This is a genomic window from Nocardia sp. NPDC055050 (genome assembly GCF_053608345.1).
In genome coordinates this window covers 56792-112489 of record NZ_JBSGVG010000011.1, presented here as the reverse complement: position 1 = coordinate 112489, position 55698 = coordinate 56792, and the positions used below count along the sequence as shown (strand labels likewise).

Annotated in this window: 55 protein-coding genes and 2 pseudogenes (1 of these 57 running past the window's edge); 30 read left to right on the top strand and 27 right to left on the bottom strand. The window is 65.8% G+C overall.

The annotated features are described in order from the left end of the window. The first annotated feature begins 48 nt into the window (after positions 1–48). The 3 genes and pseudogenes from ACWGCN_RS14215 to ACWGCN_RS14205 all read left to right on the top strand — a co-directional run bounded on the left by ACWGCN_RS14215 (position 49) and on the right by ACWGCN_RS14205 (position 1521). Positions 49–546, top strand: a complete 498-nt coding sequence (locus tag ACWGCN_RS14215) for an HIT family protein (protein WP_452457218.1) — start codon at positions 49–51, stop codon at positions 544–546. Between the two features lie 38 nt (positions 547–584). Then, positions 585–782, top strand: a pseudogene (locus ACWGCN_RS14210) (ferritin-like domain-containing protein); the annotation flags it as partial. A 409-nt stretch (positions 783–1191) separates the two neighbouring features. Further along, positions 1192–1521, top strand: coding sequence for a rhodanese-like domain-containing protein (locus tag ACWGCN_RS14205; protein ID WP_378987393.1), 330 nt, complete (start codon positions 1192–1194; stop codon positions 1519–1521). A gap of 274 nt (positions 1522–1795) precedes the next feature. Here the strand turns inward: ACWGCN_RS14205 and ACWGCN_RS14200 are convergent, their stop codons facing one another. After that, positions 1796–2410, bottom strand: a complete 615-nt coding sequence (locus ACWGCN_RS14200) for a TetR family transcriptional regulator (protein WP_452457219.1) — start codon at positions 2408–2410, stop codon at positions 1796–1798. A 167-nt stretch (positions 2411–2577) separates the two neighbouring features. Here ACWGCN_RS14200 and ACWGCN_RS14195 point away from each other — a divergent pair, with 167 nt between their 5' ends. The 3 genes from ACWGCN_RS14195 (at position 2578) to ACWGCN_RS14185 (ending at position 5839) form a co-directional block, all read left to right on the top strand. After that, positions 2578–4359, top strand: coding sequence for an acyl-CoA dehydrogenase (locus ACWGCN_RS14195; protein ID WP_452457220.1), 1782 nt, complete (start codon positions 2578–2580; stop codon positions 4357–4359). A 44-nt stretch (positions 4360–4403) separates the two neighbouring features. After that, positions 4404–5165, top strand: a complete 762-nt coding sequence (locus ACWGCN_RS14190) for an SDR family NAD(P)-dependent oxidoreductase (protein WP_452457221.1) — start codon at positions 4404–4406, stop codon at positions 5163–5165. 263 nt (positions 5166–5428) lie between these two features. Then, complete coding sequence (locus ACWGCN_RS14185; RefSeq protein WP_378987402.1) at positions 5429–5839, top strand: DUF4189 domain-containing protein; 411 nt, start codon at positions 5429–5431, stop codon at positions 5837–5839. Positions 5840–5939: 100 nt separating this feature from the next. Here ACWGCN_RS14185 and ACWGCN_RS14180 read toward each other — a convergent pair whose 3' ends face one another. Then, positions 5940–6245 carry a hypothetical protein gene (locus tag ACWGCN_RS14180; protein ID WP_452457222.1) on the bottom strand — a complete coding sequence of 102 codons (306 nt, stop codon included), beginning with the start codon at positions 6243–6245 and terminating at the stop codon, positions 5940–5942. Positions 6246–6305: 60 nt separating this feature from the next. Further along, a complete protein-coding gene (locus tag ACWGCN_RS14175; RefSeq protein WP_452457223.1) occupies positions 6306–7439 on the bottom strand; it encodes an FAD-dependent oxidoreductase in 1134 nt (377 codons plus the stop codon). A 431-nt stretch (positions 7440–7870) separates the two neighbouring features. Between ACWGCN_RS14175 and ACWGCN_RS14170 the strand changes: the two genes are divergently transcribed. Both ACWGCN_RS14170 and ACWGCN_RS14165 read left to right on the top strand, forming a co-directional pair. After that, positions 7871–8314: a VOC family protein gene (locus tag ACWGCN_RS14170; RefSeq protein WP_452457224.1), complete on the top strand. Its 444-nt coding sequence runs from the start codon at positions 7871–7873 to the stop codon at positions 8312–8314. 9 nt (positions 8315–8323) lie between these two features. Further along, on the top strand, positions 8324–8662 hold the full coding sequence (locus ACWGCN_RS14165; RefSeq protein WP_452457225.1) for a hypothetical protein: 339 nt from the start codon (positions 8324–8326) through the stop codon (positions 8660–8662). 339 nt (positions 8663–9001) lie between these two features. Here the strand turns inward: ACWGCN_RS14165 and ACWGCN_RS14160 are convergent, their stop codons facing one another. Further along, complete coding sequence (locus ACWGCN_RS14160; protein ID WP_452457226.1) at positions 9002–9316, bottom strand: hypothetical protein; 315 nt, start codon at positions 9314–9316, stop codon at positions 9002–9004. Between the two features lie 141 nt (positions 9317–9457). Continuing rightward, positions 9458–10402, bottom strand: coding sequence for a LysR family transcriptional regulator (locus tag ACWGCN_RS14155; RefSeq protein ID WP_378987419.1), 945 nt, complete (start codon positions 10400–10402; stop codon positions 9458–9460). Between the two features lie 123 nt (positions 10403–10525). Between ACWGCN_RS14155 and ACWGCN_RS14150 the strand changes: the two genes are divergently transcribed. Next, positions 10526–11341 carry an inositol monophosphatase family protein gene (locus tag ACWGCN_RS14150; RefSeq protein WP_452457227.1) on the top strand — a complete coding sequence of 272 codons (816 nt, stop codon included), beginning with the start codon at positions 10526–10528 and terminating at the stop codon, positions 11339–11341. A 31-nt stretch (positions 11342–11372) separates the two neighbouring features. After that, the gene (locus ACWGCN_RS14145) at positions 11373–11969 is read left to right on the top strand and encodes an NADPH-dependent F420 reductase (RefSeq protein WP_452457228.1); all 597 of its coding nucleotides are present in this window, start codon (positions 11373–11375) and stop codon (positions 11967–11969) included. An 834-nt stretch (positions 11970–12803) separates the two neighbouring features. Here the strand turns inward: ACWGCN_RS14145 and ACWGCN_RS14140 are convergent. Continuing rightward, entirely contained in the window at positions 12804–13769 is a 966-nt protein-coding gene (locus tag ACWGCN_RS14140) for a ferritin-like domain-containing protein (RefSeq protein WP_452457229.1), read from the bottom strand. Positions 13770–14371: 602 nt separating this feature from the next. Beyond that, entirely contained in the window at positions 14372–14734 is a 363-nt protein-coding gene (locus ACWGCN_RS14135; RefSeq protein WP_452457230.1) for a hypothetical protein, read from the bottom strand. A gap of 194 nt (positions 14735–14928) precedes the next feature. On the opposite strand from ACWGCN_RS14135, the gene ACWGCN_RS14130 reads away from it, so the two are divergent. Together ACWGCN_RS14130 and ACWGCN_RS14125 are read left to right on the top strand one after the other, a co-directional pair. Beyond that, positions 14929–16041: a hypothetical protein gene (locus tag ACWGCN_RS14130; RefSeq protein WP_452457231.1), complete on the top strand. Its 1113-nt coding sequence runs from the start codon at positions 14929–14931 to the stop codon at positions 16039–16041. A 48-nt stretch (positions 16042–16089) separates the two neighbouring features. Then, positions 16090–17073: a TauD/TfdA family dioxygenase gene (locus tag ACWGCN_RS14125; RefSeq protein ID WP_452457232.1), complete on the top strand. Its 984-nt coding sequence runs from the start codon at positions 16090–16092 to the stop codon at positions 17071–17073. A gap of 203 nt (positions 17074–17276) precedes the next feature. Here the strand turns inward: ACWGCN_RS14125 and ACWGCN_RS14120 are convergent, their stop codons facing one another. Beyond that, positions 17277–17639: a VOC family protein gene (locus tag ACWGCN_RS14120; RefSeq protein WP_452457233.1), complete on the bottom strand. Its 363-nt coding sequence runs from the start codon at positions 17637–17639 to the stop codon at positions 17277–17279. A gap of 757 nt (positions 17640–18396) precedes the next feature. Between ACWGCN_RS14120 and ACWGCN_RS14115 the strand changes: the two genes are divergently transcribed. Beyond that, complete coding sequence (locus tag ACWGCN_RS14115) at positions 18397–19110, top strand: SMI1/KNR4 family protein (protein WP_452457234.1); 714 nt, start codon at positions 18397–18399, stop codon at positions 19108–19110. Positions 19111–19266: 156 nt separating this feature from the next. On the opposite strand, the gene ACWGCN_RS14110 is transcribed toward ACWGCN_RS14115, so the two are convergent. After that, the gene (locus ACWGCN_RS14110; protein ID WP_452457235.1) at positions 19267–19752 is read right to left on the bottom strand and encodes a YybH family protein; all 486 of its coding nucleotides are present in this window, start codon (positions 19750–19752) and stop codon (positions 19267–19269) included. Beyond that, a complete protein-coding gene (locus ACWGCN_RS14105) occupies positions 19749–20336 on the bottom strand; it encodes an NADPH-dependent FMN reductase (RefSeq protein WP_452457236.1) in 588 nt (195 codons plus the stop codon). The genes ACWGCN_RS14110 and ACWGCN_RS14105 overlap by 4 nt, the downstream gene beginning before the upstream one ends. 132 nt (positions 20337–20468) lie before the next feature. Between ACWGCN_RS14105 and sigJ the strand changes: the two genes are divergently transcribed. Then, entirely contained in the window at positions 20469–21359 is an 891-nt protein-coding gene (sigJ, locus tag ACWGCN_RS14100) for an RNA polymerase sigma factor SigJ (RefSeq protein WP_452457237.1), read from the top strand. Positions 21360–21639: 280 nt separating this feature from the next. After that, positions 21640–22431 (top strand): class I SAM-dependent methyltransferase, encoded by a 792-nt coding sequence (locus tag ACWGCN_RS14095; protein WP_452457238.1) that lies wholly within the window; start codon positions 21640–21642, stop codon positions 22429–22431. Between the two features lie 171 nt (positions 22432–22602). Here the strand turns inward: ACWGCN_RS14095 and ACWGCN_RS14090 are convergent, their stop codons facing one another. After that, complete coding sequence (locus tag ACWGCN_RS14090; RefSeq protein WP_452529031.1) at positions 22603–23142, bottom strand: hypothetical protein; 540 nt, start codon at positions 23140–23142, stop codon at positions 22603–22605. A gap of 131 nt (positions 23143–23273) precedes the next feature. Here ACWGCN_RS14090 and ACWGCN_RS14085 point away from each other — a divergent pair, with 131 nt between their 5' ends. Then, positions 23274–24554, top strand: a complete 1281-nt coding sequence (locus ACWGCN_RS14085) for a cytochrome P450 (RefSeq protein WP_452457240.1) — start codon at positions 23274–23276, stop codon at positions 24552–24554. 98 nt (positions 24555–24652) lie between these two features. Here ACWGCN_RS14085 and ACWGCN_RS14080 read toward each other — a convergent pair whose 3' ends face one another. Together ACWGCN_RS14080 and ACWGCN_RS14075 are read right to left on the bottom strand one after the other, a co-directional pair. Then, positions 24653–25045 carry a nuclear transport factor 2 family protein gene (locus ACWGCN_RS14080; protein ID WP_387443653.1) on the bottom strand — a complete coding sequence of 131 codons (393 nt, stop codon included), beginning with the start codon at positions 25043–25045 and terminating at the stop codon, positions 24653–24655. Between the two features lie 61 nt (positions 25046–25106). After that, the gene (locus ACWGCN_RS14075) at positions 25107–26471 is read right to left on the bottom strand and encodes a lipase family protein (protein WP_379314070.1); all 1365 of its coding nucleotides are present in this window, start codon (positions 26469–26471) and stop codon (positions 25107–25109) included. A gap of 449 nt (positions 26472–26920) precedes the next feature. On the opposite strand from ACWGCN_RS14075, the gene ACWGCN_RS14070 reads away from it, so the two are divergent. Together ACWGCN_RS14070 and ACWGCN_RS14065 are read left to right on the top strand one after the other, a co-directional pair. Next, on the top strand, positions 26921–28312 hold the full coding sequence (locus ACWGCN_RS14070) for a lipase family protein (protein ID WP_452457241.1): 1392 nt from the start codon (positions 26921–26923) through the stop codon (positions 28310–28312). Between the two features lie 99 nt (positions 28313–28411). Continuing rightward, positions 28412–29035, top strand: a complete 624-nt coding sequence (locus tag ACWGCN_RS14065) for a TetR/AcrR family transcriptional regulator (protein WP_387443650.1) — start codon at positions 28412–28414, stop codon at positions 29033–29035. A 71-nt stretch (positions 29036–29106) separates the two neighbouring features. On the opposite strand, the gene ACWGCN_RS14060 is transcribed toward ACWGCN_RS14065, so the two are convergent. Continuing rightward, complete coding sequence (locus tag ACWGCN_RS14060; RefSeq protein WP_452457242.1) at positions 29107–30747, bottom strand: CocE/NonD family hydrolase; 1641 nt, start codon at positions 30745–30747, stop codon at positions 29107–29109. 521 nt (positions 30748–31268) lie between these two features. On the opposite strand from ACWGCN_RS14060, the gene ACWGCN_RS14055 reads away from it, so the two are divergent. From ACWGCN_RS14055 to ACWGCN_RS14040, 4 genes and pseudogenes are all read left to right on the top strand, one after another. Next, positions 31269–31766, top strand: coding sequence for a MarR family winged helix-turn-helix transcriptional regulator (locus tag ACWGCN_RS14055; RefSeq protein ID WP_378987464.1), 498 nt, complete (start codon positions 31269–31271; stop codon positions 31764–31766). Positions 31767–31803: 37 nt separating this feature from the next. Then, positions 31804–33315: pseudogene (locus tag ACWGCN_RS14050) on the top strand (MDR family MFS transporter); the annotation flags it as partial. A 48-nt stretch (positions 33316–33363) separates the two neighbouring features. Beyond that, positions 33364–34353: an MSCRAMM family protein gene (locus ACWGCN_RS14045; protein ID WP_452457293.1), complete on the top strand. Its 990-nt coding sequence runs from the start codon at positions 33364–33366 to the stop codon at positions 34351–34353. Then, the gene (locus ACWGCN_RS14040; protein WP_452457243.1) at positions 34353–35174 is read left to right on the top strand and encodes a YceI family protein; all 822 of its coding nucleotides are present in this window, start codon (positions 34353–34355) and stop codon (positions 35172–35174) included. Before ACWGCN_RS14045 ends, ACWGCN_RS14040 begins: the two co-directional genes overlap by 1 nt. A 57-nt stretch (positions 35175–35231) precedes the next feature. On the opposite strand, the gene ACWGCN_RS14035 is transcribed toward ACWGCN_RS14040, so the two are convergent. Next, positions 35232–36332: a methyltransferase gene (locus tag ACWGCN_RS14035; protein ID WP_452457244.1), complete on the bottom strand. Its 1101-nt coding sequence runs from the start codon at positions 36330–36332 to the stop codon at positions 35232–35234. 760 nt (positions 36333–37092) lie between these two features. Here ACWGCN_RS14035 and ACWGCN_RS14030 point away from each other — a divergent pair. After that, a complete protein-coding gene (locus ACWGCN_RS14030) occupies positions 37093–38358 on the top strand; it encodes a glycosyltransferase family 87 protein (RefSeq protein ID WP_452457245.1) in 1266 nt (421 codons plus the stop codon). A 206-nt stretch (positions 38359–38564) separates the two neighbouring features. On the opposite strand, the gene ACWGCN_RS14025 is transcribed toward ACWGCN_RS14030, so the two are convergent. Together ACWGCN_RS14025 and ACWGCN_RS14020 are read right to left on the bottom strand one after the other, a co-directional pair. Beyond that, a complete protein-coding gene (locus ACWGCN_RS14025) occupies positions 38565–39086 on the bottom strand; it encodes a DUF6924 domain-containing protein (RefSeq protein WP_452457246.1) in 522 nt (173 codons plus the stop codon). Between the two features lie 75 nt (positions 39087–39161). Next, positions 39162–40100, bottom strand: coding sequence for an alpha/beta hydrolase family protein (locus ACWGCN_RS14020; RefSeq protein WP_452457247.1), 939 nt, complete (start codon positions 40098–40100; stop codon positions 39162–39164). Between the two features lie 124 nt (positions 40101–40224). Here ACWGCN_RS14020 and ACWGCN_RS14015 point away from each other — a divergent pair, with 124 nt between their 5' ends. Next, positions 40225–40605 (top strand): MerR family transcriptional regulator, encoded by a 381-nt coding sequence (locus ACWGCN_RS14015; protein WP_449965080.1) that lies wholly within the window; start codon positions 40225–40227, stop codon positions 40603–40605. Positions 40606–40745: 140 nt separating this feature from the next. On the opposite strand, the gene ACWGCN_RS14010 is transcribed toward ACWGCN_RS14015, so the two are convergent. Beyond that, entirely contained in the window at positions 40746–40940 is a 195-nt protein-coding gene (locus tag ACWGCN_RS14010) for a hypothetical protein (protein WP_452457248.1), read from the bottom strand. Positions 40941–40948: 8 nt separating this feature from the next. Beyond that, a complete protein-coding gene (murJ, locus tag ACWGCN_RS14005; RefSeq protein ID WP_387444472.1) occupies positions 40949–42514 on the bottom strand; it encodes a murein biosynthesis integral membrane protein MurJ in 1566 nt (521 codons plus the stop codon). A gap of 392 nt (positions 42515–42906) precedes the next feature. Here murJ and ACWGCN_RS14000 point away from each other — a divergent pair, with 392 nt between their 5' ends. The 3 genes from ACWGCN_RS14000 (at position 42907) to ACWGCN_RS13990 (ending at position 45049) form a co-directional block, all read left to right on the top strand. Next, entirely contained in the window at positions 42907–43107 is a 201-nt protein-coding gene (locus ACWGCN_RS14000) for a hypothetical protein (protein WP_452457249.1), read from the top strand. Between the two features lie 50 nt (positions 43108–43157). Continuing rightward, entirely contained in the window at positions 43158–43955 is a 798-nt protein-coding gene (locus ACWGCN_RS13995) for a SigB/SigF/SigG family RNA polymerase sigma factor (RefSeq protein ID WP_452457250.1), read from the top strand. Positions 43956–44251: 296 nt separating this feature from the next. Then, positions 44252–45049: a CPBP family intramembrane glutamic endopeptidase gene (locus tag ACWGCN_RS13990; RefSeq protein WP_452457251.1), complete on the top strand. Its 798-nt coding sequence runs from the start codon at positions 44252–44254 to the stop codon at positions 45047–45049. Positions 45050–45257: 208 nt separating this feature from the next. Here ACWGCN_RS13990 and ACWGCN_RS13985 read toward each other — a convergent pair whose 3' ends face one another. The 6 genes from ACWGCN_RS13985 to ACWGCN_RS13960 form a co-directional block, all read right to left on the bottom strand. Beyond that, the gene (locus tag ACWGCN_RS13985; RefSeq protein ID WP_378987494.1) at positions 45258–45656 is read right to left on the bottom strand and encodes a nuclear transport factor 2 family protein; all 399 of its coding nucleotides are present in this window, start codon (positions 45654–45656) and stop codon (positions 45258–45260) included. 46 nt (positions 45657–45702) lie between these two features. Then, the gene (locus ACWGCN_RS13980; protein ID WP_452457252.1) at positions 45703–46167 is read right to left on the bottom strand and encodes an SRPBCC family protein; all 465 of its coding nucleotides are present in this window, start codon (positions 46165–46167) and stop codon (positions 45703–45705) included. Continuing rightward, positions 46164–46565, bottom strand: a complete 402-nt coding sequence (locus tag ACWGCN_RS13975; RefSeq protein WP_452457253.1) for a nuclear transport factor 2 family protein — start codon at positions 46563–46565, stop codon at positions 46164–46166. Before ACWGCN_RS13975 ends, ACWGCN_RS13980 begins: the two co-directional genes overlap by 4 nt. A 148-nt stretch (positions 46566–46713) precedes the next feature. Beyond that, positions 46714–49572 (bottom strand): BTAD domain-containing putative transcriptional regulator, encoded by a 2859-nt coding sequence (locus tag ACWGCN_RS13970; protein WP_452457254.1) that lies wholly within the window; start codon positions 49570–49572, stop codon positions 46714–46716. Between the two features lie 60 nt (positions 49573–49632). Continuing rightward, on the bottom strand, positions 49633–50841 hold the full coding sequence (locus tag ACWGCN_RS13965) for an alkane 1-monooxygenase (protein ID WP_452457255.1): 1209 nt from the start codon (positions 50839–50841) through the stop codon (positions 49633–49635). A gap of 25 nt (positions 50842–50866) precedes the next feature. After that, positions 50867–51085 (bottom strand): hypothetical protein, encoded by a 219-nt coding sequence (locus tag ACWGCN_RS13960; protein ID WP_452457256.1) that lies wholly within the window; start codon positions 51083–51085, stop codon positions 50867–50869. 595 nt (positions 51086–51680) lie between these two features. On the opposite strand from ACWGCN_RS13960, the gene ACWGCN_RS13955 reads away from it, so the two are divergent. Both ACWGCN_RS13955 and ACWGCN_RS13950 read left to right on the top strand, forming a co-directional pair. After that, positions 51681–53627, top strand: coding sequence for a potassium transporter Kup (locus ACWGCN_RS13955; protein WP_452457257.1), 1947 nt, complete (start codon positions 51681–51683; stop codon positions 53625–53627). 95 nt (positions 53628–53722) lie between these two features. Next, positions 53723–54094, top strand: a complete 372-nt coding sequence (locus ACWGCN_RS13950; RefSeq protein WP_378987514.1) for a hypothetical protein — start codon at positions 53723–53725, stop codon at positions 54092–54094. A gap of 302 nt (positions 54095–54396) precedes the next feature. Here the strand turns inward: ACWGCN_RS13950 and ACWGCN_RS13945 are convergent, their stop codons facing one another. Together ACWGCN_RS13945 and ACWGCN_RS13940 are read right to left on the bottom strand one after the other, a co-directional pair. Further along, entirely contained in the window at positions 54397–55254 is an 858-nt protein-coding gene (locus ACWGCN_RS13945; protein ID WP_452457258.1) for an aldo/keto reductase, read from the bottom strand. A gap of 44 nt (positions 55255–55298) precedes the next feature. Continuing rightward, on the bottom strand, positions 55299–55493 hold the full coding sequence (locus tag ACWGCN_RS13940; protein ID WP_452457259.1) for a hypothetical protein: 195 nt from the start codon (positions 55491–55493) through the stop codon (positions 55299–55301). A 97-nt stretch (positions 55494–55590) separates the two neighbouring features. Here ACWGCN_RS13940 and ACWGCN_RS13935 point away from each other — a divergent pair, with 97 nt between their 5' ends. Beyond that, positions 55591–55698, top strand: the beginning of a protein-coding gene (locus ACWGCN_RS13935) for a helix-turn-helix transcriptional regulator (RefSeq protein ID WP_452457260.1). The gene runs 765 nt beyond the window's last position; the window shows 108 of its 873 coding nt (coding positions 1–108); it begins with the start codon at positions 55591–55593; the stop codon falls past the right edge of the window.

Below are 55698 nucleotides of genomic sequence, written 5' to 3'. Positions count from 1 at the left end.
GAAGGACCACCGATACAACTTGGCGCACAACAGGGATGGGGAAACGGTATGCCGGAGAGCAAATCAGGGAGCGAGTCGATCGACTACCTCGAGGATCCGATCGGCGCCGCCCGGCAAGGCACCAACCCGACCGTGATCGGCCGACTGCGCAGTGGGTGGGCTGTCATCGGCAGCACACAGCACCTGCCCGGGTACTGCGTGCTCATCCACGACGGAAACGCTGACCAACTCACCGAACTGCCGCGGGCGGACCGCGTCACATTCATGCACGACATGGTGCTGCTCGGTGACGCGGTCGAACGCGCATGCCGTGCCGCGGACCCGGAATTTCTGCGCATCAACTACGAGGTGCTGGGCAACTTGTGGCCACACCTGCACGGCCACGTCCTCCCCCGCTACCAGTGGGAACCCGACCACCTCCGAGTAGGCCAGGTCGCCCTCTACGGATCTGACCGAGACGCTCCCGAACACCGGCTCGGTGCCCGGCACGACCCGTTGCGGGCCGCCATTTCGGCTGCACTGCAGGAAGTAGCCATCGAGGGCTGAAACCGTAAGCGTCGCTTGCCAACTGTCCAGACGGCGCGCGCGTCGATGCCCTCGGAAGAACGAATCCGCCCCTGGGCGGCACGCCGGAGCGGATCGGCCCGTTCATCGGAAGGGCTGCCGCCGCGGTCGAGGCGATCGGCGAACAAGCCCAACCGTTCGACGAAGCTTTGCTCGAAGACCTCGTTCTCGAACATCAGCTGCTCGACCGTGCCCGCTACGTCAAAGCACTCGCGACCACCGTTCAGAACGCCGGAGCGGCCACCGACAACGGCCGCGATTCCTGCTTCCGGCGCATCGTGAACACCGAGTGCGCCCGCGGCGATAGCACAGCCGCAGCGGTAGTCGCTGCCGATGAGCACACGCTTGCAATACAGGTCGGGCTGCTGACACACACTTCTACCGTCGCGAGCAATGCGCTCGGCCACCTGGCGCACAGGTGCGCGGCTGCCGCCCGCCAATTCGCGGCGCAGCACCCCGAATTGACCGAGGCGCTGCGCTCACGTGGCACGGTGATCTCGCAAGGCCAGTGGCCTTCACCCCGCTCCAACCTTCAGTTAAGCTGAAGGTTATGGAGCCTCTGCCACTGTGTCGCCTCAGTATCGTGCCGGGCGCCTTCCGTCTCGTACGAGGAGAAGGGTGCTGCGCGTGAGCTTCCGTCATTACCTACGCCGACCCCCAGCTATCAGCGCCGCCGAGGCGGTGCGCCTGGTCACGGAGGGTGCGATCGTCGTGGACGTCCGTCGTGACTTCGAGTGGAATCGAGTACACATCCCAGGTGCTGTGCACATGCCGCTCGAGGTGCTCCAAGCGCGCTGCATGGAACTGCCCGAGGACCGTCTGCTCATTACCTTCTGCACCGGCGGCCTTCGCTCCGCGGGCGCGGCGAACCTCCTGGTCGAGAACGGCTTCGAAGCGGTCAATATGAGCCGTGGCCTGATCGATTGGCGCGCCGCCGGTGGGCCGCTCACCCCGTGAGAAGGGCGCCCCGACCAGGCCGAAGCCCGAGCTCGGGCGTTCAGAGGTGGCGGTTCAGGACCACGTCCCGGTTTCTGTAGCACTCACAACCCTGCGACGCTTCAAAGGAAGGTAACGTTCGGTCGCCGGATTCGGTGATCAAGGCTCCTGGGCACTCGAGGACCCAGCGCCCTCGTCGCCGACGTCGGCCCCGCGCCCCGGAATACTGAGTCTCGTCGATGGGACCCGGTACGACGCCGCCCCATAACCGCTCGGGCAAACACCTGGAGCGGCGTCAAGACCTCCGCACTCCGACCATGCGGAGGGCGAGTTCGACATATCCCGCAGCGATGACATCCGCGTCGGAGTAGGTCTTGGAAGGAAACCATCGGCTGACATCGACCCCGAGTGAGGTGATTGCCAACGTTGCAACCCCAACATCGACGGGATCGAACTCGTCGGCCGCAGCGCCGGTTTCGATGATCTCGGAGAATACGCGAGACGTCGACCGGCGGATTTCAGCGATGACGGTGAAGTGCTCGGGCGACAGCGAGCGTAGTTCGTATTGTGCAACGCGCGCGCCGGTGTGGTTGTCGGCGTGCCACATGACATAGGCGTTCACCGTCGATATCAGGCGCTCAGTTGCCGAAGCCCCGGCGTGGTCGGCGTCGGTGACCGTATCCAGGACAGAACTGTGCCCTTCCAGGCTGATGGCGTAGAGAAGCGCTTCCTTGGTCTTGTAGTGCGGGTACACCGCTCCGGGACTCATGCCGATACTGGCGGCGATCTCGCGGGTACCGGCCGCACCGTATCCCTTGGCAGCGAAGACCTCGATGGCCGCGGCGCGTATCCGCGCGGCTGCCTTGGAAGTACCTAGTTCATCGCGAACCGCTGATCGTGATACGTCCACAGGACTCCGCCTCTCGGTCCTTGGGGTTGACATGTCGCCCTCCTCCACGCAGGATATGCGATCGTATAGAAACTATGCAATCGCATAGCTAATCGTTTGCTTCATCGCACAGCACCGCGACTAGGTGACCTCACCCTGTCCCGTCCGGCACACACTGAGGAAATGTCATGTCCACACCCATGTCCCGCCGCGATCTGGATTTCCTGCTCTACGAGTGGCTCGAGGTCGACTCACTGACCAGTCGCGAACGCTTTTCAGACCACTCACGCGAGACGTTCGACGCGGTACTGGATTTGAGCGCGAACATCGCCCAGAAGTGCTTCGCGCCGGTCAACAAAAAGGGCGACAGGAACCCGCCGTACATCGGTGCAGCGGGCCAGGTGGTACTGCCGAGCGAGATCAGTGACGGCCTCGAGCAGTTCCGCAGCGCAGGGCTCATCGCGGGGTCGTTCGACGAAGCTTTGGGTGGCATGCAGTTGCCGACTGTCGTCAACCGCGCGGCGATGACCTGGTTCCAAGCCACCAACGCGGCGATGTCGTCCTACTATTTCCTCACTGCCGCCAATGCGAGTCTGCTGGCGGAGTACGGCACCGCCGAGCAGATCGAGACCTGGGTCCGGCCGATGCTCGACGGTCGTTTCACCGGCACGATGTGTCTGTCCGAGCCGCAGGCCGGGTCGTCACTGGCCGACATCACCACCAAGGCCGTCGCGATGCCGGACGGCACCTATCGGATCACCGGCACCAAGATGTGGATCTCGGGCGGTGACCACGCGCTGACCGACAACATCGTTCACCTGGTCTTGGCCAAAGTCCCCGGTGGCGGTGCTGGGGTGAAGGGCATTTCGCTGTTCATCGTGCCCAAGTATCTCTCCGATGGGACGCGCAACGACGTCGCGCTGGTCGGTCTCAACCACAAGATGGGCAACCGCGCCACCACGAACGCACTGCTCAACTTCGGAGACGGAACCTTCGACCCCACTCCGGAATCCGGCGCGGTCGGCTACCTCGTCGGCACCGAGCACCGTGGGTTGTCCTACATGTTCCACATGATGAACGAAGCCCGCATCGGTGTGGGACTGCTGGCCACAGCGCTGGGGTACGCCGGCTACCTCGCCTCCTTGGAGTACGCCCGCACTCGCGTCCAGGGTCGAGCGATCGATGACGCTGCCTCGGCCGCGGACAGCAAGCCCGTCGCCATCATCGAACACGCCGACGTCAAACGGATGCTCTTGGCCCAGAAGTCCTACGTCGAAGGCGCACTGGCGCTCGGGCTCTACTGCAGCAAACTCGTCGACGAAGCCGCCACAACGACCGGGCCTGATCGTGATCGAGCGAACCTTCTCCTCGATGTCCTCACTCCCATCGCGAAGAGCTGGCCGTCACAGTGGTGCCTGGAAGCGAACAGTCTCGCGATCCAGGTCCACGGCGGCTATGGCTACACCACAGAGTTCGATGTCGAGCAGCACTACCGCGACAACCGGCTGAATCCCATTCACGAAGGGACGCACGGCATCCAGGGCCTGGATCTGCTGGGCCGCAAGGTCACGATGCACGCCGGTGCGGGCCTGACCCTGCTCTCGGACACCATCAGCGACACCGTCGACCGCGCCTCCACCGCGCCGGCGCTGTCCACCTACGCCGATGATCTGGGCAAGGCGCTGAACCAACTGGTCGCGGTCACCGCACAGATCTGGTCGGTCGACGACCGCGCCGCCTCGCTGGCCAACGCGAGCATCTACCTCGAAGCCGCCGGGCACATCGTGATCGCCTGGATCTGGCTCGACCAACTGCTCGCTGTCGGCGACCGGGACGGGGCCTTCTACGACGGCAAACGCGTCGCGACGCAGTACTTCTTCCGGTATGAACTGCCCAAGGTCGCCGCGCAGCTGACACTGCTGGCGCAGCTCGACCGAACCACCCTCGATACCGACCCGACCTGGCTGTGAGCCTCGTTCACCGCACCACCTCGACTACGTCCCAGGAGAACTCGATGTCCCTACTCGAAATGTTCGACATGACCGGCAAGGTCGTCATCGTCACGGGCGCATCGTCCGGACTCGGAGTGTCGTTCGCTCAGGGGTTCGCCGAGGCGGGCGCCGACCTCGTTCTCGCGGCCCGCCGTGCCGACAAGCTCACCGAGACTGCGGAATCCGTGCGCGCAGCCGGTCGACGAGCTGTCGTCGTTCCCGCCGACGTCTCGGTACCCGAACAGTGCCAGGCAGTCGTCGATGCGGCCATCTCGGAGTTCGGGCGCGTCGATGTCCTGATCAACAACGCCGGCGTCGCCTCCGCCCACCCGGCGACCCGGGAGACCCCCGACCAGTTCCGCGCGGTCATCGACGTCAACCTCCACGGCTCCTACTGGATGGCGCAAGCCTGCGGCCGCGTCATGCCGGCCGGCAGCTCGATCATCAACATCTCGAGCATTCTCGGACTCACCACCGCGGGCTTGCCACAGGCCGCCTACAGCGCCAGCAAGGCCGCCATCATCGGACTGACCCGCGATCTGGCCCAGCAATGGGGATCCCGCAAGGGAATTCGCGTCAACGCGCTGGCCCCCGGGTTCTTCGGTAGCGAGATGACCGACACCTACGACGACGGCTATGCCGCGTCCCTGATGCCCCGGGTCCTTCTCGGGCGGTACGGCCACGGCGAGGAAATCGCGGCAACCGCGGTATGGCTCGCCTCTGCCGCCGGCGGCTACGTCACGGGTCAGACCATCGCTGTCGACGGCGGCGTCACCATTACCTGAGCTCGCCGACCGCACCGACCATCGCACTCTCTCCCCGAGACAGATCGCTGCGCGGCGGCAGGCAACAACCCATCCTCTCCACTCCCTGCCATCGGCAGGCCGACCCGGCAGGATCGGCTTCGGCAGATCCGTCACGAACGCCGCAGTTCGTGACGGTCTTTGCCGCGACCCCAAGACTTTTGGGGCGACCTCGCGTCCATGCGCTGCGGTATCTTCCATGCGATCGCCGCACCTGGTCGGCGCGCAGAGGAAGCACACACCACATGTTCAACAAGTCCATTGCGGCCGCCACGCTCTCGGTGAGCGCCGCTGCCGTCCTCGCGGCACCGCCCGCCGCCGCCGACCCGGCCAACTGGGGCGCCGTTTCCCTCAGCGTGTGGGGCAACGTCTACGCGTTTTCGGTCAACCACCCGACGGAGGCCGACGCCGTTCAAGCCGCCGACCGAGCGTGCAAGGGTCAAGGCATCATCGACTGCCGGATGGTGGTGACGTTCGCGAACGGCTGCGGTGCAGTCGTGACGAGTCCGCTCGCGATCGTCGCAGGGTTCCCGATCGTGGGCTTCGGTAAAGGGTCGACCCCAGGGGAGGCATACGCTGACGCCACCCGCAACCTCCCCACCGGCACCGGAAGCGCCGGTTCGTTCAATCGCGACCACGCCTGCACCCGGCCGTGATCCAGGTCCCGCACGGTCCTCTGCGCGCGGCCCCTATCTTCTTCTGCCGCATGACTAATGGGCTGTTGAGCTTGTCGTGCATTCGAAGGTCGGCAGCAGATCACGCGCGCAGTTCCAGGGCAGTTCTCAGTCGAGCAGTGATCTTGTGGGGGCCGAGTCCTGGTGGAAAGTGGGCCGAATAGCGTTGCAGGACAGCGACTTCGGCTTCCGGGTCGTCCAGCTTGCGATAAACGAGGGCGGCGTGCTCGGTGATCCGAGCGGACGGTGTGGTTTCGATGATCGCGGATGCAGCGCTCAGGCGGGTATGCGAGGCATCCGTGCTATCAGTGTGAGCGCGGTGGTAAGCGGCGGCGAAACCGGCAAGTGCGCTGGTGAGGCTGATCGACAGGGTCGCGATGCCGATCACGGGCACTCGCCGCGGTGACTGGCCACCGCCAACACGCACACGGCCAACCGGCACCTTCAGTCACACAAAGCGATGATCGCGATCGAACAGAGTGACGACGCTGTGAGGTGCTTCCCGGCCGAAGAAGACCTCCAGATTCTGCGCCGAGCGGCTTGCGGCGTCGCTGCTGCGCGGGAAAAGCCGTTGCTCGTAGGCGGTGAGCGCGGCCTCGGTGTCGGATTGCTCGACCAGCTCAGCGGCCAGGTCGGCGCCGTCGTACATGGCGAGGTTTGCGCCCTCGCCGGCAAAGGGCGACATCAGATGCGCGGCGTCGCCAACGAGAGTCACGCCCGACACCCTGTCCCATTCGAACCCGACGGGAAGGGCGTAGATGGGTCGCAGCCACGGTTCTGCGTCGCTTTCTGTCACGAAGGCCGTGAGCAGTGGTGACCAGCCGTCGAACTCGGCGGCGACCTGGCGAAGGCCGGCGGACGGGTCGCCGAAGCTGATCGACTTCATCCACTCCTCAGGTTTGTTCAGCGCCCCGTATCCGCGCACGCGCCCGTCGGCGTAGCGATGGGCGATGATCCCTTTGCCTGGCGCGACCGCCATCAGGGTGCCGCTGCCGATCGCAGCGACGCCGGCCCGACGGTCCTGGCCGACCGCAGAGAGAGCGATCTCGATGAAGCAGGTTCCGCTGTAGCCAGGCTTGGCGGGGGCGAGCAGCGGACGCACCTTCGACCAGGCACCGTCCGCGCCGATGACGATGTCGGCTCGCGCGAACGAACCTTCCACGAAGGCGAGCTCGTAGCCACCCGCCACGCGACGCCGGACCGAGGCGAGCTTGTGCGCCCACCTGATCGTCTCGGGCGCCAACGAGTCGATGAGAAGGCGCCGCAGTTCGCCACGATCCACCTCAGGGCGGGCCGACTCGGGGTCGCCAGGCATGTCGAACAGGATCGTGCCGTGGCGGTCGACCACACGCTTGGCGTCCTCGCCTGGACGGACCAGACCGAGGAACTCGTCGTAGAGGCCTGCTGCGCGAAGCGCGACCTGCCCGGTCTCCTCATGAATGTCGAGCAGGCCGCCCTGCGTACGAGTCGTCGCCGAAGCCTCACTCTCGTAGATCGTTGCGGCGATGCCATGAGTCTGAAGCACCCGGGCTAGCGTCAGCCCGCCCAGTCCCGCTCCGATGATGGCGATGGTCTTCGGCATGTGCGCTCCTCTGTAGCGCCGACACGCGTCGGCGATGGTCAGCGCCGTGAGCGGACGGGATGTCCGGTCTCGGCAGGAGACGCTCACCGATCGGAACCATCCGAATCGATGTACGAGCGATGCCCGGCGGGGTGGTGGGCCCGCAGGACGTCGTTTTTCGCGACCCGACAACTATAGGCCCGGCATCCACGTCGCGCGACCGGGCCGCTCACGCTGCGCCGACAGCCGCCTGCACCGGCCATTGCGCAGAAGAGGTCGCTGCCGCCGCGCGGCCGCCCGCTGTCATGTCCGCTGTGCGGGCGATCGAGTGCGCCATCTTTTGAATCGAATTGTTTTCGAGGCAAAGGCGCGCACCAGCAACGGGGTTTCCACGTGAAGGTCGGAGTGCTACCTTCCTGAGCGTCTATTCGCGAAAGATAGCGAGGCATTCGATGGGATTGGTAGAGCGCCTGGACCACATCGGCATCACCGTGGCCGATATCGACGCCGTGACAGCGTTCTTCGTCAGCCTCGGGCTGGAAGCCGATCCGAAAATGACCGTCGAGGGCGAATTCCTGGACACGGTCATCGGCATGACCGATGCCGCCACCGAGATCGTCATGTTGCGCGTGCCCGGCGGCGATACCGCGCTGAAGCTATCGAGTTTCGCACGGCCGCAACACCTTCCGGGTTCACCAGTCGCGCCGGCCAACGAGCTCGGGCTGCGCAATGTCGCTTTCGAGGTGCGCGACCTACGGGCCGCTGTCGCCCGGGCCGCGGCCGAGGGCTACGGCCTGGTGGGCGGGATCGGCGAGTACGAGGGCGTGTGGCGAATGGCCTACGTCCGGGGGCCCGAGGGAATCATCGTCTCGTTTGCCGAGCGCATTCGGAATTGAGGAGATCTCGTGAGCACGACCGTGACCGACGAACAAATTCAAGCCCTGGCCGCCACCGCAGAGCCCTTCACCCTGGTGCTCCTGCACTGGGCGCCCGGGCGAATGGTCGACGGCGCGGACGCGATCGAACTCGAACACCAGCGACGGATGGTGACGTTGCGCGCTGACGGTGTGATCGCTGTTTTGTGCCCGGTCGCTTCCGACACCGTTGCCGGTGTCGCGATCATGACCGTGCCCGCCGAAGAAGCTTCGGGGCTCATGGCCGAGGATCCCTGCGTGCGAGCAGGCATGATGCGGTGCGAGGTTTTCCCGTGCCACGGCTTCCCCGGGGACGCCCTCCCCCTGTGAGCTCCGGACCGGGGCTCGAGCGAACCGAAGCGACAGACGCCGCATGTGCAGACAGCGCGACGTGGTCGAGGCGTTCCTCGATACCTTCCTTCCGGCTTCCCGGCAGAGAGCTGTGCGGGGCAAGCTCGTGCTCGTCACAGACTTGGTGACGATCCGGGCGGTCGTCGACGGTTCATGACGGTCGAGAACGCTGGTCGTCTCCGCTGCATGCGTGCCCGGGCAGCGGTGACGAGCGAGTTCGACTATGGCGGACAAGGAAACGAAGGTGGTATCGGAAAGGTCGACAACTAGTCGCCGACGAGCCGCCGCGAGGACGCGGTCTTACGGTTGGGGCTTTGATCACTGCGCCAGCCGCTGCACCGCACCGCGTGCGCTGGCAAACATTCGGCCATCCCGTATGCCGAATTCGAACCGCGCCGGCAGGACCGCCGACCGACCGGTTCCGACGCGCTCGCCGTGTTCGGCCAGAGTCACGGTCGCCCAATCGTGTAGCGGCGCCGGAATCCGGTACCTGACACCATCCTCGGCGACCACATAGCAGTAGGTCGTTTCGCCGGGCAGGGCCAGAGGATTGTGGATCGCGATCTGGACGACATCGAGGACCAATCCACCCTCCTCGGCGGTGAGCGTCGGCGGGTTCAAGTTGGTCTCCATACCCGAACGATAGCCCAGCAAATACTTGGACAACTCCAGCTCTGCGTAACCCGCACATTGAGATCGCATGACAACGCCATCGATCGGAGCGCCGCGGCGACCGGCGGTCTTGACTGCTGCGGGCCTCATGCTTTGGTCTGGCTATGGCGCTGCGGCAAATCCGGCGATCCGGTCCGAGGACTCCGGTCCCATCGCAGCGGTCAGCGCGGACCTGGCGAGGTCACGCAGCCAGACATGCGCGGGATCGGTGTCGTAGCGCTGGTGCCAGGACAAATAGACCGGAGCCGCCGGCAAGTCGAGCGGAAGCGGGACCAGCACCAGCCCGAGATCGGGAGCGGCCGCGCGCGCTGTCGCCTCCGGAACGGTGACCAGCAGGTCGGAGTCGCGCACGAACTCGAACGCCGCATGTTCGGTGGGCACCGTCGCCACCACACGCCGGGCGAGGTCCACCCGACCGAGCGCGTCGTCGAGGAGATTGGTGAGCTTTCCGCGCCGTGAGACCGTGAGGTGATCGGCTGCGGCATACCGTGCGGCAGTGACGGTCTCACCGTCCGTGAGCGGATGGCCTTGCCGCACAACGATGACATGCCGGGTTTCGGCCACCCGCTCGGCACGGATCTCGAGCGCGGCGGGACGGTCCGCGTTCGCGGCGAGATCGACTTCCCCACGCCGTAATTCGGGGGTGTCGATACTCGACTCCGCGATGAACCGCAGGCGCACACCCGGCGCCTGCTCCCGCACCGAACCCAACAGCGCCGGACCGGCTGACGCGACGAGAGCGTCGTGCCAGCGCAGCGTGAAGGTGCGGTCGAGGGTGTCCAGGTCGAGCGCACGACTGGGCGCCAGGACCCCCCGTACCTGCGTCAACAGGTGGTGCACCTGCTCGCGGACGGCCAGCGCATAGGGCGTGGGGGTCATCGTCCGTCCCGTGCGCACCAGGATCTGATCCCCTGTCGTGCGCCGTATCCGGCCGAGGCTGCGGCTCATCGCCGGAGCCGTGACGTGGAGCCGGTCCGCCGCTCCCGCCACACTGCCTTCCTCCAAGAGCGCGTCGAGGGCTGCGAGCAGATTCAAATCCAATTGCATGACAGTCATCTTAGACGTGCCTTACATGCACTTGCTGTTAATCATTGTCGGTTCTAGCGTCGAAGACAGCGAAAGAGAACGAGAAGTTTCGCCAGGCCACCCCGCCCGAGAAGGAGCGCTACCATGCCCGAGTCGACCCTCACCCCTGCTGCCACCACCGACGCTGAGCTGCTCACCCAGGCCGAGATCGCCGTCCGCGCAGCAGGTTCGGCACTGCGCGACCGATTCGGTGACATCGCCACCTACCGATCACGCGAGGAGCTGATGGGTGCCCTCGCAGCCAACGACGACACCGTGACCGATCTGCTGCGCCCGCGTCTGGAAGCGTTGCGTCCCGGTGCGCGCTGGGTGGCGGAGGAACTCGACGGCGGCGCCCTGCCCGAGGGTGAATGGTGGGTCGTGGACCCGGCCGAGGGCAACGTCAACCACCTGCACGCCCTGCCGGAATGGGCGGTCACGGCCACTCTGGTGCGTGACAACCAGCCGGTACTCACCGTGGTCCACCTGCCGCTGACCGGACAGACCTACACCGCGCTCACCGGCGCCGGCGCTCGCCTCGACGGGCGCCCGCTGCGCGTCTCGGCGACAACCGATCTCGGGCTCGCCATCGTGGCCACCAGCCAGGCCCGCCCTGACGAGGACACCACCGTCGTGCATCGTGTCGGCTCCTCGATCACCGAGATGCTGCTCGACGCACTCGTCGTACGGGTCGCTGTACCCGCCACTCTGCATCTGGCGAACATGGCCGCCGGTCGCATCGACGCCTTCTGGCAATTCGCCGGTGCCCGCGCCGACCTGCTGCCCGGCGCCCTGCTCGTCACCGAAGCCGGTGGGCGGATCTCCACCACCGACGGCCGCCCCTGGACCCCCGACAGCGACAGCTTCCTCGCCACTGCCCCCGGCATCCACGCCGCGGCGGTCACCAGCCTGTCTCGCTGACACCGACCACCGACCTCAGGAGGAACACCCCATGAACACGATCACCATCCTCGGCAGCGGCCGCGTCGGCAGCGGTCTGGCCACCGCGCTGCGCCGGGCAGGCCACGACGTCGCAGTGCCCGACCGCTCCCCCGGCGCCGCCGCCGACGCCGCCCGAGCCGCCCAGATCGTCATCAACGCCACCCCTGGCGCAGGCTCGCTCGAGCGACTCGGCGCGCTTCAGGAGGAACTCCGCGAGACGATCCTCGTCGACGTTTCCAACGCCACCGTCGACGGGCCCGATGGCCTGCCCGCCGGCCTGCTCTACCCCGGTTCGAGCCTGGCGGAACAACTACAGCAGGCCCTGCCCGAGACCCGCGTCGTCAAAACTCTCAACACGATGCTCTTCTCGGTCATGACCGCCCCCGCCACTCTCACCCAGCCGCCCACCGCATTCCTGTCCGGCAACGACCCGGAAGCCAAACTCACCGTGGCCGGGCTGCTGACCGGCATCGGCTGGAACCCTCAGTGGATCACCGACCTGGGCGGGATCGAGACCGCCCAGGCGAGCGAGGCTGCGATCTTGTTCGTGCCGCACGTGATCCGTTCCTCAGGTCTCGCCCCGTTCGCCATCTCCATCGCTCGCTGAGGCAGTGGGACATTCGGGGTGCACAGGCTTGCCATCGCACTGTGAAGCCAGAAGCCTCGGTCGAGCGCACCACCCGACTTTGTAGCTACGTCGGGGACCGACCTGCCTGCGCAGCGGAGTTACTGACGCGCAGGCCCGGGACCGGTTTATCGGCTGGCAGTATCCGACGTTGTGGGCATTCACCGGGACCACCTTCTGTCCGGGCGTGTTCTCCGAGCGTGTCTAGCGTTTCCAGGCCGAACCGATCGATGACCACAGCTGCCCTGTTCGGTATCCGCACGGTGATAGCGACTCCAACCGCGTCGAGGACCGGGGTAGCAACTGGTTCTCGCGAGAATGACCTGGCCGACCGCCGACACTCGTGTGCATTCGATCTACCAATGTTTTTCCTGGCCCGGTCTCGCCCAACGCAACATCGAAAGCCCGCGCTCGTAACGAGTTCGGGGACAGCCAGGAAGAAAGACAAGCCTGGTTGCGTCAGCCTCTGACGCGACCAGGCTCAATACTCAGCGCTTCCGCAGGTCGACCACTGCGGATAGCGAATGTATCCCCTCCGGACACGCGAAGAAGGCGGTCATCTGATCGGGGCCTTCTTCGTTGCAAACCGTGACAAGCGGTGAGGTCACGCTGATCCCGGCTTTACGAAACGCCCAACCGGTGTCTCCGCCGTACCGGGTACTGTCTGCGATCTCCGTGAACACCCGATTCCATGGAACCCCTCGTGCCTGACACGACCGACACCGAGCGGACCAACGCCACCCACCGTGGCAGTCCGACGGCTCAACCGGCAGTCGGCGCCACAGCCGTCGGTGGCGGTTGCTGTCAGGGGACTTCTCAGTTCAGCCCACTCACTTCTCGGGCGATCGACGAGACACGGGTCTGCGCGGCCGAAACGACACCCTGCCGCGCCTTGTGCGCCTCCTCGTAGGCGAGGATCATCCGGACTGCGGCGGGATCGGCGAGTTCCTTGATCGCTGCCACCGCCTGGGCGACATTCAAGTCGTCATAGCCACTGATGGGCAGCTCTCTGGGATCGAGAAGGCCGGTGGCGGTGCGCAGTGAATGCGTTGCCTCGGCGGTGGAATCCGCGCCTTCACGCCGCGAGACCTGCTCAGTGGTTTCGAGAACAGCATCGCGCGAGGCCGCGAGCGTCTTCACGGCGACATCGCCCGCGTGCGCACCCCTGGCGAGCAACTCGCCCAGTGCGGGCGGGGCAGCACGGAATGTGTCCAACGCGCGGTCGATGCTGCGAGCAGACCACGTAACAGGGATATTGATCAGCTTCACCGCGGTCCCCGTAACCGCCTGAATCGGTGTTCGGCGCAAAGCCGCGGGCCCGCCGAGCGCGTCCTCGGCGAGTACGGTCGTCAACCATGTGACGGTGGCCGTATGGGCGGTGATCAACCGCTGCGCCACTGCTACTACATCGGCGTTCTGAACGGTGGTCGCGAGTGCTTTGACGTAGCGGGCACGGTCGAGCAGCTGATGTTCGAGGACGAGGTCTCCCAGCAAAGCTTCGTCGAACGGCTGGGCTTGTTCGCCGATCGCCTTGACCGCGGCGGCAGCCCTTCCGATGAACGGGCCGATCCGCTCCGGCGCGCCACCCAGTTCACGGATCGCGGCCTCGATGGCTTCCGCGCGAGCGCGGGCGTTGTGGGCGTTCTCAGCCAGCTCGCGGCGTACAGCCTCAGTGCGAGCTTGTGCGATTCGAGTCTCGGCGATTCGGATTTCGGTCTCCGTCAACTCGCGGATAACGCGCAGTTGCGCGAGCAGGGTCGTCACGGTGTTGCGTGTGCTCATGAAGTCTTTCCTTCGATGTCGACGTCAGGGAGGCGCAACGCTGCACCACTATGTCGACTACCCCGCACTCATGGTTCAAACATTGCGCCGCAACAGTTGTCGATCGTGTCCCGGGTGAGATCTTGCAGAATTCGGGGTGAGCCCGGTGGGTAGCACAGCACCCAGATCAGCGTTGTTCAGCTGACCTTTGATCAGCAGCCGGAGCTATCGGCGGTGTGTTCCAGTGATTCGGTCGAACGGTGGGCAAATGTCGTCGAGTGACTACTTCATTCACCGCCTCACCCAGTCGATACTCGACCAAGCCGTCGATCACCGCCGACAGTGGCTAACAGGATGATTCGCGAATCGGGGTTCGTCTCGAAGAACGACGCACTGAACAAGTCATACGCCACTTCGTCCTTCGCCTGCGGGAAGGTCCGCGGAGCAGCCAACACGCCTTTGAGAGCCGTTGCCGATCGGCCGGGTGACAAGGTATGAACCATCGCGGCGTGCCCGGTGATGAAGGACGGCGACGGGTCGTCCTCGACCACTGGCGTGCCGTGATAGCGCTGCGAGAGCGGCGATTTGGCTGTGTCGGCCGAGCATGGAGAAGCCAGTGAGGATCATCGCGATGTCGCGGCGGGGGCGACCTGTTCCAGCAAGGTCACCGCGGTGGCGAGGGCGGTGGTCATCGCCGCGATCACGACCGGGTGATCGGCCGGTGGCGCCTGGTCGATTTCACGCCCGGCCAGGGCTTGGGTGGTACGAACTCCGGCCAGGACCTCGCGGACTTTCGCGCCGGTGGTCGGGTCGAGATGGCCCGCGTCGTGGTGCTTGTCAGCGATCGCGGCGATCCACACCGCCAGCGGCGACGCCGAATGGTCTTTGCGCACGGCGCCGAGGACGATATACCGCTCGACGGCCACCGGGTCGGCCGAGAGCGACGCCAGACCAACTGTGCCGCACCAGGTATGGAATGCCTCCAATACTTCGGAGTGGGCGCGGGCGTGATGCCGGGGTCGCGGCCGCGGCGTCATGGGTGCGCGCGGCGTCGGCGGCGATCAGGTCGGGGTGATCGCCGCCAGTCGCGACCGAGATGGCTCGAAAGATACTTGGAGTCAACAGGATTCAGTTCTTCGAATGCTGACCGAAGGGGTACGACCGCGGATATTCTCGACAGATGGATACCCCGGTTGCCGTCCAGCGCCCGCCAGTAGCTGTGTTCCGGACGGTGCCCGACGGGGGAACCATCGCGTGTCTGAGCGCTGCGGTCCGGTCCGCGGCGACGCGGGCCGCGGCCGTGCTGGCACAGGTACCGACCCACTCCGGTCCGGTCGAGCGCACCGCAGCGTTGCGGCAAGGGGTGGCCGCTGTCGGCGAGCTGGTCGAGGCTCTGACCTCGGAGACCCTGCCGATCGTTGGTGAGGATCTGCCCGCGGAGTCGGTGAGCCAGTCGTTCTTCCGGGTCCGTGAGGTGGAGTTGTCCGATCAACAGGCGGCGCTGCACGGTGTTCTGGTCATCCATCGCGGTGTGGCGGACCTGTGTAGGGCCCCGCTGTCGGGTGCGGACTTGGCGATGGAAGTCGCGGGGATGCGGCGGGCTGTGCTCGACCTGACCGGCGCCGCGGAGACCGACGAGGCGACCGAACAGTTCCCCGTTCCCGCTGTAGCTGAGAACATTTCGTTGGAGAGCGAGTGGACGGCGCGGTGGCTCGTCGGGCACCAGGTCCACGTCCTGTTCAATATCTGCGCGGCGGTCGCGGTGACCGATGCCGCCCACTATCTCCGCCACGGCGCGGCCGACGCCGCACTGGAGCGGCTCGAACACGCGACCACGTATGTGCGTGGCTTCCCAGCGGCGATGATCCATGCCAGTACGATCCCGGTGGACTACTACATGGCCGCCGTTCGCCCCAGCATGCAGCCCCCGGAGGTGTCGACCCCGTTGAGTGGCCGACAGCATCGCGGCTACAAGACTTTTCGCAGCGCGATGAAGGATCTACTCACCGTGGTTCCGGATTCCTTCGATGCGCTCGCTGCCCGCGATCCCGAACTTGCCGCCGCCCGTGATGCCCTGCTCGAAGCGGACCTCGTCGACAGCGAACGTCACGTCACACTCGCCTATTCGATGGTGCGCCTTCGCCGTTCCATCGCGCAGTTGCCCACCGGCCCGGACAACGCCGTCGGCGAGCTCCGGCTGATGCGCCATCGGCGGGCCGCCCAGTACGCACCGCTGATCCGGTTCGGCGATCACTACATCGCCAACGCCGTGTCAGCCCTGCGGAATGGCTGAGCAGACGAACACTTGCCCTGCTGCTGACGTACTGAACGGAGAGCGTCGATGCATGAAATCGCGGAGACCGTCGATATCGCAGACCTCGAGTTGCCCCCGACGGAGACCACGGAGATCCACCGCCTCGCGCAGGCACTGTGCGGGGGCGAGCAGGACCGGGTGGACGACCCAACCTGGGTCGCGCGCGCCCGGGACTCCTGGGATGCGCTACCGCTGTCGCTGCGGCGCGGCGTTCGGCAGTTCCGGCGACATTCCGGACTGCGCGGATCGTTGGTCGTCCACGGCCTGCCGGTCGACGAGATGAGACTGCCCGACACTCCTTCGACAGCGGATTCTGTGCAGCGTGCGGCAGTCGTCTCCGCTGCCGTCCTCACCATGATCGCCTGCGGGCTCGGCGACCCGACCGCATATCTGGCTGAAAAATCCGGCGCACTCGTCCAGGACGTCGTCCCCGTGCGGGGCAGGGAATCCTTCTCCGGAAACGCCGGTTCGGTGTTGCTGACCTTCCACAACGAGAACGCCTTCCACCTGCACGAACCCGACTACGTGCTGCTGCTGTGCCTCCGCGGCGACCACGACCGGATCGCAGGTCTGCGGACCGCTTGTCTGCGTCAAGCGCTGCCCTTGCTCAGCCAATCGGCCCGGGAAACGCTGTTCGCACCAGAATTCATCACCGCGCCCCCACCGTCGTTCCCCACCGACAACGCCGTCCGCCCACCGCAACCACTGTTGTCGGGTGCGGTCGACGATCCCGACATCAGGATGGCCACGATCGCGACCACCGCGCTGACGCCGCGCGCCGAGGCAGCGCTGATCGCATTCGGCCGAGCTTGCGATTCGGTCGCCCGCACCACGGTGCTCACCCCGGGCGACCTGGCCATTATCGACAATCGGGTCACTGTCCACGGCCGCACCGCCTTCCGACCGCGCTACGACGGCACGGACCGCTGGGTACAACGCACATTCGCCGTCGCCGACTTGCGCCGCTCCCGTGACCACCGACCAGGCGACGGGTACGTCCTCACCCGATGATCCGGGATCCCCGCGGGTCACCGCCGTCGTCTGGCACGACCCGAGGGCTCATCCCCGCTCATGCGGGGAGCACACCAATGTGAAGGATTCCTGCATCTGATGCGAGCATCTCGAGTCTCACCCGCTCAGCAACAGCGCTTACCGCCGGATCTCGCAGGCTTGGGCCCCCACAGACCGGACTGGTCCGCGGCGGACTCCAAAGATCAGTCGGCGACCAAGCAGAACGGGTGACCGGCCGGATCCAGCAGCACCCGCCACCGGTCGCCGCCCGGCTGGTGGTCCGGGCTGACCGCGCCGAGCCTCAGCGCCGACTTCTCCGCAGCGTCGAGGTCCTCGACGCCGAGGTCCAGGTGGAGCTGCTGCGGCACGTCCTGACCGGGCCACCGCGGAGCCCGGTATCCCTCGACCCGTTGGAAGCCCAGGTCGCAGCCCGAACCATCGGTCAGGCCGACGAACTCGTCAGTGTCAAAGCCGAGCTGCATGCCTGTCAGCTCTTGGTAAAACCGGGCCAGAGCCCGGGGATCGGCGCAGTCCAGAGTCACGCCTCGCAGCATGGCGATCGGCATCGTCCACTCCTCGGTCATCCGTGTTCGCGGGCCGCGGGGCGGCACCCGCAGGTAGTCATCCAACCGCACTGTGGTGGCTCGGCTCCACTCCTTTTCGGGCAGCGGACAGCGCTCTTCTCGGGCTCGGTCGTGTGCGTCGTTGCACCACCGATTCGGGCCGGTGACGGCGAGCGGGACGCGCGTGGTGGGGTGCGGAGCCGAGACTGCGGAAGCTCCGCGTTCCGGCGAGTTCGGCTGACCTGTTGTTGTGGATATTACAAATGCTGGGTGCGTGAGCCCGTTGGTGTTCGGAGTCCATTCACCGGGAGTAGTGGAACTCCTCGGCCAGAATCTGGGTTGTTGCGCAACAACGAATCCAGGTCGACCACCGGGTCCGGCTACGCGGCCACCGCGCGATCATTGCCAGTGACCGCGGGCGCCCAATCCCGCGCACTGGCTCGCGCCGACCGCCCCAACTGGCGATCGTCGGCCCGATCGCGCCGAGCGGCGATCGCCTCGACCGCTCACTCGCGTTCAACATCAGCGCGCCGACGTCTGGTCATGTGCATACGCACGACACCGCGCTGGCCGCCCGAAAAGGCATTGACCTACGCCGCAGTTCGGCGTTGATATCCTTGGTGCAGCTCAGGATTGCTACGACTCTGTATTTAAGGATGGATATAGAGTTCAAGGCGCTCTGGGCCAGTACCTCTCCTCACCACGATCTCGGCCTGCATCCAGGCTGAACTTGTCGGCGGCTGGTCGTAGCGTTCATGGAATGAACTGGAGACCGTGGTTGGAGCTGTGGAGCGAGGAATGGATCGCCAGCAGAGATCCTGATGAATTGGATCCCGAGGTGGTGCAGCAGCGCTGGCTCGGGTACGCCCCGGCAACCGAGGCCGACATCGCCGCGGTCGAGCAGCGCCTCGGCCTGCGGTTGCCACCCTCCTATCGCAGCTTCCTGCTGACCACCGATGGATGGCGCCATGCCGGGGAATTCGTGCGGAAGATGCGGGACACCACCAATCTGGGATGGCTGCGTGACCTCGAACCAACCTGGGAGTCCTGGGCCGACCTGATCACCGAACCACCAGTCGACGCGCCGGGTACCCCGTTCAGCCGCGGACTACTGATCTCGCTGCACGCCGACGTCGGAGTCCTGTTCCTCGACCCGGCCGACCGCAACGACAACGGCGAATGGGCCGCCTACAGCGTGTTTTCCTGGGGGGAGTTCCCGCGGCGGTATCCCTCGTTCACCGCCCTCATGGAATCGGAGTACCAAAGCCTTCATCAAATACGTCGGCCGGCGGGCAAAACCCGTGACAACTGGGATCTGGTGGCCGAACAGGCACGAGGCGAAGCCCTTTCCGGGGACATCGACACCGCCATGGCGGCCCTGGAGAAAGCCCAGCATTTCGGCCAGTCACGCGCCACGGTCTTACAAACCCAGCTCCAGATGTTCCTCAGCACCTCTTCCCCCTACGATGCCTGATTGCGAACGCGGTATCGGGTTCGAGGACACGGCGGGCGAGCATCCGATTCTCACCCGCCGCGCGGACCTCGCTGAGGTAGGCGCCCGACACTGCGCGGCCACTGCCCTCGGCTCGGCCTGAAGTTCGTGCTGGACAGTCTGATCGCTGACGGGTCACTACGGGCGTTCCGCGCCCCCCGGATCGAGGTCGACCACGCCTTTGCCGCTCGCAATGTCGAGTGGCACCGAGACCTGGTCGTGTGCGATCAACCAGGTGCCGGCGATCTTCCGCATTCCGTAGGTGACCCGGACCCATATACCGCTCGTTGCCTCGCCGTTCTTCAGCGTGCCGTGCAGACGCGCGAAGGCGTGCCCGAATGCCACACCATCGCCGACACTGAACGTCAGATCGCGCACGTCATAGGTCACACTCTCGAAGAACAGGAACACTCTCGCCCAGTTCTCGAGTTTCGCCGCCATCCCGACGTGTCGGTGCGGCGGCTCGAGGTCGAACGACACGATGTCGCTTGTGTACAGCAATTTCAGGACCTCGAGATCCTTAGCTCGCACTCCTTCGATCGCCTTGTCGATTTGGCGCCGAATATCAACTTCATCCGCCTCGATACGGTCAGCGCGTGACTGGAACTCGTTGGACGCGGTCATGATTCACTCCCCGAGAACTGCCTCTGCATCGCCCGCAGCGGCGCGAGGGCATTGCTCCAGGCGATGACCTGATCCAACGTTTTGTTCAGGGCGGCGACATGGTGGTCGCCCGGTGTGAAGGTGAGGTGGTTCTCGAAATCGGTGAGCAGGGAAATCTCTACCGGGCGGCTCACATCCGCCATACCGAGCCCGCTGCAGACCACCCGCAGTTGCGCCACGGCACGGGCGCCGCCGCTCACCCCGTAGGAGACGAATCCGACCGCCTTGTCGGTCCATTCCGCGAACAGATGGTCGATTGCGTTCTTCAGTACTCCGGGGATGCCGCCGTTGTACTCCGGAGTCACCATCACGAAGCCGTCGAACGGGCCGATCCGCTCGGCCCAGGCGCGGGTGTGCGCGTGTGCCGACGGGCCGAACATCGGCGGTGCGGGCTCGTCCAGATGCGGTAGCGGGTGATCGCGTAGATCGATCAGGTCGAATTCGGCGTCGCCACGCCGCGATGCCGCGTCCAGAACCCACTCGGCGATCTGGGGGCCACTGCGGTTCGACCGGGTACTGCCGAGGATGATGCCGATCTTGGTCATATCTGGAACTCCTGCTCTGCTGAAAGCGTTACTACCTTCCGACGACGTAGCCGGGCGAAATGTCAGGCCTCACAAATCGGGTCGCTGTTTCGTCGGATAAGTGAGTGCCGTCGACACGAGGAGCCGCACGCCATGACCGATCCGCAACTGCGCGCGGTGATCGACGAACGCCGTCAGCTGATCAATCTCGCTTACCGGCTGATCGGCTCGCTGGCCGAAGCCGAGGATGTGGTGCAGGAGACCTACGTGCGGTGGTACGCGCTCTCCGAGCGACAGCGGCAAGACGTGGTGACGCCTGGTGCGTGGTTGACGACAGTCGCCAGCCGCATCTGCCTCGACCTGCTCGGCTCGGCGCGCGCCAGGCGGGAACAGTATGTGGGCGAGTGGATTCCAGAGCCGATACCCAACCACTCCGAGTGGTTGGGTGGTCCCGCGCCCGGAGACCCCGCCGACCGGGTCACCCTGGACGAGTCGATCGGCATGGCCTTTCTGGTCGTGCTCGATTCCATGACGCCGGCCGAGCGAGTGGCGTTCGTCCTGCACGACGTCTTCCGCTACTCCTTCGCCGAGATCGTCGACATCGTCGGCCGCACCCCCGCGGCATGCCGCCAGCTCGCCTCCAGCGCCCGCCGCCGCATCGATACCTCGCAGCGCCCATCGAGCGCCCAGCGCGCCGATGTGGTCAGGGACTTCAAACGGGCTTGGGAAACAAGCGATATGGAGGCCCTGATCGGACTGCTCGACCCGACCGCAATCGCGACCGCGGACAGCGGCGGTCTCGCTCCGGCCTTCCGCGAGCCGATCACCGGCAGCGAACACATCGCCAGCGCCTGGATCGAAATCGCCACCCGCGGCCCCCAGGTAGCTCTGCTCGAGCGCACAGTAAACGGTCAGCCCGGCCTGGTCGCCCAGTTTCGCAATGCCGTCATCTCCGTCTACGCCTTCGATATCGTCGGCACCCGCATCACCCGCATCTGGGCAATCCGCAACCCGGAGAAACTGCGTCTCTGGACAACCAGCTGAACTGTGGCTGCGGAAACATGGCGGCCAGAACCCGCCGACACCCGTTGACCGAACGCACGGTATTCGGCAGATGCGGACGTTCGTGACCGCGCAATCCCGGGATGCGAGCATGCACTCCACCACCAAGGGTCTTCACCTTCTTCGTGGTCGTATTCGTCGTCACTGTGCCAAACTGATAAGAGTCAATTGCTATGACCCGGGGAGACTGTTCAGGAGGTTGATCATGTGCCTGCCCGGTTTCAGCGCTGAATCATCGATTCTCGGCGAGGGCGGGTCGTAGATGGCGGACTGGGACGGCGCAGGCTACGCCCACATCAGTGGACTCCAGCGCGCGCTGGCGACGGACGCTGTGGAGTCCGTCTCGCTCGCGGGTGCCGAGCGCATCCTCGACGTGGGTTGTGGCGACGGCTATGTGACTCGCCTGATCGCGGCGCGAGTACCCGCTGGTTCCGTGCTCGGCATCGACCCGTCGCCGCGAATGATCGAGGCCGCCCGCACGGCCGACGACCAGCTCACGAACATCGACTTCGGAGTCGGCGATGTCACGACCATGACCTTCCCCCGCGACTTCGACCTCGTCGTCTCGTTCAACGCACTGCACTGGGTGCTCGACCAGGAGACGGCCTACCGGCACATCGCCGCGGCGCTGAAACCCAGCGGACGGGTGCTCGTGCAATATGTCTGCGCCGGACCTCGCCCGAGCATCGAGAACGTCGCGATGGCGGTCACCGGCGATGCGCGCTGGTCGACAGCGTTCGCCGGGTTCGCGCGCCCCTTCGTGCATATCGACCCCGACGCGCTGCCCTCGATCGCGGGGAGTGCCGACCTCGAGGTCACCGCACACTCCGTGACCGACCGGGAATGGGACTTCGGCTCACGCGAGGCCTTCGCCCAGTGGTGCACGGTCGGGTTCGCGGACTGGACAGCTCACATTCCCCCCGCCGACATCCCGGCCTTCATCGACGAGGTCGTCGACCGCTACGAAGGCGTCGCCGGCCGGCCAGGACTATTCCGATTCCTGCAGTTACGGGCCGAGCTGTCGCGGCGGACCGACTTCCTAGAACCCGGGTAGTAATGCGCCACTTGAACGGTCTGCGCACTAGCGACGGTGGCGAATGCCTAGAAATCCAGAACTTCTCGCGACGAAACGCGATAGCCCCCGGAGCACAGACGTCGATCATCAAAGTCGCTGAACCAGCGACGACGTTCACGATGACAACCGGGTCGCGGCCGAGGGGCCGAATTAGTAGACAGCAGACCAGTATTCGTTCACCGTCCATGTCACCGCACGGAATTCGGGGTGTTTCGGATCGTCAGTGACGGTGATCGTCGCACGCGCCAGGTCGATCTTCATGCCATCGGCCACGAACTGCTGACTATTGGCGGTGAAAGTGAAGAAGGCTCCTTCGAAGGGATCCGGCCGTAGCGCCGGCGCCGCCGCCCGCATGATCCGGGTACCAGCCTGGTCCTCGCACACGAAGAATCGCTGGTCGCCGCCCACTCGGCTGCCCTGAAAGGTGGTCACCGGACGCCCAGTGGTCTGGCTGACCAGCAGCACCAGCCGTTCCGCGCCCTGACATCGGGCGAACGAATCGCGATAGCCGTAGGTGTCGGTGCCGTCGGGCAATGTGCCATCGGTCTGAGTCGGTTCGGCCGTCGTGCTGGTGCGCGGCGCTGACGGGCTGGGCGAGGTCGCGGCGGTGTTCTCGCCGGAACACGCCACCATCGAACAGATCAACGCGGCCCCGATCAGCGCCGGAAAACCTTCCCGTGCTGAAATCATCAACGGAGACCAACAATTCAGACAAACGCCGTTCTGCCGCACTGCCGCCAACACGCGGACTTCCAGTTCGACGCCCGGCTCGAGCCCCCGGGGTTACCGTGGAGTGAGGTGTCTAGGAGAGGACCGTCGCCATGTACCCGCCCGGCCCCCGACTACCCGCGATCGCGCAGACGATCCGGTATGTGCAAGCGCGGGAGCGGTTCATGACCGCCACCGCTCTCCGTTACGGCGACACCTTCACCCTGCGCATGGTGCCGCCATACGCCCGACATCTGGTTGTCTTCACTCGCCCCGAGCACGTCCGCGAGATCTTCGCCGCCTCCCCCACCGACCTGCACGCCGGCGAGAGCAACGGCATCCTGCGTCCGCTGCTCGGCGATCATTCGGTGCTCATCACCGACGAGGCCGAGCACGCTCGTGCCCGCCGCCTGCTGATGCCCGCCTTCACCGGGCCAGCTCTGACCGGTTACCGCAAGATGATCGAGCAGATCGCCGCTGGCCACGTGGAGACCTGGCGGGCTGGGTCGACGATCCGCGGCCTGGACGCGATGACCGGGATCACCCTCGATGTCATCGGCGAGGTGGTGCTCGGTGTCGCCGATCCGCGCCGCCGCGACCTACTCGGTCCACCCATGCGCCGGATCACCGACATCGCCCCGCTCACCCTGCTCGGTTCCCGCTACCCGGCCCTACAGAACCGCGGCCCCTGGAAGCGGTTCCACCACGACCGGGCCAGTCTGGACGCCCACCTCTACGCCGAGATCGAGCAGCGCCGCACCGGCAGCAACGCCACGGGCGCAGATGTGCTGTCGCGGCTGATGGCAGCGGGCAGCGGCAACGACACCCCGCTCACCCCGGACGAACTCCGCGATCAGTTGGTCACCCTGCTCGCCGCCGGGCACGAGACGACCTCGGCCGCACTGTCATGGGCGCTACGCGAACTGGCCGCCAACCCCGCACAGCAGGACCTCGCCCGCCAGGCCGCGCTCGACGGCGACACCGTTTACCTCGAAGCGGTGATGAAGGAAGCACTGCGCTACCACTGGGTCATCGGAGGGATCGTGCGAAAGCTCACCCGCGACATGACGATCGGCGGCTACGACCTGCCCGCTGAAACCGTCGTCGCGACCTCGATCCTGCTCGCACACCAGCGCCCCGAGGCTTTCCCGGACGCGGTGTTCCGGCCCGGCCGCTTCCTCGACGGCAGCGTGGCGCCGAATACCTGGCTGCCGTTCGGCGGCGGAGTGCGGCGGTGCATCGGGGCGGGTTTCGCGCTGATGGAAGGCGCGGCGGTGCTCCAAGAGATCCTGCGCCGCCACGTCCTGTCCCTGCCCGCGGCCGCGACGACGCGGGGCCGGGTCCGCAACATCACGAATGTGCCGTCCGACGGTGCACCGATTCTGGTCAACTGAAAAGCGCACCGTCATTGGTGGATGCTCTGTTTCGCGCGACGCCGGATGGAGTTTCAGACGCCCTCTGACGTACAGGTCGAATTCGGGCGACAGGACCATCAATCCGTCGTGCTGGCGTGTGCTGCGATGATCCGCCAGCCGTGCGTATCGTCGTGCAACCAGGAACGCGTGTAACGCATCCTGGCTCCGAAAGGCTCGCCGTTGACGGTCCCCTCGATGGTCCCGAGAAACCAGGTCACCCCGGCACGCCCGTCGGTGAGTACGTTCAGCTCTTCCTCGACCATGGCCGTCACCACCTGCGTCCGGGTGCGGTGAAGCTCCAGGTCATCGGTCTTGGTGTAGACGTCTGCGCCGAAGGTGAAGATCAACCGGTCATCGAGCAGACGATCCAGCGCCTGCACATCCCCGGCAAGTTGCGCGGCCTGCAACCGCCGCTCAGCATCCCGTAAGTTCTCCATGCGCCTCACCTTGCCAGCCGATGTCGCACCCACGCCACGATGTTCGCGTTCAGCTGAGGCTGTCGCGATCCACGAGTCGACCCGACAGCGGGCGTCAGCGGGTGCCGATGGGCTGACCGAGGAAGGCCGCCAGCTCACCGCCGATGATCGAGACCCACTCCCCCCATGTGCGCGAGTCCAGCGCCATGGAGCCGACTTCATCGAGCTGGCAACCATTCTCGACCGGCACCCCGGCGAAGCGATCTCGCATCCACATCATGGCGCTCGGCAGGCCGATACCCTCCAGGCTCAGATGCTCGCTGAAGTGATCACGGGTATAGGTCACCTGCGCGTTCGGATCCTGACAGTAGGTGCCGTAGAGCTTGTTGACCGGCCCGACGGGCACCAGCCAATCCATGTTCGCCTGGTACAGGAACACCGGCATGTCCGGCACGCTCTTACCCATCCGGGTGCGCTCGATCACCGCCTGGGCAGCCGGTGCCGCGAGGGGATCTCCGGGTGTATTGAACAGCCCCTTGATATCCATGAACGGGAACAGCGCCGCCTGAAAGCCCACGCACAGCTGATCCTTCGCGGTCAACAGCGCCTGCCCCAGCGGGTTGTTCGTTTCACGCAGGAAGGCGGCGAACTCCGGCTCTTCATGCGCCAGGCCGATGATGCCCGCGTACACCAGACCGGAGGCCGCGTTGTTGTTCGCCAGATTCACCAGCTCGCCCAGGTCGGCATCAGTGCCGCCGGAGACCGCGCCGACGATATTCAGTTCCGGCGCATAGGTTTTGCGCATCTCGGCCGCCCACATCGTAGGGACCGAACCACCGGAGTAGCCCATCATCCCGACCTTGGTCGCCGCTCCGTCCAGACCCATCGGCGCGAAGTTCTCGGCCGCGCGAATGCCGTCGAGCGCGATCCGCCCGGCCAAGGGGCCGTGCGCGAAGGCCGCGTTCGGCCCCTGGTGATCGGGCACCACCACGGCCCAGCCCTGTTGCAACGCAACCTGGACCTCGAGGAACCCGATCGGCGCGACCAGCTGCCCGGTGAGGAAGCCGGGCAGCGCCCACTGCTGGATCGAATACGACGAGGCGCAGTACTTACCCGTCGAGTCCTCGGCCATGTGGTACGAGAGCAGGTTTCGCGACCCGCGTGGCACTTCTCCGCGCGGCTTCAGCACCGTCGCGACAGCGCCTATCGGTTCGTCGCGACTGTTGTTCGACCGATACGACAGCTGCCAGGCATCGACGTTGAGCGGCAGCACGTTGTAGGTCGCGACGTTCACCTGCCGCGCGGCGATGATCTCGCCGGGCTGTTTGGCTGCGACGACGTCCGCGGGCGGGCGGTAGAAGGAATCGAACTCCGGTATCGCCGGTGAACTCACGAACGGCGGCGCGGGCTGCACGACTCCGTCGAACGGCAGTGCCGAGGCCGGCGCGGCGACGACTGTGGCGGTCCCCGCGACCATCATCACGGCGAAGGCGAGCGAACGGGCCCGCACCCGCCACCTTGTCCGGCTGTGGCGGTCTCTCACCGGCGGGCGCCAGTTCACTGCGGCCATATCGAGCACTCCCAGCATCATTGTTGGACGCGAATATCTAAGATGTGGGGCACATTACCCATCCGGCGAGAGATGAGGCAAGTCACAGTTGGCTCCACGAATAGGTCCATCCAGCCTCAGAGTTGCAACGTTGATGACCAACTGACCCAGACACTCAGACCTATCGCCTTCGCCACCCAAGCGCATCGATTTCATTGCGTGTAGACCGAAATGATCCGGCTACCAGCGCAGTGGGCAGTGGGCCAACGGTGACCGATCGAGATTGGACATACATAGACAATGACGTCTAATGTTTCGCTCCGACTTGGAACACAAAGCGTCTGGGTCAGTGCAGTGGCACACTCGAGAGGTTGGGGAAGATGAACTTTCGTCCAGGAGCGGCTAGCCGCCGTCTGATGGGGCTGGCGGCGGGGGCGATGGCAATCGCGATGATCGTCGGCACCGCCCCCAGCACGGCCGAGCCGACTGTGGTTCAGCCCGCTACTCCGATTCCGGCCCCGCCGGAGCTCGATCCCGCCTTTTACCGACCAGCCGCCGACGTCGTTGCGGCGAAAGCACCCGGTGAGATCATCGCCGCGCGCCAGGTGAACGTCGCCAACGTCGGGGTCATCCCGCTCAATGTCGATGCGTGGCAGGTGTCCTACCGGTCGAACAACAGCCGCGACGAGGCCGTCCCGGCCGTCGCGACGGTACTCAAGCCGCGGAATTCGACACCGTCGAAGCTGGTGTCGATGCAGATCGCCGAGGATTCGCTGGCCGGGTATTGCGCGCCGTCCTATGCCGTGCAGCAATGGTCGCCTGCCATTCTGGCCGGCCAGATCGTCGCTCCGGCAGAGTTCGTGATCGCGCAAGCGGCGGTGCAACAGGGCTGGGCCGTCGTGATCCCCGACCATCAGGGGCCCGACAGCGCGTACGCGGCTGGGCCACTGGCCGGTCGCATCACCCTCGACGGCATTCGGGCCGCCCGGAGTTTCGAGCCGCTACGAGTCACGCCGGATGCGCGCATCGGCATGTACGGATACTCCGGTGGCGCGATCGCCACCGGCCACGCGGCCGAGCTGAAACAAAGCTACGCACCCGAGATCGATATCGTGGGTGCCGCCGAGGGCGGTGTTCCCGCCGATCTCGGTGCGGTGCTCAGCAACGGCAACAACGGGGCGTGGTCCGGGATCATCTACGCCGCGGTCCTCGGCCTTTCGCGTGAGTATCCGGATTTCGCGGAGATGTTGAACCGCGACCTCGACCCGCTGGGCAAAGGTCTGGCGACGGTAAAGGGCGGGCTGTGCGTGCAGTACAACACCGCGCTGGTGCCCTTCCTGAATATCTCGGGCATGCTGCGGACTCCCGGCGGTGACCCGCTGCGCGACCCCGTTGTCATGGCGACCATGGACAAGACCCGCATGGGTAAGTCTGTTCCCGACATGCCGATGTATATCTGGAACGCCAACCCGGACGAACTCATCCCGGTCGGTCCGGTGAACACGTTGGTGAACAAGTACTGCGAAAGCCCCACGGCGACGGTGCAATACACGCGTGAGCACTTTGCCGAGCACATCACAACGGAGATCTCCGGGGCCGCGCCGGCGCTGCTGTGGTTGAAGGATCGACTCGACGGAGTTCCCGCTCAGCCGGGGTGCAGCATCACCGATGCGGGCTGGCTAGCCCTGAATCCGGACGGAATGACCCTGTTCGCGTCCATCTTCGGCGAGACGATCGCGTCGTTCTTCGGCAAACCGATCGGAGTCAAATAGTCGAGCCAGCTCGGAGTGGACCACCGAATCATCGGCTTCTTCCGAACTGTCCATCGGCTGCCGCGAACCGGCCGCGCTCGGGCCACTAGAGTTGACGGCGTGATTGCGAGCGGGTCCCCACGCATCTACGACGGTCGCCCGGTCGAGGATCGCCGGGCCGAACGGCGAGAGCAGTTCATCGCAGCCGGTCTCGCCGTGTTCGGCGAGCAGGGATATCAAGGCGCATCCATCACGATGGTGTGCAAGGCCGCTGGGTTGGCCCGCGCGCAGTTCTATGAGCATTTCGGCAACCGCGAGCAACTACTGCTGGCGGTCTACGACCTGGTTCAGACTGATGCGCGCCGGGCGGTGGTCGAGGCGCTGAGCGAGGCCGGCGAGGTGGACGCGCCCGCGCGGGCGCGCATCGCTGTGCGTGCCTACGCCGAATCGATCGGGATGAACCCCCATCGTGCGCGGGTATCTTTCGTCGAAATCGTCGGCGTGAGCGCCGATGTCGAGAAGCACCGGGTCGACCAGCGTGAGATCTGGGTACAGTTCTTCACGGCAGAGCTGAAGCAGGCGCGAGACCCGGACTTCGTTCCCGCCGGCGGTTTCCGTGCCGCAGCAACAGGTTTCATCGGAGCGCTCATGGCGCTGGTTCATCAGTGGAGCATCGAGGGAACCTCCGCCGAACTCGAGGACCTGGTCGAGGTTCTGACGCGTTTCCTCATCAGCGTGATGTGAAGCCGGCTGTCGGCCGCGGCGGACTGATTGCCGGAGACCGCGCTGTCCCGGGCAATCAGTCACCGGTGGTATCAGTCAGCCAACGGGATATCGATACCCGCGGCACCATGGAAGGCGGACAGCGTCACCACGGCGCCAGGTTCGGTCTCGCCGGCGTACAAGGGGTCCTCGGTGGCGAGGATGACGGCAAGCCGGTGGCCGGCGGGGACCCGATAGTCAGTGGCCTGCAAGCGCAGTTCGACTGCGGTGGGGTGTTCCGGTACGGCGTTGCTCACGGTGGTCGCGGCATGGGTGATGATCTTCAGGTTGCCGGTGACCACGTCCAGGTCGAAGAGGTAGGCGACGACGGTGGCGGTCTTCGTGGTGGGCGTCACCGTCACACGAATTCGCGGGATGCCCGCGATGTGGTGCGGCGACGGGAGCGGAGCGCTCGTCCACACCGCTGCGGCGGATCGGTCGACCTCGGCGAGCTTGTGACGCACGGGCATGAGCAACCGCTCGCGGAAGCCATCCATGACCAGTTGATTCACGGCGCGGACATTCGGGGCACCGGACCGGATATTCCGGCTGAGATCCGATGGCGGGTCGAGAACCAGCGCACCATCGCCGGATCCGCTCGCAGGTGCGGCGAGATAGTAGGTGCGGATCGGATTGGACGACCAGTCTTCCACACCGGCGAAGGAGGAGACGGTGAAGCTGTGCATAGTCTCGGTGTGCACGGCACCGTCGTCATCGATGCCGTTGTCGACACCGTTGAGATAGTGGTCGAGCCAGTCGTATGCGGCCTCGGTGGTGCGGGTGTACACACCGAGCAGCAAGCCCGGGATCTCCACTGCCCCATGATCTCCGATTGCCAGATCCAGGCGCTTGGGGCCGGGGAACTCGGCGAAGTAGCTCAGCAGCTGGTTCTGGGGAAAAATGGTCTCGTGCCAGTAGCTGGTGAAGAAGGTCGGCACGGGGCGGCGCTGATCCGGGATGTGGGCGGGTGACCGCCGTCGCGCGTACTTCAGCACGCCTTCGATGTCGGTGTTCGTCCGGAAGTCCTCGAGCACCTTCACCAGTTCGGCGCTGGGCTTCTCACTGATCGCGGCCAGCGCTTCGGCGGCGAGGATGTGGCGGGTCCCGTTGTCGTACAACGCTTCGCCGAGGTCAGCCCATGTGCTGAGGGCGACAACCGCTTTCACGCGCGGATCGGACTGAGCGACGAGCTGGCCGATACCTGAGCCGTAGGAGATGCCGGCCATGCCGATACGCTCCGGGTCTACCTCGATTTCCGGGTGATCGAGCGCCCAGCTGATCACCAGCGACCCGTCCGCGACGTCTTCGGGACCGGCCACCGTCAGCTCGCCACCGGAACCGGGCAAGCCGCGCTCGGTATAGGCAACGACGGCGTAGCCGCGCATGAGCAGCCTGATCAGCGCCCCGGAGTACATTTTCCAGCCCGCCGGGTCCAAACCGGCGGGAAGCACGACGAGCGGATGCGGGCCTCCGCTGGTCGGCCAGGCGGCCATCGCGTCGAGCAGATCGCCGTCGTAGCCGGGAATCTGGACCTGAGCGAACCGGCACCGCCCGCGGACGGCGGCGATGTCATCGACCAAGTAGTCGGGGACGCCGGCCGCGTTCCCGGTGAGCAGATCGGCAACGACGGCGAACGCGGCGGCTTCCTGATCGGGGGCGAGTAGACGCAGGCGGTCCGGGCGAGCTTCTGGCATGGCGATCTCCTGTCGAATTGGTGTATTTCACGGCAGCAGAACAGTTTCGCGACAAGCAAGGGAGCCACTGCGGGATCAGATCCGAGCCCCCCGCTCAGCAGTTATGCTACATCGACATCAATCATCTGCGTGTCCTGTTGCCGCAGTTGCCATCCGAATTCCCTCCCCCGCGCTCGTTGACTGATCATGTTCTGCCCCAACACTTCACAGCGTCGAGCCGGAGACGGCGCGAACCGGGCGGCCCTCGAAGTTCCCAGCACACCGACGCCCACCGCGATCGCCCCCTCGGTCGTCGCATATCCGAGGAAGCCGTATGCCCGGCACCGGCCCACTTCTCACAGAACGGCCGTAGAGCACGTCGGCGCCGGATCGTGCCGACCGGGCTCGCCCGCCGTTCCCGCCGTTGTTGTCGCAGCCGTCACACCAAGCCGCACAGGCCTCCATGCCAGCTAGTTGATTAGCACAAGTAATGTAATGTATAGTTGCATTCTGCAAGTAAATATTCTCGTCTGGGAGTAATCATGGCAGTGTCACCCGATACGGCTCAGAGCCTGATCAGAGAGCTCTATTTCATGGGCCGAACCATCCGCGCTGCCCTCTCCCATCCCGACGAAGGGGACCTGCTTCCAGGCGGCATCGGCGTGCTGGGCTCGCTCGAGGCCAGGGGTCCGTGCCGGCAGGTGGATCTCGCTGTGGACTTGTGTATCAGCCCGTCGACACTGAGCAGGCATGTCGCCGAGCTGGTGCGCTCCGGCAACATCGCCCGCCACGCCGATCCCAGCGATGGCCGGGCCACTCTCATCCAGATCACCGACGAAGGACGCGATCTGCTGCGGCGAGTCCGAATATCGCGAGCACAGGGATTGCAGATCGCTCTCGCCGATTGGAGCGAGGACGAAGCCGAACAGGCCACCTCGGTCGTTCGCAAACTCAGGAATTCACTGGCCGCAGTCGTGCCCCACACCGCGGTGGGCACGCGCCGGCCGGTTTCGACAGAAAGTCAGGAAGCGGATGTCTGATCCAGTCGAGTCGGGGACGCGGCGGGCCCCGGTCGCGATGACCCATCGTCAAATCCTGGAAGCCATGACCGGGCTGCTGGCGGCGCTGTTCACAGCACTGCTCAGCACCACGATCGTGGCGACCGCGCTGCCCACCATCATCGGCGACCTGGAGGGGTCGCAGACCGCATACGCCTGGGTCATCACCACAGCACTGCTGGCCAACGCCGCGTCCACCCCGATCTGGGGCAAATTCGCCGATCTGTTCAACAAGAAGCTGCTGGTCCAGTCGGCCATCGTCATCTTCGTCATCGGTTCGGTGATCGCGGGCGTCGCGGGCAATGTACCCATGCTGTTGGCGGCACGAGTCATCCAGGGCATCGGCATGGGCGGCTTGACCGCGCTCGTCGTCGCGATCATCGGTTCCATCGTCTCGCCGCGTGAACGCGGGCGCTATTCCGGCTACATGGGTGCGGTGATGGCGGTGTCGATGTCGGGTGGACCCATCCTCGGCGGTGTCATCGTCGACAGTCCGCTCGGCTGGCGCTGGTGCTTCTTCGTCTGTGTGCCCCTGGCCGTGATCGCCCTGGTGCTGCTGCAGCGGACCCTGCGGCTGCCGACCGAACGCAAGGCTGGGGTGTCGATCGACTGGCTCGGCGCCGCCCTGATGACCGCCGGTGTGTCGGTGCTGCTCATCTGGGTGTCGTTCGCGGGGAAGGCGGACTACTACGCGTGGTTCTCCCGCGAATCGGCCCTGTACGTCGGCGTGGGCGTAGTGCTGCTGCTCGCGACCCTGCTGGTCGAATCCCGAGCCAAGTCGCCGATCATCCCGCTCTCGATCGTCACCGAGCGCACCACCGGTCTGGCGATCATCGCCTCGATCGCGGTCGGAATCGGGATGTTCGGAGCGACCACCTTCCTCGGCCAGTACTTCCAGACCGCGCGCGGATACTCACCGACGGTGGCCGGTGTGCTGACCATCCCGATGGTCGCGGGCATGCTCGTCGCGTCGACCGGTTCAGGACAGCTGATCACCCGGTTCGGGAAATGGAAGTCGTTCGTCGTCACCGGCGGTGCGCTGCTGGTGGTCGGGTTCGGGCTGCTCTCGACGATCGACCACGCCACCAACCTATGGTTGGTCGGCACCTACATCGCCGTTGTCGGGCTCGGTGTCGGCATGATGATGCAGAACCTGGTGCTGGCCGTGCAGAACACCGTGAGCGTGCACAATATCGGCGCGGCATCGAGCAGCGTCGCGTTCTTCCGCACGTTCGGTGGCGCGATCGGTGTCTCGGTGCTGGGGTCGGTCTTGGCTACCCGTGTGAGCGAGCTGTCGACAGAGGGTTTCGCGAAGATCGGTGTGACAACCAGTTCCTCCGGCGGCAGCAATCTGAACCTGCACGGCCTACCCGCACCGATCGCGACGATCGTGCGCGCCGCCTACGGCGATGCGACCGGCCGGATCTTCCTCATCGCCGCCGGGGCAGCGGTCGTCGCCTTCCTCGCGACCATGTGGCTTCCGAATCGTCCGCTGCGCAGCACGATCGACATCGATCCGGCGCTCGACCCGACCGTGAAAGAGTCTGCGTCGCAGGACAATCCGACCGATGCCGACAGAATGGCAGCGCTGGACGCCGAATTGGCCGTCCTCGCGGACCCGAGGTGGGAAGAAGACCCGGTCTGGGAAGGCGCTGAGCGAGTGTTGTCCGAGTCAGAGCTGGTGCCGACCGCTTCGGCCGGACGGCACGCACCGGTAGCTCAGAACGGTCATCGGGCCTACCAGGCCGACGCGTCATCGCAGTCCGCTCCGTCCACCGGCGGGTTGTCCGGCTCGGGCATCGGCGGTGGAGCGGTGGACGGTCACGTCCGCCGCGAGAATGGTCAGCCGTTACCGGGTGCGGTGTTGACGTTGATCGATCAGGGTGGCCGTCAGGTCGCGCGGGCGTGCAGTGCCGCTGATGGTGGCTATGCGATCAGTGCGCCGGCGTCGGGGGGTCATGTGTTGATCGTGTCGGCGATGGGGCACCAACCGGCCGCGGTCAATGTTTCGGTCGGCCGGCGGCCCCTGCGCATGGATCTGACCTTGGTGGGTTCCGGTGAGTTGTCGGGTGTCGTCCGCACCGCGGCGCACGGCTCGCCGTTGTCGGGTGCGACCGTCACCTTGACCGATATGCGTGGTGAGGTGGTCGGGGCCGCGGTCACGGGCGGCGACGGCACCTACCTGTGCCACGGCGTGGTGTCGGGTGTCTACACCTTGGTCGCGGCGGCTGAGCACATGCGTCCCAGCGCAATCACATTGACGGTGCCCGACAGTGGCGTCATGCGTCATGACATCGAGTTGACCGCGATGGCGGTGCTCACCGGATCGGCGCGGGCCGACGGCGAGCGGGCGGCGCCGGACGTGCTGGTCACTGTGCTCGACGCCGCGGGTGAGGTGACCGCGACGGCGCGCACCGACGAGAACGGCCGCTACGTCGTGACCGATCTCGTCGAAGGGCAGTACACCGTGGTCGCTCGTGGCTATCCGCCGGTGACCGGGCAGGTCACCGTGACCGGTAGCGAAGCCGCCTACGACCTGCGGCTCGGTTACGACCTCGGGGATCGTTGATGAGCGGGCTGACCGGTCGTGTTCGCACCGCGGAGGGGTGGCCGGTGCCGGACGCGGTGTTGACGGTGACGGATATGACGGGCAGCCAGATCGCCCGTGCGGTTGCCGACGAAACCGGCGCGGTGAGCACCGGCCTGATGCCCGCGGGTACTCACACCGCAGTGCTCATCGCTGTCGGGTTCGAGCCCGTGGCACGGATCGCGCAGATCTCTTCCACCGGGACGGGCGCGCTCGGTGAGGTGGTCTTGGTGCCGACGATGGGGGCAGTGGCGCTGCCCCCGACCGGGCCGTGGACGATCGATCCGGCGCATTCGACAGTGATCGCCACCGCGCGTCATCTCGGAATCGCGAGCATCAAAGCCCGATTCGCCGAGGTGAGTGGGCGACTCGATATCGCTGAGCCGTTCGAGCGATCCACCGGGTACGCGGAGATCAAAGCGGCGGGTATCGATACCGGAATCTCGATGCGTGACAACCACCTGCGCTCGCCGGAGTTCCTGGACGTCGACAGGTATCCGATGATCACGTTCACCGGTCACGGGTTACGTCGTACCGGGGGTGACACCTGGGTGATGCCGGGTGAGCTGGTCATGCACGGGCAGCGCCGCTCGGTCGATCTCGAGGTGGCCTTCGGTGGGTTCGGATCAGATCCGTGGGGTGGGGTACGCGCCGCGTTCCACGCCGAAACACTATTGCACCGCAACGATTTCGCGATCGACTACAACGCGATTGTGCGCACGGGCGTGGCCGCCGTCGGGACCACCGTCAAAATTGAACTCGACATCGAAGTCGTACAAGGCGAGCAGCTACCCGCAATCTAGCGATCACCCACACCTTGTCGCCGCGGATTGTCGAGTCGGAAAGCGAGTCTGGCGCGATCAGCGCGGGCGGGCATCGAGCACACAGTCCGGCGCGGCGGTGGGCACCGTCCGCAGCAGCGTGAAACCGCCGCGCGCGAGCAGCTCGCGGAACTGTGCCTCGGTGCGTTCGTGGCCGCCGTCGGTGTTGACCAGCATCTCCAGGTCGATGAATTTGCCCGGGTGCGGGCGCTGATGATCGGGCAGCACCAGTTCGATCACCAGCAGCCGGGCAGACGGATCCATCGCGGCGTGGATCGTGCGCAGGATCTGCTCGGCCTTGGCGTCGGACCAGTCGTGCAGGATGTGTTTGAGCAGGTAGACGTCACCACCTGCCGGAATCTCGTCGAAGAACGACCCCTCCCGCGCCGCGCAGCGCCCCGCCAGCCCGTGCGCCGCGAGTTCGCTGTCCAGGTTCGCGACCACGTCGGGCAGGTCGAACACGATGCCCTCGGCGTCCGGGTAGCGGTCGAGGATCTCCACCAGCAGGCTGCCACGCCCGCCGCCGACATCCACCAAGGTGCCGAACTGGCCGAAATCGTAAGCCGCCAGCAGCGGTTCGATGGACAGCGTGCTGATGCTGGTCATCGCGCGGTCGAACAGGTCGCCGATCTCGCGGTGCGTCGCGGCATACTCGAAGAAGCTCGCACCGTCGAGAGCGGGGCCGACGGCTTCGCCGGTACGTACCGCGTCGGTCAGGTGGGTCCAGTGGTTGCGGTGAAACGGCGAACCGAAGAACAGGGACGTGTCGCGCAACGTCACCTCGCCGTCGGAGCGCAGCGACTCACCCATCCTGGTGAGCCCATAGGAACCGTCGCGATGCTGGGCGAACACCCCGAAACTCACCAGCAGACGCATCAGCCTCCGCACGCCGCCCTCGTCGGCGCCCACCGCCGCGGCCAGCTCCGCCGCCCCGCGCCGCCCACGGGCCAGTTCGTCGGCGATACCCAGCTCGGCCGCGGCACTGATCGCCTGCGAGAGGAATCCGGCGATCTGTAGTTCCAGTAGCGCGATATGGCCGGGAACCAGTCGGCGATGCAGCGCCGAGAGCGCGTCGCGCACTCGCTCGACGGCTCGCAGAACCGGTGTGGGTGGCGGCTTCTTCAGTGCTGTGGACGTCATGAGACTCCATCGTCGGCCGGTTGACCTGCACGTACGCGACGAAGCTTACGGGAACCGCGCGCGTCGGGATACAGGAATCGGGGTCAGGTCGGAGTCGCCGGTGCGAACGGCAGAACCGCGTCGGCTGCGCTGGTGCGCAGGGCGTGCGCGGCGACATGGCATTCTCGAGACGACCCAGGTCCGCTGAATCGAGCTCCCGACCCAACTACTGATCGCGCGCCCGCGAGATCGTTGACAACAATAACGAGCTCGACAACCCCGGCGGAGAAAGGTGTTGAGGCTCAGCAACTTTCATTGCCGGACAACGTTGACCGCGAGTATTCGATAGCGCCGATCCGGAGTGACAACGACTGCGAATGACTGATGCCCGGTCGTTGGCTGCGCAGCGACCGGGTGGTGGCCGGTCGACGTGGCTACAGCGAAGCGGAGGCGCCTCGTGCCACGTCGACCCGGCAACCCGATCCGAGCACGCTCAGTCAGGCAGGTACCGGATCGGCACCGCGCGCTCGATACCGGCGAGCCTCGAGATCAGCCAGCGTGAACACCAACTGCGCGCGCTCGCCCAGCATTCCGGTCAGCAACAGGTCCAACAGCGCCCGATGCTGAGACCGCGCCGATCGCGCCATTTCGCACCGCCCAGGCCGGTACAGACCAATAGCCCTGCGCGGCATCGGAGCTCAATGTGGGGACGGTCCTCCTTCCACGACCCTGACATGAGCAGTTCTACGAAACCGGACAAGTACGGATAGCGTCTGGGGCCGTGTCACCAGAAAATGTAGCGCAGCCCAGCCGTCTCACCGCCGCCATACGGGTGATGGCAGGTGTGCTCGTGCTCGCGACCATCCTCGAGGTGGTGCTGCGCGTATTGAGCCCGAACCCGCGGGTGGCGCAGCTGTTGTCCAACGATATGGACGAGGTCCACGTCGACTTCGACACCTTCTGGACCTCGGCCGTGGCCCTCACCCACGGCACCGACATCTACGAGACCCCGGCGAAGCTGAACAATCTCAACCCGCCGCTGCTCTCGACGCTGCTCACGCCGTTCGCCGCGCTGGATGCGGTCACGGCCTACCGCATCTTCGTGGTGCTGACACTGCTCATGATGCTGGGCTCGGTGTTGGCGGTGTGCTCGGAACTGCGGCTGCGCCCGGCTGTCACTGCGCTGGTGACGCTGGCCGTGCTCGCGTCCACGCCACTGTTCGGAACGCTGATGCTCGGCCAGATCTACCCGGTGCTGTTGGTCGGGCTCGTTGCCGGGTGGATCGCGCAGCGGCGGGAGCGGCCGGTGCTCGCGTCGGTTCTGTTCGGCATCGTGGTGGCGCTCAAGCCGTCGCTGGCACCGTTATTGCTGCTCGCGGCCGTGCAACGGCAGTGGTTGCCGTTCAAGGCCGGAATCGCAGGCGCGGCCGTCGCCTCGCTGATCGGGGTGCTCGTCGCCGGGCCGTCGAGCGCGGGGGGCTGGCTGCGCATCGCCTTGTCCGAGCCGGTGTCGGGCTGGGTGGACAACGCATCGCTGCCGGGGCTGGCGGTGCGCTTCGGACTGCCTTCCGCGATCGGGACGGTACTCGGGCTAGCGGTGCTGGCAGGCACGCTGTGGTGGTGTGGGCGCCACCGCGACCGCGTCGACCCGGGCGGCACCGCTCTGTGGGCGGTACTCGCCGCGGCCCTGCTGTTCTCGCCCATCGCGTGGCACAACTACCTGATGCTGCTGTGGCCGGGCGTGCTCGTGCTGATCACGCTGGGCCGCGGCGAGCTCACCGCCATCGCGCTCGCGGTGCCGGTCTTCCCGCTGTCCTTCACCGTGGAGTTGCCGCCCCACAGCAGCGTCGCCGCCGCCGTGACACACTCGCTCTACTGCGCTGTCCTCGTGGGCTACTGGGTGGTTCTGGTGCGCGGAGCGACACTGTCCGCGCCGAGCTACTCGCGGTCGTCCGGCGCGGCCACGAGCACGCCACCGGCGGCCGCGGCGCGCCCCATGCCCAACGGGCCCTCCGCGGTGACACACGTGGCCGCCGCCGAGCCCTGACCGTTCACGCCACCACCGGTTCGGTCCTCATGACCAGCCCGCGAGGCACCTCACATGTCACCGTCACGTTTCGCCGATACCACGCGGATCTCAACGTCGTCGCCCCACAGACGCTATTCCGTCGAATCAGATCACGGATGACACAACCGACCACCCGTCCGATCGCACCGACGACGAAACATGGTGCACCGCAAGTCGGCCCGGCGTCAGAAGCCGCGAAACACCCCGTCCGCGTCCACCGCTGATGCGAAGTCCTCGAAGTCCATGTTCGCAAGCGTGAGGTTGACTTCGGCCGGCCCTACTTCTCTTGGCAAGATCCGGAAAGTGGGCAGGCCTGCGGCGGGTTCACCGCCGCCGCTGTTGTCGACTGCCAGGATCGGGTGCTCTGGATCGCGGATGGTCTGTTCGTCGATGATGTAGATGTAGTACTGCGATGTGAGCAGCTTCTCGAGGTCTCCGGCCGTCACTTCCCGGAAGTCAGGGGTGTCGATAACGGTCAGCCCGTACTCGACGTCTTCGCTTTCATAAAACCGATTCACCGCGTCGAGTGTCTCGCGCCAGGCCGCATCGTCGTTGAAATCTGTTCGCAGCAGTAGTGATTCACCCTCGGGCAGCATTCTTTTCACAGGGTTATCGTGCACGACGTTCGCACCCGGGTCGTCGTCGCAGCCCACCGTTGCCGACACGATCACCAGCGCCGTCAGCGCCGCGCGGATCACCCTCGTCATCGCACCCTTTCTCAGCCTTGCCCCATACTCGGTGCCTGCACCGAAATACCGCCTCACAGTAGTTCGGCAGGCCCGCTATTTGGATTCCAGCCGTCCCAGGGGGTGGGCGGGCGCGAGTACGGCCTGGGCGATAGTCCAGCCGCGGTGATCGATATCGGCGACGTGACGGAGGTAGGCGAGGGTGACCTGCTGTATCAGCGCGACCCGGTCGGGGTTCTCGTCGGTGGTCTCGCTGACGTGTTCGCCGGAAATACCGCCAAGGAAGTGCTGGCCGCCGAACACAGTGAGCAAGCTCTTGTTCGCCCGGCTCAGCGTGTAGGGATCGGTCGTCCAGGCCGGCCCGCGGGTGGACAGCGGGAGGTTGTCATCGTCCCCAGCGATCACCAGACCTGGGGCGTTGATGTGCGAGAAGTCCTGGTCGCGCAGCCACGGGAGATGTTCGCGAGCGAAGGCCGTGAGTTCTGTGCCGCCGCGTCCCGCGGTGGCGAGTTGGATACTGGCCATGACTCGCCGGTCGGACAGGTCTTCCGCGATCCCGGTTTCCGGGTCGGTGACGCGCAAACCGACCAGGATTCCCGCGGTCTGCCCACCAAAGGAATGTCCCGCGGCGATAATCCGGTCGTGGTCGACCCGACCGCGCAAACCAGGCACCGATGCCGCCAATACGGAAAGTTCGTCGAGAATGCTCGTCATGTCCTGCACCCGGTGACGCCACAGTCGCGGCTTACGCGGATCCTCGGTTGCCAAGGCGATCCGCTTCGAGTCCAAATGCGTAGCCTGAATGACCACGAATCCGTGCGAGCTCCAATAGTCGACCAGCGGCCCGTAGGCGTCGAAGTTCGAGCCGAACCCGTGTGCGAAAAGCACGACCGGTAGGTTGTCGCCGGTGACCGGGGCGGAAACCCTCACTTGGAGGTCTTCAGCACGGCCGGACCTGCGCACCCTGAGTGGTTTGACGGTGACGGTCGGCGCGGGCGCGGGGTCGACCAGGCCGGTGACGGGGTGAATGACCATGAGTGAAATATTCTTTCGGTTCGCTGTCAGGACTTCCGTCGCGGATGGGTACCTCGACTACGCTAGAAGTTGACGTCGATGTCAGAGGCAAGCGTTTGTGGCATGGATCACGCGAAGGGCCGGAATGCGTATTGGCGAATTGGCTCGCCGGACCGGGGTTTCAGCCCGGGCCCTGCGGTACTACGAACAGCAGAACCTGCTACATGCCGAGCGCAGTTCGAGCGGTCAGCGCCACTACGCCGACACCGCCGTGGATCAGGTACTGCTGATTCAGCAGCTGTATGCAGCGGGCCTGTCCAGCCGGACCATCGGCGAGCTCACGCCACATCTGATCAACGGCCGCGCCACCCCTGCCCTACTCGGCCGCCTGGAGGTGGAGCGTGATCACTTGCGCCAGAGCATCATCGAACTGGCGCGCACCGAACAACACCTGGACGCGGTCATCTCGGCAGTCTCGGCCAATGTGAGCACCGGAGCGGTATGCGTTCGAGAAACCCGCGCATAAGGGTGGAACGTAACTCGCCGATCCCGCCAGCTGTCCAGACAAGCCGATCCGAAAAGGTCGTCCGTCGGTGTGGGTGGCTTGGTCAGACCGTATGGCTGTCCACCACATCTTTTCTTACCAGGAGTTTGTCCATCGGATCATCATGACGAACAGATCGTCGGGATGGTGCGGTGGTCGTCGAGCGTGATGAGATCACCGGTGCGGTGACGTTGTTGGCGCAGCAGGGTGTTGTCGTGGTGAAGCGCGGCGATCGTCGTGGCAGCCGCGTCGAGTTGTGTTGAAGGGTTGTCGAACCTTGCATATTCGCCGCCATCACAGGGTTTCAGAACCGCCATCGGCCTCCTCACGCCCGGCGTAGAAGTGTTCGCGCCGCGCGCAGTTCGGGAATACCGATGACATGGGCGGCGAGCACGAACACCAGTACGGCAGCGATGGCACCGGCCGCGGTGGCCGCGAGTTGTTCGACTGCGCCCGCGCTGATCGAGGTGCGGGTCAGCGCGACGGCACCGAGTCCTGCCAGCCCGGCGAGAACGGTGGCCGCCGCGACGCGGGCGACGGTGGTTGCGACAGTGGAGAACCCGAGCAACCCGTGTCGGCGCCGCAACAGGATATGACCGGCGACAGCGCCGACGACGTAGGCCAACGAGCTCGCGACGCTGAGCATGACGATGACGGCTCGGTCTGCCAGCATCGTGGCGGCCAGGACGAGGATGCTGACCTTCGTGGTGACCATGACAAGGTTGAGCACGGCCGGGGTGCGGGTGTCGTTGTAGGCGTAGAACACTCGCATCTGCAGCATCACCAAAGCAAACGGCGCCAGCCCGAATGCGGAACAGGCGACTGCGGTGCCGATCAGGGTGGCGGCCTCGACATCGACACGGCCGGTGAACACCACCGTCGTGAACCCGGGGCCGAGAAGACTCATGGCCATCGTCATCGGAATCAGTGCCACCGACAGATATCGGGCACCGCGGGCGAGATCGGCCACGACCGCGGTCCGGTCGCCGAGGGCGGCCGCGCGAGAGATACGCGGCATCAGCACGGTCAGCACGGAGGCGGCCAGAATGCCGTAGGGGACCTGGAACAGCAATTCGGCGTAGGTGTAGACCGATACACCGCCGTGGTCGAAGGCGATTCGCATCGTGATCGCGACGCCGATCTGGCTGATCACTGCGTAGACCAGCAGCCAGCCCATCACCGGCAGACCGGACCGGACCGGGCGCCAGGTGTAGGGCAAAGGCCGCACCCGCCAGCTCCAGGTGAACCCGTCTCGGCGCAACGCCACCACGACCCAGACTGCCTGCCCGGCGATCCCGGCTGTGGTGCCGATACCGAGGGTCAGGATCTGCGCGGTGGTCATCGATGCCGGAGTGAGCGTGACCGGGCCGGGAAGGGCCACGAACACAGCACAGGTCGCCAGCAGGATCACATTGTTGACGACCGGCGCCCACGCTGCGGTGGCGAAGCTGTCACGGACGTTGAGTACCGCGCCCACGACGACGGCGATGCCGTAGAAGAAGATCTGCGGCAGTAGCAGATACGCCAGCCAGGTCGCCAGGCGCCGCTGCTCGGCATCGGCGACGAAGCCGCGAACGATCCACGGCGCACACGCCACCGCGACGGCCGTGACCACGGCCAGGGCGATCATGGTCGCGACCATCAGTCGCTGAGTGAACTCGCGTGAACGTTTACGGCCCCGACGACGGGCCCGGGTCAGCACCGGAATGACCGCACTGGCCAGCACGCTGCCCAGCAGCAACTCGTAGACCATGTTCGGCAGATTGTTGGCACCGTTGTAGGCGTCCCCGACCGCCGCGGTCCCCAGCACCGCCGCTACCACGAGTGTGCGCACGAACCCGGTCACGCGACTCACCACGCCGGCAACCGCGACATAGCCACCCGACCGCACCAACCCGGAAGACCCTGAGCCCCCGTGACCACGCACGCCTTTCAACGGCACCGGCGCGACAGCACGTGGAGCGCTGTACTGCACCGGCAACGGTTGGGTAGCGAAACTGCCGTAGTCGTTCAACCTGCCCCCTCCGCTGAGAACCTCGTGATCACTCAGCCTACGGATGCTGATCCGACTTGCCCCGCCACTTCGGGACTGAGGTAGCGCCGGACGAGGAGCGGCGAGAGTCTTCCCGGCTCGACGCCGCGGGCCACCGACTCCGGGCGAGACGTGTGCTGATGCCTTCCCATGGGACAGGTACTTCAATCCTGAAGTACGAAACTGCCTCCGTATCAACATCATCGACCGGTTCCGGTTTATTCGCCTCCACGACGGTCAACCCTTTGCTCATGACCACCTCACGTAATCGGGTACCGAGTACGCCGAGCATGGATCTGACCAGCACCACCATCGTGTTGGCGACCAGCGTGTTCTTTTTGTTGGGCCTGGCCGCCTTGACCGGGTCGCCGACCGTCGCCATTTTCTGCGCCGTCGGCCTGGGTGCGGCGATGACGATGTCCTCCAAAATGCTGGGCCTCAACAGCCTCTAGTTCACCTCCTCCCCGCCGTTGAGCATGTCGCAGACCAGGAGCTGATCCGCATGTCCACCACCGCCGCCCGCCCCACCTACGAACACACCGAGCCTTTGTTCGCGCACCTGGCACTGACCGACCCGTGCAGCCCTGAACACGATGCTCTGCGCGAGGAGATCATCGAGGTCTGCCTCCCGCTCGCCGAGCACATCGCTCGCAAATACGCCGGTCGCGGTGAAGTGTTCGAGGATCTGCTCCAGACCGCGCGGCTGGGCGTGGTCATGGCAGTCGACCGCTACGACGTGACCACCGGCTCACCGTTCCTGGGTTTCGCGGTCCCCACCATCATGGGTGAAGTGCGCAGACATTTCCGCGACCACATCTGGCCGTTGCATGTGCCGCGTCGCGAAAAGGAGCTACAGGGCAAAGTCAGGGTGGCGACCGACGAGTTGACCCGTCGATTCCACCGCTCCCCCACCGCGCAAGAACTCGCGACCGAACTCGATGTTCCGGTTACCGACATCGCCCGTACTCTGGTGGCGGCCAACGCGTTCCAGACGCGCAGCCTCGACACCCCCGCACGTGATACCGACGGCGATCCCAGCATGACCATCGCCGACACCTTCGGCGATGAAGACCCTCGCTACCAACTGGCTGAAGACACGATCACCGTCGCGCCCTTGCTGGCACAGCTGCCGCCGGAAGACCGCCAGCTGCTGATCTGGCGGTTCTACGACACACTCACCCAAGGTGAGATCGCCGAGCGCCTCGGCGTCTCTCAGATGAGCGTGTCTCGCAAGCTCACCAGACTGCTGGGTGATCTGCGTGCGCAGACCACCGACGACCGAGTCCCGCTCGCGATCTGAACTCCCGGCTCGCCTGCGCCGTGTACCCGCTTCGCAGCCGCCTTCAGCTGTTCCTCAGATCGACGTCCGACCGACCGGAGTCGGAGTCATCCAAAGGGGTCCGGCCGTCGAATTCCTGGGTGAAGGGCCGGTTTCCGTAGCGCTCACAACCTGCGAGGGCCCTTCCGAGGAAGGCAACGCTCGGTCGCTGGTCGGATCGATCAGCGACCGAGCGTTCCGTTGGTCGCTGCCACAGCGGTGAACGACACGGCCCCAAATATCAAGCGTCCAGCTCTCCCAGCGGATATTTTGCCCGTATGAGCCGTCCTGAAACTGCGCTATCGGCTACCCCGACCGGCCGCCGACGCCTGTCCTATCCGGTGTTCGCGCTGGTCGTGATCGCGTATCTGGCGATCATCCAGCTCGGTGGTCTGCTGATGACCGAGCTGACCGGCGAGGACGACTTCCTGTCCACGCGCGCGGTGTTCTACGGCATGATCATCCCGCTCGGTGTCGCCTTGGCGTTCACCTACGGTGTCATCGCCTACCTCGGCTGGATGCGGCCGGTCCTGCACGACGATCGCCCGACCCGGCCGTGGGTGCGGGTCGTGCCGATCGTGTTCCTCGTCGCGATCGTCTTCGGTATCAACTACAGCGCGCTGGGCGACAAGGGTCTGCTGTACACCCTGATGCTGCTGATCGCGACCCAGTTCGTCGGCTGGGGCGAGGAGGGCATGTTCCGCGGGATCGGTGTCGTGGTGCTGCGCGATCACGGGCTGACCGAGGGCAAGGTCGCGCTATGGTCGAGCATCGTGTTCGGCGCGGTGCATCTGACCAACGGCATCACCCACGGCGCGAGCGCGCTGCCGCAGGCGGTCATGGTCAGCCTGGCCGGCTACTTCTTCTACCTGACCCGGAGAGTGACGCGCGGCAACACGGCCAACTCGGTGCTGCACGGTTTGTTCGACTTCACCCTGCTCACCGGCACGTCGATCCTGATCGATCAGACCTTCTATCTCGGCACCCTCCTACCGATCCTGCTCTACCCGGTGCTGGCGATCGTGCTGCTGGTGAAGCGGCGCAGTATCGAGCCCGCGCCGGCGACGAGCCCATGATCGAATCCTTTCGCTCGCAGATCGCCGTCTCTGGGTGACTACAGCGACACCCGCGCGGTAACAGCACGACGTCCGATTCCTCGGGCCGGACACGGCCGTGGTCACCGGGCGCGCGGCGAATCCTGCAAAGGCGACCGCCCCAAGAAGCTGAGCAAGATGCAGACCCCCCCCGGTACAGGCACACCTCGGGAGCGCCGAGCGCACCCGGTTATCGAGTTTGCTCGAGTGCGGCGAGAATGGCTGCCGTTTCTTCGAAGAGGGAAAATCGGGCGATTCTGTGGTCATGCACTTCCAGGAGGGCGACCTCGTGACCGTGGATGATCGTCCTGGTTCCGCGGACTGTCCCTTCGAACCATGCGATCACGACGATTCGGTTGCCCGCCTGGAAGGTTCGCTCGATTGTCAGGTGGGTGTCGAGTCGAGTGTGCCGAAGTCCGAAGAACTCGAAGAAGCCGTCCGGACCGTCGTATTGTCCACGCCACGGCAACGACCTGACCGGGTAGTCCAACACGAACTCCGGTGCGATCAGCGCCCTGACCCGGTCCATGTCGTGTCGGGCCAGGGCCGAGTAGAACCCTTCGACCACGGCAATTTCGTTGGCGGACAACGGCCTTTCGACTCCTCGAATCATCGGCGGTGTGAAGCGCGTGGCATCACCGCACTTTTCGTTCACTGTCGGTCGACGATTCGGCCAGGTTGCGCAGTGCTGCGATATCTCGATCCAGGTTGCGTTGCAGCATGCGAGCCAGCAGCCACCCGAACGGCCGTTGTATACCGTGCGGAACGACGCGCAGCTCGAGGCGGACGCGGCATCGGTCTCGGCCCAGCGGGGTTACGGCGCGAGAGCCTTCGGCGTCGGCCCCGGTGAGCGTGCGCCAGGTGATGCGGGTGCCTGGTTCGACAGTGACGACTTCACCATTGTTGTGCCAGGTCCGGCCCGCGAACCGGAGCTGTTCGACGGTGCGAGCGCCGGGAGTGGCAGGCCCGGGCGGGGAGGCGGACATGGCGACGACGCCGGTGCGCCATGCCGTGTCGGTGGCGTAGTCGGCCAGTAGCGCCCACACGGTGGCGGCCGCCCGTTCGACTGTCGTTTCCGCGGTCAGGTCGAAGCCGGTCATCGTGTCTGCGCCTGCCGTAGGGCGGCCAGCATGGCCGGGGTGTCGATATAGGCGTCGAAGCCGACGATCCGCCCCTGACGCAGGTGCCAGATGTGCACCTCGGGAAGGTCGAATTCGACGCCACCGGGGATGGTCGTCCCGACCGTGCGGCCGACCTGCACCACGTCCTCGCCTGCGGCGAACATGTGCTCGGAGATCACCTTGCTGTCGATGTGCGCGAGCAGCGTGGTGAAGAAGCCGACCGCGCCCACATGCCCGTGATGGCGGCCGCCCCAGGGCAAATCGGCGGCCTGGTCGATGTCGATGTCGGGGTCGAAAAGGCGTTCGATCATGCCGAAGTCGCGGCTGTCGAAGGCCCGATAGACCTCCGCGATGATGTCGAGAGTGCGGTGTGACATAGGACTGTCCTCGCAGACGTAGCGGTGAGTGCTTGGCACGAACGCCGGTATGTGCCGGCTCGTCGCAACGATCGCGCGCAGGTGTTTCAATACCGCTACAACAACCGTCGAGACTCGCGCGCCGACGAAGCCGCCGAACATCGGCCTCTCAGTCTGCTGAGATGCCCTCGACCGAGTCACGGACCAGAGCGACCATGGCCGTCCAGCTCATCTGCCTGCCCAGCTGCTCGGCCGCGCGTTGTTCACCGGCGGGCAGCAGCCGTTCCATCCGATCCAGGACTACGGGGTGGGCGAATTGTGTGTAGCGCCGCGGATCAGCCCCGATCCGCTCGGAATGCTGAATCGCTGCCGCCCGCAGCCCGACAGCGGACTCGGGCGACGACAGCGCCATCAGCGCGTAGGCGGCAATGTAGACCGCACCCAGCGCGTCGGAAATATTCGATTGCTCGCCGAACGCGCGCAGCGCGCGGTCGATGGCGGTCAGGGCCGACGCGGCCGTGTCGGCGTCCGCGGCCGGAGTGAGCAACGAACAGGCGAGCACCACGTCGGCCATGCCTTGGCACCACAGGTGACCGCATTCGGCGCTGAGTTCCCGCGCCGAGGCCAACCAGCCGATCGCGTCGGCGAGATTGCCCTCCAGCAGCAGTGCGATGCCCTGCCCGAACTGTGCGCAGCCACGGATCCAGTCCGCTGTCGGGAGCCGGTCGACTTCGGCGATCAACCGGTCGATCGCGCTCCGGGTCGAGGCCCGATCGCCGAGCGCGGTGAGCGCGAGCGCACGGAACATCAGCGCGTGCAGCCACAGGTCTCGGTCGGGCTCGGGGTCGGCGAGTAGTTCCATGGCCGCCTCCGCCCGCCCCAGCGCCTCGCGGGCGTCACCAGCATGGAACGACACAATCGACAAGGCCAGCAGTCCGCGCGCGCGATCCTCGGTGCCGGCGTCGGCGGCGGTGTCGAGCGCGGTCCGGATGACATCGCGGCCGTCGACCAGCACGCCGAGGACCGGCCATGCGAATTGCAGCGCCGCCGCGCTTCGGAGCGCGTGCACGGGATGGTGTGCGAGGTCGTAGTCGATTCCGGCGCGGATATTGGGCAGTTCGGCGCCGAGCGAACGGTAGGCCGCGCCCGCGCGGTGCCCGGTCAGCAGCGCGGCCTGGTCGGCGACGAATCCGCGGGCCCAGGCGGCGTGTGCGGCGCGGGTGGCAGGTGGGTCAGGGTCGGTGTCGCGGCAGTAGCGGCGGATGGTCTCGAGCAGCCGATAGCGTGTCCCCTCGGAGGTGACGTCGGCGGCGATCACCGAGCGGTCGAGCAGCGATGCCAGGGTGGCGAGCACACCGGCGTCAGTTCCCACGGGTCGCACGGCTTCAGCACCCTGCCAGGTGAACCCGCCTTCGAACGGCCACAGCCGCAACAACATTGCGCGATCAGCGGGGGTGAGATGGTCGACGCTCCAGCCGATTGCGGCCTCCAGGCTCGCATGCCGCGACAGTGACCCGCGTGGCGTGGTTCCTAGCACGTCGAGCCGGTCGCGCAAGTGAGCGGCGATATCGTGCAGGCCGAACGCGCGTTCCCGGGCCGCCGCCAGCTCGATCGCCAGCGGCAACCCGTCCAGGCTCGTGCATATCGCGCGTCCGGTTTCCCGGTCGCTGTCAGTCGGTTGCCAGCCGGGCCGACCAGCGCGCACCCGCTCGATCAGCAGCTGCACCGCGGCACCGTCGCCGCCGGCTGCGCCGAACACGGGCAGGGGTTCGACGACCAGTACCTGTTCGCCGTCGATCCCGAGCGGCTGCCGGCTGGTCGCCAGAATCCGCAGGTCCGGAGAGGCGGCGAGCAGCATCATGGTCACCTCGGCCACGGGCTCGATCAGATGCTCACAGTTGTCGAGTACCAACTGTCCTGGTCGCAGGGTCAGGGCACGCCGCACCAGGTCCACGGGATCGCCGGTGATCTGGACCAGACCCAGCGCGGTCGCGATGGCGGTCACGACACTGTCACCGTGGTGGACATCGCCGAGCCGTACGATCCAGCGATCCGCCGAATCCGCTCCCCCGGCACAGTATTCGACGGCGAGTCTGGTCTTGCCGACTCCGGCCGGACCCACCAGGCTGACCATGCGCCGCTCGGCAAGCAATACGGACAGCAGGCTCAGTTCGCGATCACGACCCACAAACGACGACAACACGCGCCCGATCGGTCGCTGTGGCGTACGGGGCGAGGTCTCCGTGCGCATCCCGCGCGGTCGCGGGGATTCCACGAGCAACAGCCCTGGGTCGTGGTCGAGCATTCGCTGCTCGAGAGTGCGCAGCGCCGGCCCGGGATCCACTCCGAGCTCCTCGACGAGAAGTTCACGCACCCGCCGGATTTCGGCCAATGCCTGGGCCTGACGTCCGCTGCGGTACAGGCCGAGTGCCAACAGTTCCCAGCGCCGCTCCCGAAACGGCGCCGCCGACACCGCCTCGCTCAGATCGGCCACCGCCATCGCGGTCTCACCACACGCCAATCGAGCCGCCTGCAGTTCCTCGACCGCTGTCGCACGCAGCTCCGTCAACCGGGCCCGCTCGGCGGGCAGGTCCGGCGCTTGATCCAGCTCCGGCCACGGATCCCCTCGCCACAGCCCTAGCGCATTCTCGAACAACCGCGCGGCCGACCCGGCATCCCCAGCCGCGAGCACACGCACCCCATCGGTGATCATGCCGGCGAACCGGCCATGATCGATCCATTCCGGGTGCATCGTGAGCGCATAACCGAATGCGCTGCGCTGCAGGCACTCTCGGGCCGACGGCCCCAACGCCGAACGCAGCCGCGAGGCAAGGACTCGCAGGGTCGCGGCCGCCTGCCGCGGACGATCCTCGCCCCACACCAGTTCGGTGAGCACACCGTCCGATACCGGGGTTCCCACCGTCAGTGACAGCGCTGCCAGGAATCGGCGCGGCACCGGGCCGCCCAGGTCGACGGGCCGACCGTCCACCTCGACAGCGATCGGGCCCAGCACCCGAACGAACAGCACCAGCAGAGCCTAATCAGCAACGGCCTCGCCGACTCGGTGACAACGCCGTTCATCGCACTTTTATCGCCCCGCGAGACGACTGCCCAGCTTTCCTCGCGATCGCTTCGACCCGCGACCTGCACGCCGAACTCGGCCGGGCATCGTATTGACGCGAGTGCGGTCTCCGTCGTAGTGCGCCAGGACGCGGTGATCCATTGTGCGCCGCCACAGCACCGGCACCGACGCGACGACGATCATGGTGGCATAGCCCGCGGGCAGCTGCGGCGCCTCGGACGCGCTGCGCAGGGTCTGATACCGGCGCCCGGGATTGGTGTGATGATCGCTGTGCCGCTGCAGGTGGAACAGGAAGATGTTGGTGACAAGGCGGTCGGAGTTCCAGCTGTCGGCCGGCGAGCAGCGCGCCCAGCGACCGTTGGGCAATCGACTTCGCAGCAGGCCGTAGTGCTCGACATAGTTCACCGTCTCGAGCAGCCAGACGCCTATCACCGCCTGAACGACGAGATAGGGCAGGACACCGGACCCGAACGTCGCGACGAGCCCGCCGAACAGCACCACCGTCATCGCCCACGACTGCAGAATATTGTTGCGCGGGCACCACCACGAACGTTGCTGGCGTCGCAGCCGGTCCCGCTCCAGTTCGAGCGCTGACCTAAACCCCCCGATCACGCTGCGGGGCAAGAATTTCCACAACGACTCACCGAACCGCGCGCTGGCCGGGTCCTGCGGCGTGGCGACCCGAGCGTGGTGGCCCCGATTGTGCTCGACGTAGAAATGCCCGTACCCGGATTGCGCCAGCGCCGCCTTCGCCAGCCACCGCTCGAGCCGCTCGACCCGGTGACCGAGCTCGTGCGCGGCGTTGATACCGATCCCCGCCAAGAAACCGACTGTCACAGCCAATCCCAGCTTGTCGACGAATCGAAGTTGCGAATCGGTCCACAGGTAGCACGCGATCACCAGGGCAGCGACCTGTACCGGAAGGAACAGGTAGGTACACCACCGGTAGTAGCGGTTGGCACCGAGTTCTTCGTAATCCTCGTCGCTGGGATTGTGGCCGTCTTCACCGACAAGGCGATCCAGCACCGGAATCACGAACAGCACGACAATCGGTTCGATCCACCAGAAGATCGCCAGTCCGGTACGCATCACCAGCTGTGAGGGCAGCAACGCGCAAACCGGCGCCACCAATCCGAATGCCCAGAGATATCGCTTCGGATCCGCCGTCGGCACCAAGTACCGCTCGAGCAGGTGCCGCGGCCGCGGCACCCGCATCGACATCCTCATCGAAACGTTGGGGTCAAGGCAGCCTCGCGCAGTTCGTGGGTGCGGGCTGACCCGCGAGCCTGTCGGTCATCCACCGCTGCGACGCGTCCAACGCCGCCGATGCGGGGATCATCTCCGGCTGCCCCGGCGCTGACAGGGCCAGATGCGCGGGCTCCGTCCGGATGACCGCCCCCGCCGCCACATCGGGCGGCGTGCTGTAGAAGTCGCCGACGGCTACCTCAGCGGTCGGCACCGACGATGCTACCGGCGCCGATACCAGCCCGGCGCTGACCGCGACGACCGCTCCTGACAGAGCTGCCGGTCGCCCGCATACCCGCCTCCTCAACACTAAACCTCCCCTGTGACGTGTCACACTCCGCTGCTGACTGGGATAGACCGTACACACAGGGTTCAGCGCAGGAGATCCCAGGTATCTACATTGGCGATGAGCTGGTATTTCATCCCAAAAATCCTATTTCTGGATGAATACACCGAAGCACTCCGCATCCACGGAAGGCGCGCCATAGTTCGTAACTTATATAGCGCTAATCTATGAATTCTTCCTAGATGGCAGCTGTCCTCGATAAGAGCGTGCCTCATGTCAACAGTTGGCCGGCCGGGCCGCGGCACGCGCTCGGGCAGCCGATCACGCCGTCAAGCCAGGTGCCGCACGTGGATGCGCAGGGCGTTCGCGGCGAACTCCGCGGCCGCCGGGCTGCCGAAGGTCTGGTGGAAGTCGGGGTTGGTCTCGTAGAGGTCGGCCATGCCTCGCACCATCCGATCGCGACCACAGGCGATATCGTCACGGCAGCGCCATCCATCGGGTGCTCGCCACGGAAGGACAACCTGTGACCGAAACACCCACCCACGCCACCTCGACCCCACCCGGACAGGGGACAGGTCGCGAGGTCGTACGCCTTGCCGCGATCGTCGCGGCACTGGGCGTGGTGTTCGGCGATATCGGCACCAGCCCGATCTACACCCTGCAGACGGTGTTCAATCCGGCCGACCCGCACCCGGTGCCGGTGAGCCAGGACAACGTGTTCGGGATCGTCTCGCTGATCTTCTGGTCGGTCACAGTGATCGTGACGATCACCTATGTGACGCTCGCGATGCGCGCCGACAACGACGGCGAGGGCGGCATCATGGCGCTCATCACGCTGCTGCGGCGCTGGAGCGCGCCGGGCGGCAAGCGGACGGCGACTTTCCTTGCGGCACTGGGGATCTTCGGTGCTTCGTTGTTCTTCGGCGACTCGATGATCACCCCGGCGATCTCGGTGCTCTCGGCTGTCGAAGGATTGAAGATCGTCGAGCCGTCGCTCGAGGAGTTCATCATCCCGATCACCGCGGTGATCATCGTGGTCCTGTTCCTGGTGCAGCGCAAGGGAACCGCGGTCGTCGGGCGCGTATTCGGGCCGGTGATGATCGCGTGGTTCACCGCGATCGGGGTGGCCGGGATCGCGGGCATCAGCGACAACCCGGAGATCTTGAAGGCGATCTCACCGACCTACGCGCTGGGATTCCTGTTCGGCCACTTCCACATCGCGTTCTTCGCGCTTGCCGCCGTGGTCCTCGCGGTGACCGGCGCCGAAGCCCTCTACGCCGACATGGGTCACTTCGGGCGTCGCCCGATCGCCCGAGGCTGGCTGCTTCTGGTGTTCCCGGCATGCATGCTCAGCTACATGGGCCAGGGCGCGCTGATCCTCTCCGACCCGGCCAACATCACCAGCCCGTTCTTCCTACTCGTCCCCGGCTGGGGTCGGCTCCCGATGGTGCTGCTGGCCACCGCCGCGACGGTGATCGCCGCTCAGGCCGTGATCACCGGCGCGTTCTCCGTCGCCTCCCAAGCCGCTCAGCTCGGCTACCTGCCGCGACTGCGGATCGTGCACACCTCCGAATCCACCATCGGTCAGATCTATGTCCCGTGGATCAACTGGCTGCTCATGGTTTCGGTGCTGACCTTGGTCTTCGCGTTCCGCAGCTCCCACGCCCTCGCCTACGCGTTCGGGATGGCGGTCACGGGCACCATCACCATCACCACGCTGCTGTTCTTCTATGTCGCCCGCGCCCGATGGCGTACCCCCTACTGGCTGCTCGCGCTCGGTGCGGTGCCGCTGCTCGGTATCGATCTGCTGTTCCTCGGGGCGAACCTCACCAAAATCGTGCACGGTGCGTGGTTGCCGTTGCTGATCGGCGTCATCGCGTTCACGGTCATGACCACCTGGGAACGCGGTCGCGACATCGTCACCGCAGCGCGCGAACAGCGTGAAGGCCCACTGCAGGAATTCGTCGACGAACTCGGCGAAGGGCGACCGAGGATCTTCGAGGTTCCCGGCACGGCGATCTTCCTCAATCGGGGCAAGAAAACTACTCCGCTGGCCATGCGCGCCAATGTCGAGAACAACCACGTCCGCCACCAGCACGTCGCGATCGTGAGCATCGCCACCGACCCGGTGCCCCGTGTCCCGTTCGCGGAACGACTCACCGTCGACCCTCTCGGCCACCGCGACGACGGCATCATTCACGTCACCGCCCGCTACGGCTACGCCGAACGTCCCGATATCCCCGCGGCGTTGCGGCATCTCGATGCCACGGCGACAGAGGGAAGGCTCGACCTCGATCGCGCCTCCTACTTCGTCTCCAAGATCGAACTCCGCCGCGGTGACCAGCCGACCATGGCGACGTGGCGCAAACGACTGTTCATCGCGACCTCCCACATCACCGCCGACGCCGCCGACTACTTCGGCCTGCCCCGCGACCGCACCGTCATCATGGGCTCCCACATCGACGTCTGAATCTCTGATCATCGGCCGCGAGACGGACGCTTCACCGACCCGAATTCGGGACTGTCGGTGGCGTTAGAATCGAGGGGGGTGCGAGGAGCAGAACGATGAGTACCACCAGTGTGATTGTGATCATCGTCGTCGCGGTCGTTGTCGTTGTCGCGCTCGTGGCCGGCGCCTTGATGTTGATGCGTAAACAGCGTGCACACCAGCGGGCAGAGGCCGAGGACATCCGCGCCCGCGCGACGGAACAGGAGTTCGAGGTCGGTCAGCGAGAGGCGCGGGCCGACGAGATCGCCGCCCGCAGCCGCGCCGCCAAGGCCGAAGCCGAGGCCAAGTCCGCACAGGCCGAGCAGCTTGCCCAGCAGGCACATGTGCATCGCGATGATGCCGCGGATTCGCGAGCCGACCTGGACAAGGAATGGGAGCGCGCGGACAAGGTCGATCCGGACACGAAGTCGGGTCACGCATCCGAGTGATTCGGACCGGTCGGCCCCGCGCCGCCCCGATCGACCTTCGCCGGCGGCCAGGTATCGGGATCGGTTGTGGTGCTTCACCTTCGAAGACGGCGAACCTGCTGCCGGGTTCGAACGCGACGATGCCCTGCACACCGGGGTTCTTGATCGCGGTCTGCCGGTCGGGGCCGCCGCCCTGGGGAGTGAGTGAACAAGATCCCGTCGAACAGGGCGTCGATGTTGTCGGTGATCACGGTGGCGTCGTAGTACTCGTCGTCGATCAGGGCCTGCCCGCGCCCGTCATGCGTGGGCGCGGGCAGTGCGGGTCAGTTGTGGCTGCGGCCGGACAGGCGGCGCACGGCCTCGGGATCACGGTGGTCGAAGAACAGGGACTCTCCGGTGTCAAGGCCGGCGATCGCGGTCATCTCGGCGTCGGTGACGGTGAAGTCGAGGCTGTCGAAGTTCTCGGCCATGCGTTCGGGGCGCACCGATTTCGGGATCGCGATGACGCCGCGTTCGGTGAGCCAGCGCAGCACCACCTGGCCCACGGACTTGCCGTGCGCGTCGGCGATCGTGGTCAGGGTCGGGTCGGTGAACAGGTTGTTGCGGCCCTCGGCGAACGGCCCCCACGACTGGATCTGCACACCGAGCTCGGCCATCTCGGTCTGGTATTCGGCGCGCTGGAAGAACGGGTGGGTCTCGATCTGATTCACCGCGGGGGTGATCTCGTTGTGCTCGATGAGGTCGACGAGCCGGTCGGGGTAGAAGTTGGCCACCCCGATCGCGCGGATCAGGCCCTGGCGGTACAGGTCGGTCATGGCGCGCCATTCGCCGTAGTAGTCGCCGAAGGGCTGGTGGATCAGATACAGGTCCAGATAGTCCAAGCCCAGGCGATTCAGCGAGTCCTCGAAGGAGCGTTTCGTCGCGTCCTCCGCAGACCCGTCACGCGAGTCCTGGATCCACAGTTTCGTGGTGACGAACAGATCCTCCCGCGCCACGCCGGACGCGGCGATCGCGGCGCCGACGGCTTCTTCGTTGCCGTAGCTGACAGCGGTGTCGAGCAGCCGGTAGCCGGTGGCGATCGCCTCGGTGACAACTTTTTCGGTATCGGCATCGGGGATCTGGAAGACCCCGAAACCCAGGATCGGCATCTCGACACCGTTGTTGAGGGTCACAGTCTGCACAGCAGCACTCCTTTTCGATGGAGGAAACAGGGTCGAACAGTGGATCAGCGGGGGCGCGCGGCAACAGTGCGGGTACGCGCGTGTTCGGCGGGACGGACGAGCACCACGACGGAGATCAGCGCCACCGCCAGCATCGCCGCCCCGCCCGGGTAGGCGGCGCTGACACGCCCCGCCGGCCCGGCCGAACCCGAGCCCGACCGCGAGCAGGCAGGCCGGTGAGGATCGTGTCGGTCATGCACCCATTGCACGCCGACTCGACCATGGCTGGAAGTGACTGCTGTTCCGTGTACTGGCAGTCACTGCTTCCCGACCGACCTGCGGTTTACCGTGGACGTCATGAACAACCAGAGCGAGGTGCGTGAGTTCCTGCGGACCCGGCGAGCCCGCATCACCCCTGCTCGAGCCGGCCTACCCACCAGCACCGGACATCGCCGCGTGCCCGGG

What these genes read in the sequence shown, in the direction of transcription:
- ACWGCN_RS14215 (WP_452457218.1), top strand. Translation starts at nt 49, where the DNA reads ATGCCGGAGAGCAAATCAGGGAGCGAGTCGATCGACTACCTCGAGGAT.
- ACWGCN_RS14195 (WP_452457220.1), top strand. Translation starts at nt 2,578, where the DNA reads ATGTCCACACCCATGTCCCGCCGCGATCTGGATTTCCTGCTCTACGAG.
- ACWGCN_RS14190 (WP_452457221.1), top strand. Translation starts at nt 4,404, where the DNA reads ATGTCCCTACTCGAAATGTTCGACATGACCGGCAAGGTCGTCATCGTC.
- ACWGCN_RS14185 (WP_378987402.1), top strand. Translation starts at nt 5,429, where the DNA reads ATGTTCAACAAGTCCATTGCGGCCGCCACGCTCTCGGTGAGCGCCGCT.
- ACWGCN_RS14175 (WP_452457223.1), bottom strand. Translation starts at nt 7,439, where the DNA reads ATGCCGAAGACCATCGCCATCATCGGAGCGGGACTGGGCGGGCTGACG.
- ACWGCN_RS14170 (WP_452457224.1), top strand. Translation starts at nt 7,871, where the DNA reads ATGGGATTGGTAGAGCGCCTGGACCACATCGGCATCACCGTGGCCGAT.
- ACWGCN_RS14160 (WP_452457226.1), bottom strand. Translation starts at nt 9,316, where the DNA reads ATGGAGACCAACTTGAACCCGCCGACGCTCACCGCCGAGGAGGGTGGA.
- ACWGCN_RS14155 (WP_378987419.1), bottom strand. Translation starts at nt 10,402, where the DNA reads ATGCAATTGGATTTGAATCTGCTCGCAGCCCTCGACGCGCTCTTGGAG.
- ACWGCN_RS14150 (WP_452457227.1), top strand. Translation starts at nt 10,526, where the DNA reads ATGCCCGAGTCGACCCTCACCCCTGCTGCCACCACCGACGCTGAGCTG.
- ACWGCN_RS14145 (WP_452457228.1), top strand. Translation starts at nt 11,373, where the DNA reads ATGAACACGATCACCATCCTCGGCAGCGGCCGCGTCGGCAGCGGTCTG.
- ACWGCN_RS14140 (WP_452457229.1), bottom strand. Translation starts at nt 13,769, where the DNA reads ATGAGCACACGCAACACCGTGACGACCCTGCTCGCGCAACTGCGCGTT.
- ACWGCN_RS14130 (WP_452457231.1), top strand. Translation starts at nt 14,929, where the DNA reads ATGGATACCCCGGTTGCCGTCCAGCGCCCGCCAGTAGCTGTGTTCCGG.
- ACWGCN_RS14125 (WP_452457232.1), top strand. Translation starts at nt 16,090, where the DNA reads ATGCATGAAATCGCGGAGACCGTCGATATCGCAGACCTCGAGTTGCCC.
- ACWGCN_RS14120 (WP_452457233.1), bottom strand. Translation starts at nt 17,639, where the DNA reads ATGCCGATCGCCATGCTGCGAGGCGTGACTCTGGACTGCGCCGATCCC.
- ACWGCN_RS14115 (WP_452457234.1), top strand. Translation starts at nt 18,397, where the DNA reads ATGAACTGGAGACCGTGGTTGGAGCTGTGGAGCGAGGAATGGATCGCC.
- ACWGCN_RS14110 (WP_452457235.1), bottom strand. Translation starts at nt 19,752, where the DNA reads ATGACCGCGTCCAACGAGTTCCAGTCACGCGCTGACCGTATCGAGGCG.
- ACWGCN_RS14105 (WP_452457236.1), bottom strand. Translation starts at nt 20,336, where the DNA reads ATGACCAAGATCGGCATCATCCTCGGCAGTACCCGGTCGAACCGCAGT.
- sigJ (WP_452457237.1), top strand. Translation starts at nt 20,469, where the DNA reads ATGACCGATCCGCAACTGCGCGCGGTGATCGACGAACGCCGTCAGCTG.
- ACWGCN_RS14095 (WP_452457238.1), top strand. Translation starts at nt 21,640, where the DNA reads ATGGCGGACTGGGACGGCGCAGGCTACGCCCACATCAGTGGACTCCAG.
- ACWGCN_RS14090 (WP_452529031.1), bottom strand. Translation starts at nt 23,142, where the DNA reads ATGATTTCAGCACGGGAAGGTTTTCCGGCGCTGATCGGGGCCGCGTTG.
- ACWGCN_RS14085 (WP_452457240.1), top strand. Translation starts at nt 23,274, where the DNA reads ATGTACCCGCCCGGCCCCCGACTACCCGCGATCGCGCAGACGATCCGG.
- ACWGCN_RS14075 (WP_379314070.1), bottom strand. Translation starts at nt 26,471, where the DNA reads ATGATGGTCGCGGGGACCGCCACAGTCGTCGCCGCGCCGGCCTCGGCA.
- ACWGCN_RS14070 (WP_452457241.1), top strand. Translation starts at nt 26,921, where the DNA reads ATGAACTTTCGTCCAGGAGCGGCTAGCCGCCGTCTGATGGGGCTGGCG.
- ACWGCN_RS14060 (WP_452457242.1), bottom strand. Translation starts at nt 30,747, where the DNA reads ATGCCAGAAGCTCGCCCGGACCGCCTGCGTCTACTCGCCCCCGATCAG.
- ACWGCN_RS14055 (WP_378987464.1), top strand. Translation starts at nt 31,269, where the DNA reads ATGGCAGTGTCACCCGATACGGCTCAGAGCCTGATCAGAGAGCTCTAT.
- ACWGCN_RS14045 (WP_452457293.1), top strand. Translation starts at nt 33,364, where the DNA reads ATGGCAGCGCTGGACGCCGAATTGGCCGTCCTCGCGGACCCGAGGTGG.
- ACWGCN_RS14040 (WP_452457243.1), top strand. Translation starts at nt 34,353, where the DNA reads ATGAGCGGGCTGACCGGTCGTGTTCGCACCGCGGAGGGGTGGCCGGTG.
- ACWGCN_RS14035 (WP_452457244.1), bottom strand. Translation starts at nt 36,332, where the DNA reads ATGACGTCCACAGCACTGAAGAAGCCGCCACCCACACCGGTTCTGCGA.
- ACWGCN_RS14025 (WP_452457246.1), bottom strand. Translation starts at nt 39,086, where the DNA reads ATGACGAGGGTGATCCGCGCGGCGCTGACGGCGCTGGTGATCGTGTCG.
- ACWGCN_RS14020 (WP_452457247.1), bottom strand. Translation starts at nt 40,100, where the DNA reads ATGGTCATTCACCCCGTCACCGGCCTGGTCGACCCCGCGCCCGCGCCG.
- ACWGCN_RS14015 (WP_449965080.1), top strand. Translation starts at nt 40,225, where the DNA reads ATGCGTATTGGCGAATTGGCTCGCCGGACCGGGGTTTCAGCCCGGGCC.
- ACWGCN_RS14010 (WP_452457248.1), bottom strand. Translation starts at nt 40,940, where the DNA reads ATGGCGGTTCTGAAACCCTGTGATGGCGGCGAATATGCAAGGTTCGAC.
- ACWGCN_RS14000 (WP_452457249.1), top strand. Translation starts at nt 42,907, where the DNA reads ATGACCACCTCACGTAATCGGGTACCGAGTACGCCGAGCATGGATCTG.
- ACWGCN_RS13995 (WP_452457250.1), top strand. Translation starts at nt 43,158, where the DNA reads ATGTCCACCACCGCCGCCCGCCCCACCTACGAACACACCGAGCCTTTG.
- ACWGCN_RS13990 (WP_452457251.1), top strand. Translation starts at nt 44,252, where the DNA reads ATGAGCCGTCCTGAAACTGCGCTATCGGCTACCCCGACCGGCCGCCGA.
- ACWGCN_RS13980 (WP_452457252.1), bottom strand. Translation starts at nt 46,167, where the DNA reads ATGACCGGCTTCGACCTGACCGCGGAAACGACAGTCGAACGGGCGGCC.
- ACWGCN_RS13975 (WP_452457253.1), bottom strand. Translation starts at nt 46,565, where the DNA reads ATGTCACACCGCACTCTCGACATCATCGCGGAGGTCTATCGGGCCTTC.
- ACWGCN_RS13965 (WP_452457255.1), bottom strand. Translation starts at nt 50,841, where the DNA reads ATGCGGGTGCCGCGGCCGCGGCACCTGCTCGAGCGGTACTTGGTGCCG.
- ACWGCN_RS13950 (WP_378987514.1), top strand. Translation starts at nt 53,723, where the DNA reads ATGAGTACCACCAGTGTGATTGTGATCATCGTCGTCGCGGTCGTTGTC.